Source organism: Streptomyces alkaliterrae, from assembly GCF_007097205.2.
GTDB lineage: Bacteria > Actinomycetota > Actinomycetes > Streptomycetales > Streptomycetaceae > Streptomyces > Streptomyces alkaliterrae.
Genome location: NZ_VJYK02000006.1, coordinates 1 through 46103 on the forward strand (window position 1 = coordinate 1; position 46103 = coordinate 46103).

The following is a 46103-nucleotide window of genomic DNA, read 5'->3' on the forward strand; positions in this document are numbered from 1 at the left end:
CTCCCGCCCCACGCGCCGCCGAGGAGAACCCCGTGGACGAAGTCCTGCGCGACATTCGCGGTCGTGAGGCGTTCCAGCAACCCCACTGGCCCGACCGGGAGGAGGCCGAGCGGGTGGGCGACGTGCTCGCGGCCGGGCCCGGCCTCGTACGCGCCGAGGACATCCGCGTGTTGCGGGCGGCGCTCGCACGCGTGGTGGCCGGTGAGGCGGTGGTCATCCAGGCCGGTGACTGCGCCGAGGACCCGGCCGAGCGGACCCGGACCGACGTCTCCCGCAAGGTCGCCCTTCTGGACGTGCTCGCCGGCACTCTCCGGATGAACGCCCACAAGCCCGTCATCCGCGCCGGCCGCATCGGGGGCCAGTTCGCCAAGCCGCGTTCGGCCGGGACGGAACTGGTGGGCGGGGTCCAACTCCCCGTCTTCCGCGGGCACATGGTCAACCGCCCCGAGCCGGACCCGGAGGCCAGGCGCCTGGACCCGCGACGCATGCTCGGCTGCGCCGAAGCGGCGAAGGACGTCCTGGGCCACCTCGGCTGGCAGTCCGGTTCCGCACCGCGCGACCCTCTCGGGCCCCCGGTGTGGACCAGCCACGAAGCGCTGCTCCTCGACTACGAGCTGCCGATGCTCCGCAGAGACGAACAGGGCAGGCTGTATCTCGGTTCCACGCACTGGCCCTGGATCGGGGAGCGGACCCGGCAGGTGGACGGCGCGCACGTGACGCTGCTGGCCCGCGTGAGCAACCCGGTGGCCTGCAAGGTGGGCCCGACCATGGAACCGGACGAGTTGCTGGCCCTGTGCGAGCGCCTGGACGCGGCTCGCGAACCCGGCAGGCTCAGCCTGATCGCCCGTATGGGGGCCGACCTGGTCGCGGAACGGCTCCCCGGCCTGGTCGAGGCCGTCCGCGGCGCCGGCCACCCGGTCCTCTGGCTGACGGATCCCATGCACGGCAACACCGTCAGGGCACCCGACGGCAACAAGACCCGGCGGGTGCGGGACGTCGAGCGGGAGGTGCGGCTCTTCCAGGAGGCGGTCGCCGCCGCCGGCGGCGTGTGCGGCGGTCTGCACCTGGAAACCACGCCCGACCACGTCACCGAGTGCGTCGGGGACGACGCCGCACTCGACCACGTCGGCGACAAGTACCTGACGTTCTGCGACCCCCGGCTCAATCCCGACCAAGCCGTCTCCGTGGTCTCCAACTGGAACACCTGACGCAGGCACAGAAAGGCTGAGCATGGCCGGACTTCCCCCCATCGCGCCGTACGTGTTGCCGACGGCGGACGACCTGCCCGCCAACACCGCCCGGTGGGCGCCCGACCCCGACCGCGCCGTGCTCCTCGTCCACGATATGCAGCGGTACTTCCTGGCTCCCTTCCCGGACGGCATGCGCGACACCCTGGTGAGCAACGCCGCTGAGCTGCGCGACCGGTGCGCGGCGCTCGGCGTCCCGGTGGCCTACACCGCTCAGCCCGGAAGCATGACCGAACAGGAACGCGGCCTCCTCGCCGACTTCTGGGGCCCGGGCATGCGACGGGACGCGAGCGACCGGGCGGTCGTGGAGGCCTTGGCCCCCCGCGACGACGACTGGCACCTGACCAAGTGGCGGTACAGCGCGTTCCACAACTCCCCGCTCCTGGAACGGATGCGCGCGGCCGGCCGCGACCAGCTGATCGTCTGCGGGGTGTACGCCCATGTGGGCGTCCTGATGACGGCGGTCGAGGCCTTCACCCACGACATCCAGCCGTTCCTCGCCGCCGACGCCGTCGCCGACTTCGACGAGCGGTACCACCGGCTGGCCCTGGAGTACGCCGCCGCACGCTGCGCGATGGTGACCTCGGCCAAGGAGGTCTTCGCATGAGCGCCACTACCGGCGACCTCCTCGACGCCGTACTGTCCGGCCGCCAGGGGGCTTTCGGCCTGCTGTACCGGCCGGAGGCGGCCGGCCCCGGCATGCTCGACGTCCTCGTCGGTGATCTCGGGACGCCCGCGACACTCGCCGACATACCGCTGCCCGACGTGGCGGACAACGGCGGCGCGCGACACGAGGTGCTTGCCCTCATCCCGTTCCGGCAGATTTCCGAGCGCGGCTTCGCGGCCCCCGACGACGGAACGCCACTCGTCGCGCTGACCGTGACCGACCAGGAGCGCATCCCGCTGGAGGACGCTCTCCGGCGCATCCCGAACGTGCCCACGCGGCTGACCGGCGAGTGTTTCGACCTCGACGACGAGCAGTACGGAGAGCGGGTCCGCAGCGTAGTCGACGAGGTGATCGGTACGGGCGAGGGCGCGAACTTCGTGCTCAGGCGGTCCTTCACCGCCACCATCGAGGACTACGGACCGCACAGCGCTCTGGCGTTCTTCTCCCGGCTCCTGCGGCGGGAGGCGGGGGCCTACTGGACGTTCTTGATCCACACGGGGGAGCGCACGCTTGTCGGGGCCTCGCCCGAGCGGCACGTCAGTCTCGACGGCGGCACCGCCGTGATGAACCCGATCAGCGGCACCTACCGCTACCCGGCCGCGGGCCCGACCCTGGACGGCGTCATGCGGTTCCTCGGTGACGGCAAGGAGGTCGACGAGCTCTACATGGTCGTCGACGAGGAACTGAAGATGATGGCCCGGATCTGCGAGGGCGGCGGCCGGGTCAAGGGCCCGTACCTCAAGGAGATGGCCCGCGTCGCCCACACCGAGTACCTGATCGAGGGGCGCACCGGGCACGACGTCCGCGACGTACTGCGCGAGACCATGTTCGCCCCCACGGTGACCGGCTCGCCGTTGGAGAGCGCCTGCCGGGTCATCGACAGGTTCGAGCCGAAGGGGCGCGGCTACTACAGCGGTGTCGCCGCACTCATCGGGCGTGACCGGCACGGTGACCGCACCCTGGACTCCGCGATCCTCATCCGGACAGCGGACATCAACGCGGTGGGCCGGGTGGAGATCGGTGTCGGGGCCACGCTCGTACGCCACTCCGATCCCGCCCAGGAGGCCGCCGAGACCCGGGCCAAGGCGGCCGGACTGGTGTCGGCACTGGAGTCCGGCGGCGTCGGGGGTTTCGCGAGCCATCCGGAGGTGCGGTCCGCCCTGGCGCGGCGCAACGACCCCATCGCGGACTTCTGGCTGCGCGGCACCGACGACCGGCTCGACCCGCACCCCTCGCTCGCCGGTCGCCGGGTGCTGGTGGTCGACGCCGAGGACACCTTCACCGCCATGATCGCCGGCCAACTGCGTTCCATGGGCCTTGAGGTGGCCGTGCGCCGCTTCGACGAGCAGTACGTCGTCGCGGACACCGACCTCGTCGTCATGGGCCCCGGGCCCGGCGATCCAGCCGACACCGGCCACCCGAGGATCGGCCGGATGCACGCGGCGGTACGCGAACTGCTCGAAGAGCGCCGGCCCTTCCTCGCGGTCTGCCTGAGCCATCAGGTGCTCAGCCTGGCCCTGGGCTTCGAGCTGTCCCGGCTGTCCGTCCCGAACCAGGGACTCCAACGGGAGATCGACTTCTTCGGCTCCCGCGAACGCGTCGGGTTCTACAACACGTTCGCCGCCCACAGCGCGGACGACAAACGGGAGGCCGACGGGGTCGGGGTGGTCGAGGTGAGCCGCGACCCCGTCTCCGGAGAGGTCCACGGGCTGCGCGGACCGCACTTCATGAGCATGCAGTTCCACGCGGAGTCGGTGCTCACCCGGGAAGGACCGCGCATTCTGGCCGGCGCCCTGCGTGCCGTGTCCGACCTGTGACGAGAGAGGAGCAAGAGATTCCGATGCACTCCTACGTGGTGGTCGACGCGTTCGCCACCGAACCGCTCAAGGGCAACCCGGTCGCCGTGTACTTCGACGCGGACGACCTGACCACCCGGCAGATGCAGGCCATCGCAAGGGAGATGAACCTGTCCGAGACCACCTTCGTGCTCACGGCCCGCCACGGCGGCGACGCGCACGTGCGGGTCTTCACTCCGGTCAACGAGCTGCCGTTCGCGGGGCACCCGATGCTGGGCACCGCCATAGCGATCGGTCAGCGCCGCTCCCTGGACCAGCTCAAACTGGAGACGGCCATGGGAGTCATCCCCTTCGAGCTGGACCGGACGGAGGGTGTGGTCACCGCGGCCTGGATGCAGCAGCCCGTCCCCTCCTGGGAGCCCTTCGACCGGCGGGACGAACTCCTGGCCGCACTGGGAGTGACGGACACCGCCTTGCCGGTGGACATCTACCGCAACGGGCCGCGCCACGTCCTCGTCGCACTCCGCGGCGTCGACGAACTGTCCGCGCTCACTCCCGACCACCGCGCCCTGTCCGCGTTCGAGGACATGGCGGCCAACTGCTTCGCGGGGAGCGGCACCACCTGGCGCAGCCGGATGTTCTCGCCCGCGTACGGCGTCGTCGAGGACGCGGCCACCGGCTCCGCCGCCGGACCGATCGCGATCCACCTGGCCAGGTACGGGCAGGTCGACTACGGGCGGCGCATCGTCATCACGCAGGGCGTCGAGATGGGCCGACCATCCCCCATGCACGCGCTCGCCGAGGGCACCGGGGAACAGGTCACCCGTGTCGAGGTGGGCGGCGACGGTGTCATCGCGCTCGAAGGGACGCTGCGGCTGTGACCGGTCGCCACCCCGCAGCCCCCCGTCCACGCAGCCATCCGCCCCCGCAGCGACGAACAGAGCCCGCGCACCGGAGTGAGGAAGTAGAACGTGAGCAGCAGCAGGTCGGAGAGCATGACCGCGACCGTCGAGGTCCCCTTCCCCGAGTTCACCGATCCACCGGCCGGCCCGCTCGAGCTGCTGCGCGAGTGGCTTGACGACGCGGCGTGCCACGCGGTCCGCGAGCCCCGCGCGCTGGCCCTCGCCACCGCCGACGCCCGGGGCCGCTCCTCCAGCCGCGTTGTCGTGGTCAGCCGGCTGACCGGTGCCGGGCTGGTGTTCCTCACCCACGTGGGCAGCCGGAAGGGGCGCGACCTGGCGGTCAACCCGTGGGCATCGGGCGTGCTGTACTGGCGGGAGACCGCACAACAGGTCTGTGTGGCCGGCCCGGTCCACCGACTGACCGCCGCGGAGACCGAGGAGTTGTGGCGGGCCCGCCCGGTCTTCACCCACGCCATGACAACGGCCTCCCGGCAGAGCGAGCCGCTGGGCGGCGTCGCCGAGGTGGAGGCGCTGCGCCGCCGCGCCGGTGAACTCGCCCTCGGCGGGCGGCCCCTTCCCTGCCCCGAGACCTTCGCCGCTTACGAACTCCGCTTCGACAGCGTCGAGTTCTGGGCCAACGGCACCGATCGGCTGCACGAGCGGCTGCGCTACGAGCGGGACGGCGAACGTTGGCGCGTCGAACGGCTCCAACCCTGAGAAACACGGCCACCCCTGAGCCGTCGGTCCTCTCGAACCCTCCGAAGCGGAACGCGAGAACACCCATGAACGCAGACAGCACCCTCCTGCACTCCGGCTTCCGGGCCTCGGTCCGGCGGTTCCCGGACAACGCCGCGCTGTCCCTGAACGGCGGGACCTGGAGCTACCGGGAGCTGGACGGGCTCGCCCGGCTCTGGGCGTCGGCGCTCACGACCCTGGAGAAGCGGCCCCGGCGGGTCGGCGTGCTCGGCCACCGCAGCCTGGTCACCTACGCGGGATTCCTGGCGGCGCTGTACGCCGGGGCGACCGTCGTGCCGCTCAACAAGAAGTATCCGGCGCACCGCAACCGCGAGATCCTGGAACGCGCCGAGGTGGACGTCGTCCTGGCGGACCCGGGCGCACAGTCCCAACTGCCCGCTCTCCTCGACGGCATGGCGGACGCCCCCGGCGTCCTGCTGCCGGAGAGCGACCAGGCGCCCGCCCCGCTCGCCGACCGGGCGCGGACGCTGACCCGTGCGGATCTCGACACCTGCCAGCCGCTGGCCGAGCCGGTCGCCGCCGACGGCGCCGACACCGCCTACCTGCTGTTCACCTCCGGGTCCACCGGCCGGCCGAAGGGTGTGCCCGTCACCCACGCCAACGCGGCCGCGTTCCTGGCCGTCAACGCCGACCGGTACGACTTCACCGCGGACGACCGCTTCACCAACACCTTCGACCACACCTTCGACCTGTCGGTCTTCGACCTGTTCATGGCCTGGGGCAGCGGCGCCCGCCTGGTCCCGATGGACACCTCCGACCTGCTGCGGCCGCTGGAGTTCGTACGGGAGCACCACATCACCGTGTGGTTCTCCGTGCCGTCCGTGGCGATGTTCCAGGACCGGCGCGGAGCACTGGAACCCGGCAGTCTGCTGTCACTGCGCTGGAGCCTCTTCTGCGGCGAGGCGCTGCCCGTGTCCACCGCGCGGGCCTGGCAGGCGGCGGCACCGGGCTCCCGGCTGGAAAACCTGTACGGGCCGACGGAGGCTACGGTCGCCTGCCTGGTGCACCGGTGGGACGACGCGACGTCCCCGGATCTCGCGCTCAACGGAATCGTGCCGATCGGCTCGCCCTACCCGGGCATGGCGGCCGCGGTCCTGGCCGAGGACGGCAGCCCGGTGCCCGACGGGGAGAGCGGCGAACTCTGCCTCTCCGGCGCCCAGGTGTTCGAGGGCTACCTCAACGCGCCGGAGCTGACCCGGGCCGCCTTCCACACCACAGTGTCGCCGGACGGCGAGGTGAGCCGCTGGTACCGCACGGGAGACCTGGCACGACGCACCCCGCGGGGCGAGTACCGCTTTGTCGGCCGCCTCGACACCCAGGTCAAGATCCTCGGCCACCGGGTCGAGACGGGCGAGGTCGAGGCCCATCTCCTCCGGAGGGAGGGCGTCGCGCAGGCCGTCGTCGTCGCGGTACCCGGGGAGGACGACACGACGGTCCTCGCCGCGGTGCTCGCCGGTGACGACCTCGACGTGGAGGAGACGGACGAGAGGCTGCGGGAGACCCTGCCGCCCTACATGATTCCCCTCACCTACCACGTCGTGGACGCCTTCCCGCTCAATTCCAACGGCAAGGTGGACCGTCGGGTGCTGCGCGAGCAGGTCGTCTCGGGGCTGCTCGAACCGATCCTGCTGTGAACGAGGACGGCCACGGTCAGCACGGACGGAAAGGGACACCCCCCATGCACCCCATGGACCCCATGGACACTGCCGCTGCGGCCGCGCTGCGCGAGCGGGTACGCGGCGACGTGCTGCTCCCGGGCGACGAGGGCTTCGCCGCCGGATGCGCGGGCTTCCAGACCGCCTACCGGCACCGGCCCGGGGTACTGGTCCGGCCGACCGGAGCCGACGACGTGGCGGCGGCCGTGGCGCACGCGGCCGCGCACGATCTGCCGGTGGCGGTCCAGGCGACCGGCCACGGCCTCGCCGCCGCCACCGACGGAGGCATGCTCATCACTACCGCCTCGCTGTCGGAGGTGGCGGTCGACCCCGCGACCCGGACCGCCCGGATCGGCGCCGGCGTCCGCTTCGCCGAACTCGTCGACGCCGCCGCCCGCTACGGCCTGGCCCCGCTCAACGGCTCCTCGCCGAGCGTCGGGGTCGTCGGCTACGTCCTCGGCGGTGGCCTGGGCCTGCTGGCGAGGGAGTTCGGCTACGCGGCCGACCGGGTCGTCTCCGTCGACCTCGTCGGCGCCGACGGCCGGTTGCGCACGGTCACTGCCGACAACGACCCGGAACTCTTCTGGGCACTGCGCGGCGCGGGCGCCAACTTCGGCGTGGTCACCGGCATGGAGATCGGCCTGGTGCCCGTCACCCGACTGTACGGCGGTGAACTCGTCTTCGACCTGGCCCGGACACCAGGCCTGCTCTCCGCGTACCTCCGCTGGACCAGGACGCTTCCCGACACCCTCACCTCCTCGGTCTCGCTGCTCGACTACCCCGACCTGCCGGTTTTCCCCGCCGAGCTGCGAGGACGGCACGCCGCACATGTCCGCGTCGCGTACAGCGGCGACTGCCGCGCGGGCGAGGAACTGGTCGCTCCGCTGCGCGCCCTCGGCCCCCGGTTGTCCGACACCGTCGCGGAGATGCCGTACACGGAGTGCGGCGCGATCTACAACGACCCTCCCGTGCCGCACGCATACCAGGGCGACAACGTCCTGGTGAGCGACCTCGACCCGCGGCAGGCCGATCAGGTTGCCGAACTGGCCGGGCCGGCCGCGAGCGTGCCCTGTGTGCTCGACGTCCGCCACCTGGGCGGGGCGCTCGCCCGGCCGCCCGCGGTGCCGAACGCCGTCGGCCACCGCTCGGCCCGCTACCTCGTGCGCGTCCTGATGCCGCTGATGGGAGCGACACCCGACCGGATACTCCCGACCCGGGACAAGGTGCTCGGCGTGTTCGCCGCGGACACCGTCACGGGCCGCTTCCAGAGCCTGGTGTACGGCGGCCTGGCCGACGGCGCCCCCGCGAGGCCGGCCGAGGACTTCTGGGAGCCTGCCGACCACCGACGGCTGACTGTGCTGAAGGCCGCCCTCGATCCGGCGAACATGTTCCGCTTCAACCGCAACATCACTCCCGGCGGTTGACCGGGCGCCGGGTCGGGCCCGGCGCGGCCGGGCTGCCCTCCGCCGCTCCGAAGTCCGCGAGGAACGGCAGAGCCATGCCCGGCCCGACGGCCGCCTCCACGTCGAACCACGCGCGGAAATCCACCGGATGGCCGATCGCTCCCGCCGGACTCCGCGGGAGTACCGCGCTTCTTGCCGCCTCCTCGGACTCCCATACAAGAACCGCTCCCCACCGCCCGGAGGACGGGTCCGAGATCCACACCTTGAGCAACAGCCCGGGTATGTCCCTCCAGTACTTCTCCTCGTCCCGGACGAAATCCCGGAGCGTATCCGGGCTCTCCTCCGAATCTGTGAGATCCCACCACGCCACCATCGCCTTCACCGGATTCTCCCCTCCACCTCGCGTTCGCCCCGCGGCCTGGCCGCTGCTCAGGGCCACGGGACATCCCCACCCTCTCACCGAGCGCCACCGGACGATTGAGTAGCCACTACTCAGGAACCCTCGCCGGCCCGGTGATCGGATGAGGATCACCACGACGTGTTGAGGTCATCTGGAGGACGAGTGAGGCCCACCGACCTGTCGATTCTGGACCTGCCGCATCACGCGGACCCGGACCCCGACGAACTCGTCCGGGCGGCGATGGAGTGGCATTTCCATCCGGAGACCGGCTCTCCCTTCTGGCTGGAGCGGGCCAGGAGCCTCGACTTCGATCCGCGTGCCGACATCGCGGGCCACGCCGATCTGCGGCTCTTCCCCAACGTCGCCAACGAACTGCGGGACGTGCCGGTCGCCGACCTCGTGCCGCGCGGCTACGGCGAACGCCCGGACGTCGTCGGCGTCTTCGAGAGCGGCGGCACCACGGGCGCCCCCAAGCGCGTGGTCTGCCCGGCGGACTGGCTGGAGAAGCTGGTCGGTTGGAGCAACGCCAACCTGGACGTCCACGGCTTCCCACGAGGTGTGGACTGGCTGGGCATCACCCCCTCCGGCCCGCACGTCGTCGGGGAGATCTTCCGCCGCTCGGCCCGCACCCACGGCCGCTACGGCTTCCAGGTCGACCTCGACCCGCGCTGGGTGAAGCGGCTGGTCGCCGAGGGGAAGGGCGGGCAGGCGGACGCCTACGCGGAGCACGTCGTCGACCAGGCCGCGCACATCCTGCGGACCCAGGACATCGGCGTGCTGACGGTCACCCCGCCCCTGCTGGAGCGGATCGCCCAGCGCGAGGAACTCGTCGAACTCGTCAACAAGAAGGTGCGGGCCATCCGCTGGGGCGGCACCCAGATGGATCCGGACACCGCGGCCCTCTACCGCACCGAGATCTTCCCGTCCGCCGTCCTCTACGGCCACTACGGCAGCACGATGATCCTCGGCATCGCCGGCCAGCGGCACGGCGGACCGCCGGGTGAGCCATGCGTGTTCGACACCTTCTCCCCGTACATCACCTTCCAGGTCGTGGACCCCGCCACCGGCGAGGCGGTCCCGTACGGCGAACGCGGCCAGGTCGTGATGCACCACGTCAGCAGGGCCCTGCTGCTCCCCAACAACCTGGAGCGCGACACCGCGACCCGGGTGCCCGCGCCGGAAGGCCGCATCGGCGACTCCGCCGCGGACATCGCACCGGTCGCACGCTTCGACGACGAGGACGTCATCGAGGGGGTCTACTGATGGCAAGCCCGCAGCAGGAGAACCAGCCGCAGACCGGGCCGTCGATGCTCGACGCGCTGGGACCCGGCGGCCCCTACCGCACCCGGACCCGCCAGCAGGTCGCGGACGTGACCGGGGCGGTGGTGGCCGAGCTGAGCCTGGCGCCGGCGCTGTTCGTCAACCGCACGATGAAGGCCCTGCGGGCGGCGGCGCCGCTGCCCGCGGCCGACCGCGCGAGCGCCCTCGCCCGTGCCGCCGAACTGTTCCGCACCGCCACGCTCGGCGGCCTGACGCCAGGTGAGTACGAGGCCTCCGTCAGCCGCGTGTCGGGCCTGCCGATCAGCGACGTACGGGTGGCCACTCAGACCTGCGCCGAGCGGGTCTCGCACTCCTACCGCAGCGTCCAGCTCGCACGCCCCGCCGGCGCCGTCGCCGACTGGCGCGACCCGCTGGTCCGCTCGAGCCAGGCCGTCTGGACGCGCCGGGGCGACGTCCTGGCCGTTCACGTGCCCGGCAACCACCCGGGCACCCACGGGTTCTGGCCGGAGGCGCTCGCACTCGGCTACCGCGTCGCCGTACGCCCGTCCGCCCGGGAACCGTTCACGGCGCACCGGCTGGTCCTCGCGCTGCGCGAGGCCGGATTCGGCGACGACCAGGTCGTGTTGCTGCCCTGCGGTCACCAGGCCGCCGATGCCCTCGTGCGCGGCGCCGACCTGGCCTACGGCGGAGACGAGATCATCCGCCAGTACGCGGACGACCCCGGGGTGCTCTCCCTCCAGCCTGGCCGCTCCAAGATCCTGCTCACCGCCGACACCGAGTGGCGGGACCACCTCGACATGATCGTCGACTCGGTGCTCCGGCACGCCGGCAGCGGCTGCGTCAACGCCACCGCCGTGCTCGTCGAGGGCGATGCGGCTCCGTTGGCCGGTGCCGTCGCCGAACGCCTCGCCGTGCTGCCCAGCCTGCCGCCGCACGACGAGAAGGCCCGGCTGCCCGTCCAGAGCGTCAAGTCCGCGCGGGCGATGGAGAGGTTCGTGCTCGACCGCGCCGCCGGAACCCGCGCCTGGCTCGGCGGCACCGGCTTCGTCGACGAACTCGGTGACGGCAGCGCCGTCCTGCGCCCGGTCGTCCACCAGGCCGATTCCGCCCAGGCACCCCAACTCGGCACGGAGGTCCCCTTCCCGTGCGTGTGGGTCGCGCCGTGGAGCCGGGAGGACGGCTGCGCGGCGTTGCGCGACACCCTCGTGCTCACGGTCGTCACCGAGGACCATGCCCTGGTCCAGGAGTTGATCGACGAACCCACCATCAGCAACGTCCACGTGGGCAGCCACGCGACGCACTGGCACCGGCCCGGACTGCCGCACGACGGGTATCTCGGCGAGTTCCTGATGCGGAGCAAGACCGTCGCGCACGTCTGAAGCGAACCGTTGAAGCGGACCAGTGAAGCGGACCGGTGAAACGGGCCGGCGCTCACCATAACCGCGTCTTCTGCCCGCGTCGGCAGTATTTATTGGACTAATCCGGATGGTCGGCCGATGATCGCATGAGTCGCCGAACAGGCGAGTCAATGGGAGGAGTGGCATGAATCCCGCGCCCCGTCAGAGGCCACCGGAGAGCGAAATCACACGTGTCGTAGCCGAGATATGGTGCGAGGTTCTGGGCGTCTCCGAAGTCGCGGTGGACGACAACTTCTTCGATCTCGGCGGGCATTCCGTTCTGCTCCAGATGGTTCAGGACCGGCTGGCCCGGCGAACGGGGAAGAGCGTCGAACTCATCGATCTTTTCAATCATCCGACGGTCCGTTCTCTCGCGCGCCACCTCGACGGCGAGGAGGGCAACGCGCCCGGAGGTGCGCGAAACCGTTCCGCGGGTCGGGTGAACCGCCTCGGGAACCGCAGGGCCCGTCTCGGCGCGAACGAACCTCGACCCCGGGGGACTCAGCCGTGAACAACGCGGAGCCCGAGGCCGACACCGGGGAATTCATCGCCGTCATCGGAATGGCCGGGCGTTTTCCGGGAGCCGCGGACATCGACGATTTCTGGGCCAATCTGGCTGCGGGCACGGACTCGATCACCCGTGAGGCGCCCAGAGTGATTCCGGGTGGCGCGGCCGACGGCGGCGACCTGACCTACGTGCCCTCGCGCGGGCGCCTGGAGGACGCCGAGTGGTTCGACGCCGCCTACTTCGGCTACTCCGCGAGGGAGGCGATGCTGATCGACCCGCAGCACCGGGTCTTCCTGGAGTGCGCGGTCGCCGCTCTGGAGGATGCGGGCCAGGACCCCGACCGGTTCCCCGGCGCCGTCGGCGTCTACGGCGGATCGACCGAGACGTCCTACGCGCGGGCGCTGTTCGCGCGGCGCGAGCGGCTCGCGGGCGTCACCGAGGACGACATCCTCCTCGGCACCGCGCCCGACTTCCTGGTGGCCCGCACGGCCGAGCGGCTGGGTCTGCGCGGCCCCGCCGTGGCCGTGCAGTCCGCCTGCGCCACCGCCCTGGTGGCCGTCCACACGGCGGGTCGCGCCCTCGTCGCCGGCGACTGCGACATGGCCCTCGCCGGTGGTGTCGCCGTCCACGTCCCGCCGAAGAAGATCACCTGGAACGGCCCTGACGGAACCCTGGCACCCGACGGCGTCTGCCGGGCGTTCGACGCCAGGGGCGAGGGCACGGTCGCAGGGAACGGCGTCGGAGTCGTCGTCCTCAGGCGGCTGTCGGACGCGCTCGCCGACGGCGACCACATCCGCGCGGTGATCCGCGGCTCCGCCGTCACCAACGACGGCTCGGCCAGGGTCGGCTTCACCGCGCCCAGCGTGGCGGGCCAGGCGGCGGCCGTCCGCGAAGCCCAGCTCGCCGCGGACACCGACGCCCGCACCATCAGCTACGTGGAGGCCCACGGCACCGCGACTCCGCTGGGCGACCCGATCGAGGTCGCGGCGCTCACCCAGGCGTTCCGCGCCGACACCGACGAGCGGGACTTCTGCCTCCTGGGCTCGGTGAAGACCAACATCGGCCACACGGACGCGGCCGCCGGCGCGGCCGGTCTCATCAAGACGGTCCTGGCGCTGGGCCACCGCAAGATCCCGCCGAGCCTCCACCACACCGAGCCGAACCCCCGGATCGACTTCGCCACGAGCCCGTTCAGCGTCGTGACGGAACTGCGGGACTGGGTCCCCGCGGGCGCCACCCGGCGGGCCGGCGTGAGTTCGTTCGCCGTCGGCGGTGTCAACGCCCATCTGGTCCTCGAAGAGGCCCCGGAGCGGCCGTCGCGGGAGTCCGAGCGCCGCGCCCACCTCCTGGTGCACTCCGGGCACACCGAGCAGGCGCGTGACGCCCGGCTCGACCGGTTCGCGTCCTGGCTGTCCGGCGGCGACGGCGGGCCGGAGGAGCCGCCGTCGTACGCCGACATAGCCTGGACCCTGCAGACCGGACGCCGCGAGCACCGCCACCGCGCGTTCACCGTCGCGGTTGCCGGCGACGCAGCCCCACACGACCCCGTTCTCTCCACCGAACCCCCGCGCGAGCGGCCCGTCGTCTTCCTCTTCCCCGGCCGGATCGGTCCGGCCGAGGCCTGGCGGCTGCATGTCACGGAACCCGCCTTCCGGGAGGCGTTCGACACCGTCCTCGACCTGGTCGGCGCCGGACTCGCCCGATCCGTGCGGGAGCTGGCACGCGGGCTGGCCAGGCCCGGCGACCCGGTGGTGCGGGACACCTACGTCCTCGCGTTCGAGTACGCCCTGGCGGAGCTGTGGCAGCGGTGGGGGATACGTCCCGCGACCGCGTTCGGCAGCGGCGTCGGCGGCCTCACCGCGGCGGTTGTCACCGGGTCCCTTCCACTCGCCGGTGCGCTGCGGCAGATCGCCGAATCCGGCACCCGCGCCGACCCGGCGGCCGCGCTGGACGCGCTGCCCGACGACCCCGAGCGCGTCATGCTCGAGGTCGGCGCCGGTGCCGCCCTGACCACCGAGGCCGCCCGCCGGTCGGCGAACGCCTCCCGGCGCCTCCTGGTCGCCTCGCTGCCCGACGTCGACGACGGCGCCGACGCCCTCGCCGTCCTCTACCGCGCGCTCGGCCGGCTGTGGCTCTCCGGCGCCGCGGTCGACTGGGCGGGCGTGCACGACGGCGAACGCCGCCGCAGGACGCCGCTGCCCACCTATCCGTTCGAGCGTCTGCCCTACCTGGTGCGGCACCCCGCCGACGACGCGTGGACACACGGCGGTGCCCCGGAAATCCGCACCGGGGACGGGAAGTTCCCCGCGGCGGACGACAGGCCGGGCACCGGGGAAGCCGTCGGCTCCGCCCCCGCCGTCGCGGCGGGCGACAAGAGCGGATCGCACGCTCCCGACCGTCCGGCCGACGACACCCCGCTCGGCCTGGTGCTGCACCTCTTCGGCGAGGCCCTCGGGCTGAGCGACGTCGAACCCGACGAGAGCTTCTTCGAACTCGGCGGCGACTCCCTCGTCGGAGTCAAGGTGCTCGCCAGGATCCGCGAGGTCTACCGGGTCGACATCAAGATGCGCTCGCTGTTCGCGGCGGCCACCGCCACCGACCTGGCGGAACTGATCGAGCAGCAGCTCGGCGGCCGGGACGGGAGCACGAAGGAGGAAGCCGGATGACCGGCGACAGCACCACCCGCACCGGTTCGGCGGCCGTTCTCCGGTCCCGCTGGCTCTCCAGCCGCAGACCCAGGACGGACACCACGCTCGACCTGTACTGCTTCGCCCACGCGGGCGGCTCGCCGGGCGAGTTCCTGCGCTGGTCGGCGGAGCTGCCCGGGATCCGGCTGTGGGCGGTCAGACTGCCCGGCCGCGCCCCGCGACAGGAGGAGCCGCCCTACACGCGGATGACCGACCTGGTCACCGACCTCGTCGAACAGGTCGACTTCGGCTCCCGGGAGTTCGCGTTCTTCGGCCACAGCCTGGGCGCCCTGATCGCATTCGAGACGACCCGGGCCCTTCGCCGGGCCGGCCTGCGCCAGCCACGCCGGCTGTTCCTGTCCTCCATGAGGCCACCGCCCGTCACCACCAGCCGCGGCACCCGACTGCTCTCGGACGAGGAGCTGTTGACCGAGCTGGAACGACGCTGGGGAGCGCTGCCGCAGGCCGTACACGAGGAGCCGGAGCTGAGAACGCTGGCGCTGAACCAGCTGCGCGCCGACGCGGCACTCGCCGAGAGCCACGAGTACCTGCCGGAGGAGCCGCTGGACGTCCCCCTCACCGCGTTCGCCGGTGATCAGGAGGACCCGGGTCAGCTCGGTTGGCACGTCCACACCCGGGCCGCCTTCGACAGCCACGTCCTGCGCGGCGGCCACTTCTACTTCCGCGACCCCGAGCAGCAGCACGCCCTGCTGGAACTCGTCCGCGGCGCACTCGACACGGAGAGCTAGGACCACGTATGCGTTACACGACCTTCGGCCGTACCAGCGGCCTGCGCGTCTCCGAGTACGCGCTGGGAACCGCCAACTTCGGCACCCTGTGGGGCGGAGGTGCCAGCCGCGAGGAGGCCCGCAAGATCTTCGACCGCTTCGCCGAGGCGGGCGGCACCTTCGTCGACACGGCCGACAACTACCAGATCGGCGAGTCGGAGAAGCTGCTCGGCGAGTTCCTGCTCACCGACCGGGACCACTTCGTGGTCGCCACGAAGTTCACGCTGGGAGCCGGGCGCGCCCGCGTGTCCGAGACCGGCAACAGCCGCAAGAACATCCGCCGGTCGGTCGAGGCCAGCCTCAAGCGCCTCGGTACCGACCACATCGACCTGTACTGGGCTCACCTGCCCGATTCGGTCACCCCCGTGGAGGAGATCCTCTCCGCGCTGGACGACCTCATCCACGCCGGCAAGATCCTCCACGCGGGGCTGTCCAACTTCCCCGCCTGGCGGGTGTCCCGGGCGGCCACCATCGCCGAACTGCGCGGACTGACCCGCCTGGCCGGCGTCCAGTTCGAGTACAGCCTCGCCGAGCGGGGCGCCGACCGCGAACTGCTGCCGATGGCCGAGGCCCTGGGCCTGGGCACCGCCCTGTGGTCACCGCTCGGTGGCGGGCTGCTCACCGGCAAGTACCGGCAGAGCCCCGACGGCAGGCTCAGCGACTGGGAGGGCCAGGCCATCCGGGTCGAGGATTCCGAGCAGCGCACCAGCACCGTCGACACGCTGCTGGCCGTGGCCGAGGAGTGCGATGCCTCCGCCGCCCAGGTCGCCGTCGCCTGGCTGCGGGAGCGTGCCGCCCGTACGGCCACCACGATGGTGCCCGTCATCGGGCCGCGCACGGTCGACCAGCTGGAGCAGTACCTCGGGGCACTTCAACTCGAACTGGACGACGCCCAGTTCGACCGGCTGGAGGCCGTCAGCGCGCTCCGGCCGGGACAGCCGTACGAGCTGATCTCCGGACACCGTGACGCCGCGCTGGGCGGCGAGAGCGCCCGCTTCCTCAGCCACCCCGTACCCGTGGCCTGACGGCACCGGGCCGAGCCGAGGACATGACATGGAACAGGAAGGGAGGCCCGGCGGCATGACCGAGGTCGAACCGGCCGGAGCGGACGCCCACATCGCCGTCGTCGGAGTCGCGGCGCGCTTCGGGCCGGACGCGGCCCCCGGCTCGCTCCGGGAGTGGCCGCCCGTCCCCGGCTCTCAGCCGGGGGAGGCGGCGGCCGACCCGCACGCCTTCGACCACGGGTTCTTCTCAGTCTCGCCGCGCGAGGCCGTCGTCCTCGACCCGCAGCAGCGCGTCCTGCTCGAGTGCGCCCACCACGCGCTGGAGGACGCCGCCCACGACCCGACCCGCGGGGACGCCGTCGTGGGGGTCTACGCGGGCGGCGCCACCACCGCGCACGCCGCCCGGCTGCGCGCCCGCCCCGACCTGCTGCCGCACGTCGACGACCGGCAGATCCGAGCCGCCACCGGCGCCGACTTCCTCGCCTCGCGCATCGCCTACAAGCTGGGGCTGACGGGACCCGCCGTCTCCGTCCAGGCCGCGTCGGCGACGGCGCTGGTGACCGTGCACACCGCTGTGCAGGCTCTGCTCGGCGGCGAGTGCGACGTCGCCCTCGCCGCCTCGGCGACGGTCGGCACGGCCGAAGGGACGCGGGACGGCTTCGGCTGTGCCGTTCTTGTGCTCAGGCGGCTCCCCGACGCGTGGGAGAACGGCGACCGTATCCACGCCGTCGTGTGCGGTACGGCCGTGGGCAGGGGAGGGGGCGGCGAGTCCGCGGAGGCGGGCCGTGCCCGGATCACCGCTGACGCGCTGTCGGTGAGCGGCGTCGCCGCGGACACCGTCGAAGCCGTGCACGCCCCGCCGGGAGTCGGCGTCACCGACACGGCGCCCGCGGCGGCCACCCTCGTCCAGGCCGTACTGGCCGGGTCGGGAGCCCCTCTCCGCACGGCGGTGACCGCCTCCGGCGTCTTCGGCACGCACGCCTGCGTAGTCCTCGCGGGGCCGCCCGCGCCGCCCGCGCCGCCCGTGCCGACCGCTCCGGCCGGGACGAGCGCGGCGGATCCGCGGGGCTGGCAGCTCCTGCCGTTCTCCGCCAAGTCACCCGCCGCACTGGCCGAGACGGCCGCCCGCCTCGGCGACCACCTCCGCTTCACCGAGGGCGCGGCCGCGCTCCGGGACGTGGCCTGGACCCTGCAGAGCGGCCGAACTCCCTTCCCGCACCGTGGATTTGTCGTCGCTCGGGGCTCCGGGGAGGCGGCGTCCGCGCTCGCCGGGATCGGAGCAGACCCGCAGAAGGAGAAGGCCCGCCACGCCACCGGCGAGGCGCCGCCCGTCGTCTTCACCTTCCCCGGCCACGGGGGCCAGCACCTCGGCATGGGACGCGCGCTCTACCGCTCGGACCCGCGGTTCAGGCAGGACGTCGACAACTGCGCCGCGCGCGTGCGGACGGAGACGGGCGTCGACCTGCTGGCCGTTCTGAACCCCGAGGGGGAGGAGGCCGAGGAGGCGGCACGACGGGAGCTCGAGGACCCGACCGTCACCCAACTCGCCGTGTTCGTCCTCGAACACACGCTGGCCCAGGCCCTCATCCGACGGGGCGTACGTCCCTCGGCGGTCGTCGGTCACAGCCTCGGCGGCTACGCCGCCGCCTGCGTCGCCGGCGTGTTCTCCCTCCCGGACGCCGTCAGGATGGTCGTCACCCGCGTCCGGCTGCTGCGGAGCCTGGCCCCGGGGGCGATGGCGGCCGTGCGGATGACCGAGGCCGAACTGCTGCCGCTGCTCCCCGAGGGCGTGGGCATCGCGGCCTTCAGCGGCCCCGACCAGGTGACCGTCTCGGGGCCGCGCGAGGCCGTCACCCGCTTTGTCGAGGAGTACGCGGCCAAGGGCCTGGAGGTGCGTCTCCTGCACATCCCCGGCGCCGGCCACTCCTCGTTGGTCGACCCGGTGCTCGACGAGTACGCCGAGTTCCTGGGCGGGATCACGTTCCACCCGCCCGCGATTCCCGTCGTCTCGGACACCACGGGCACCTGGGCCGAGCCCGAGGAGATCACCAGCCCGGCCTACTGGTGCCGGCACATGCGCCAGGCCGTGCGCTACCACGACGTACTGGACACGCTCAACTCGGTGGAGGGCGCCGCACTGGTCGAGGTCGGCCCCGGCACCACACTCACCGCGCTGGCCCGTCGCCACCGGGAGCTGCGCCGCGACCACCTGATCCTGCACAGCCTGCCGCATCCCAAGGACGAGACGCCCGATCCGCAGGTCCTGCTGTCGACGATCGGCGCGCTGTGGGCCGCGGGGACGGACGTGCGCTGGCCCGCGCTGCACACCGTGGAGAAGAGCCTTTACGAACTGGGCGAGATGCCGCCTCTCGGATCCGTCCCGCCGCAGATGTACGCGTCCCTCATCCGGCAGGACCGCTTCGGCGAGCCGGAGAAGGCGTTCGCCACCGAGGTGGTGGACACACCCAGCCCCGGCCGCGGCCAGGTGCTCGTCTGGGTGATGGCCGCGGGCATCAACTACAACAACGTGTGGGCGGGGCTCGGCCGCCCCATCGACGTCATCGCCGCCCGCCGGAAGCAGGGGGAGCCGGAGGACTTCCACATCGGTGGTTCCGAAGGCGCGGGCGTCGTGTTCGCCGTGGGCGAGGGTGTGAGCGGCGTCGCCGTCGGTGACCACGTCATGCTCTCGGGCGCCCAGTGGGACGAGACCGCCCCCGACATCCGCCTCGGCGGCGACCCGACGCTCTCACCCACCATGCGGGCGTGGGGGTACGAGTCGAACTACGGCTCGTTCGCCCAGTTCGCACTGGTCCGGGACTACCAGTGCCACCCCAAGCCGAAGAACCTCACCTGGGAGGCCGCGGCCGCCTTCATCCTGACCGGCGGCACCGCCTACCGGCAGCTGTTCGGCTGGGCTCCCAACACGGTCCAGCCCGGTGACCCGGTACTGATCTGGGGCGGTGCCGGAGGTCTCGGCTCGATGGGCATCCAACTGGCCCGCAACGCGGGCGGACTACCGGTAGCGGTGGTCTCCAGCGAAGAGCGCGCGGAGTACTGCCGGCGCCTGGGCGCGGTCGGCACCGTCAACCGCCGCGAGTTCGACCACTGGGGCCGGATGCCCGACCTCGAGGACGCGGCCGCGTTCGGCGCCTGGATGTCCAGGGTGCGGCTCTTCGGCCGTGCCTTCTGGGAGGCCCTGGGCGAGCGGAGGGCACCGAAGGTGGTCCTCGAACACAGCGGTCAGGACACCATTCCGACCTCCATGTACCTGTGTGACAACGGCGGCATGGTCACCATCTGCGGCGGCACCTCCGGCTACGCCGCCGACGTCGACCTGCGGTTCCTGTGGATGCGGCAGAAGCGGCTGCAGGGATCCCACGGCTTCAACCAGGCCCAGTGCCGCGCCGTGATCCACCTCGTCGCCTCCGGGCAGGTCGACCCCTGCCTCTCCCGGGTCTTCGGCTTCGAGGAGATCGGCGAGGCGCACCAGGTGATGCACGAGAACCGGCAGCCGCCCGGCAACATGGCGGCGCTTGTCAACGCGCCCCGGCCCGGGCTCACCACGCTCGCCTGAGCGGCACTCCGCCACGCACCCGCTGCCCCGACGAACGGACGGCCATGAGTAGTGATCACCCCAGGCTCGGACGCGAGCCGCTGCCCCTGCCCGCCATCCTGGCCCGACATGCGGAACAGACCCCGGACGCCGTCGCCTACGTCCATCTCCGTGACGGCGAGGAGATCGGCGAACAGGCCACCTACGCCGAGCTGTCCGCCGACGTCCGCACCCGCGCCGCCGCCCTCGCCGGGCTCGCCGCCGGCCGGCGCAGCGCGGTGCTGGTGTACCCCAACGGCCTGGAGTTCATCCGGGCCTGGCTGGCCTGCACCGCGACCGGGATCAAGGGAGCGCCCCTCCAGGTGCCGAGCCGCCGGCAGGCCGTGCGGCGGCTGCGGACCGTCGCCGACGACGCGCGCACCACACTGGTGCTCACCACCCGCGAGGTACGCGACCGGGTACTCGACGACTTCGCCGGGCTGCCGGAGCTGGACGGGCTGGAGTTCGTCGCGACCGACGGACTCCGGCCCCCGGCCGCCGGGACCGCGTCGCCCGAGCCGGCCCTGTCCGACGTCGCCCTGCTCCAGTACACCTCGGGCTCGACCGGTGATCCCAAGGGCGTCATGGTCACACACGCCAACTTCTGGGCGAACGCGTCGGAGATGGACGAGCTGTGGCCGTTCGCCGAGGACGGGTCCGTTGTCTCCTGGCTGCCGTTCTTCCACGACATGGGGCTGCTGCTGGGGGTGGTGCTCCCGCTGTGGGCCGGCCGGCCGGCGTACCTCATGGGCCCCGAGGCCTTCGTCCGCCGTCCGGCCCGCTGGCTGGAGGCCCTGTCCCGCTTCGGCGGCACCCACGCCGCGGCCCCGAACTTCGCGTACGACCTGTGCGTCCGGGCGGACGGTCCGCGTGGTCCGCTCGACCTGTCGCGCTGGCGGGTGGCCATCAACGGGGCGGAGCCGGTGCGAGCGCACACGGTCGCGGAGTTCACCGGCAAGTTCGCGCCGCACGGCTTCGACCCCAAGGCGATGTGCCCGGGGTACGGACTCGCCGAGTACACCCTGAAGATCAGCGGCAGCCCCTCGGACGTCGAACCCGGGCCCCTTGTCGTGGACGCGCACGCGCTCGGCTCCGGCAGGGTCGTGCGGGTCACCGACGACGCCGACGGAGCCCCCGGCACGGCCACCGTCATGAGCTGCGGCCACACGGTCGCCGACGCCCGCGTGCGCGTCGTGGACCCCCGCACGCTCAGGGCCGTCGGGGACGACGAGGTCGGCGAGATCTGGGCGTCCGGCCCCTGCGTGGCCGCCGGCTACCTCGGACGTGAGGAGGAGAGCGAGCGGACCTTCCGCGCGCGCATCGTCGACGAGGAGGACGAGGGACCGTTCCTGCGCACCGGGGACATGGGCTTCGTGCGGGGCGGCGAGGTGTTCGTCACCGGACGTCTCAAGGACCTGATCATCGTCAAGGGGCGCAACCACTACCCCCAGGACCTGGAGCACACGGTCGAGAACAGCCACCCCCTGCTCCGCCCCGCCTCCTCCGCGGCCTTCGCCGTGGACGACGGCGAGCGGGAGGCCGTTGTCGTGGTGGTCGAGGGGGACCGGCGGATTCTCACCTACGCCAGTGCGGACGAGGTGACCGCGGCGGTACGCGGGGCGCTGCTCGAACACCACCGGATCGAGGTGGCCGACGTCGTGCTGATCCGCCGGGGAACGCTGCCGAAGACCACAAGCGGCAAGGTCCGCCGCCGGTCCTGCGCCCAGCGGTACGCGAGCGGGGACCTCGCCCGACTCGGTGAGCCGCGCCCGGCCGCCGGGAGCTTTGCGGCGACCTGACGCCGACCACACGCGGAGTTGACACAACTGCCGTTTACCTGGACCGAATTGACGCGCTCGGCGGCGGGCCGGGAGATCTTCGCCGGTACGATGAAACGCATGGAGCTGCGCCAGTTGGAGTACTTCGTGGCGGTGGTCGAGGAGGCCAGCTTTACCAAGGCGGCCGCGCGGGTGTTCGTGACCCAGCCGTGTGTGAGCGCGCAGGTCAGACGGCTCGAACGCGAACTGGGCCAGGACCTTCTCGACCGCGGCGGCCGGTCGGTGCGGACGACCGAGGCGGGAGCGGCGGCACTGCCCCACGCCCGCGCGGTACTGGCCGCGATCGACGGACTTCGCGGAGCCGTGGAGGACCTGTCCGGCCTGGTGCGCGGACAGGTGGTCCTCGGCTCGGTGCCGTCCTCGCCCTCCCTGCGGCTTCCCGACCTCATCGCGGAGTTCAGCGAGAAGTACCCGGCGGTGGAGATCTCCCTCGTCGAGGGCACGACGGACAGGCTGGTCGAGTCCGTGCGCTCCGGCCGCGTCGACGTCGCGATCATCGGGATCTCCGCCGAACCGCCGGCCGGCCTCGACACCGCGGTGATCGCCGACGAGCCGCTGATCGGCGCCGTCGGCCACGACCACCCGCTGGCCCCCAGCGCCGCGATCGCCGTCGAGGAGATCGAGGGCCACGCGCTGATCTGCCTGCCCGAGGGCAGCGGACTGCGCGCGGCGGCCGACGCCGCGTGGGCGGCCGCCGGGGTCAAGCCGCGGGTCGCCTTCGAGGCCGGCGACCCCCGCGTGCTGGCGCAGCTCGCCGCCCGCGGTCTCGGCGTGGCCATCCTGCCCGAGCGGTTCGTGCTGTCCCGGCCGGAGGAACTGCACCCCGTGGAGATACACAGCCCGCATCTGCGTGCCGGTCTCGCGCTCGCACGCCGGTCCGGCGGCCGCATCAGTCCGGCGGCCGACGTGCTGCTGGCGCACGCCCGCAACATGCTCGGCTGAGCGGTCCGCAGCCACCGGCAGCAAGCCCCCCGTCCCCTTCCGTCGGAAGCGCCGCGTTGAACGTCGTCGACCTCGCCCGCCTCCAGTTCGCCGTGACCGCCACGCTGCACTTCCTGTTCGTGGCGCTCACCCTCGGACTGGTCACCGTCGTCGCGTTCCTGCAGACCAGGGCGCTGCGGACGAAGGACCCGGAGCGGCGCTCCCTGCGCATGCGGCAGGTCCGCTTCTGGGGCGGCCTCTACGTCGTCAACTACGCGCTCGGCATCATCAGCGGCCTCGCGCAGGAGTTCCAGTTCGGACTCAACTGGTCCGGCCTCTCCCACGTCCTCGGCAACGTCGTCGGCGCCCCGCTCGCCATCGAGACGATGGTCGCGTTCTTCCTGGAGGCGACCTTCCTCGGGCTGTGGGCGTTCGGCTTCGGGCGGGTACCTCCCCGCGCCCACCTGGCCCTGATCTGGGGCGTCGCCTTCACCGCGTACGCCTCCACCTTCTGGATCATGGTCGTGAACGGCTTCATGCAGCGACCGGTCGGCTACGAGATGCGCGACGGCACGGCGCACGTCACCGACTGGGGTGCCGTTGTCACCAACGGGGCCACCTGGTACGCGATCGTCCACATCGCCGGCGCCGTGACCCTTCTCGCCGGATTGTTCATGACCGCCGTCAGCGCCTACCACCTGCGACGCGACCGGGACATCGGCTTCTTCCGCCCCACGCTGGTGCAGGGCTCGCTGCTCGCGGGAGCGGGCGCACTCGTCACCACCGCGGCCGGAGTGGTCCACCTGGTCGCACTCGACGACTACCAACCGGAGAAGTACGCCGTGGTGATGGGCGCCACCGGCGCGGAACTCGACCGGGCGCGGGACGCCGCGGCGGCCGCCTACGGCACGGGTGACTGGCTGCCGCCGGTGTGGGTCGGCGTCGCCTCCCTGCTGATGCTGCTCATCGGCCTCCTGCTGGTCGTTCTGGTCTGGGTCCCCGCCACCGCCGTGCGAGGCGCGCCGCCGGGCGCGTCCCTCGCCCGGCGGCGCTTCAGGCTGAGGCTGCCGGCGGTACTGCTGCCCCTGGGCTTCGTCGCGATGATCTGCGGCTGGCTCAGTCGCGAGGTCGGCCGCCAACCGTGGATGGTCACCGGCGAACTGACCGTCCGGGAGGCGATCGGTGACGTCTCCGTCGGGGGAATGCTCGCCTCGTTCCTCGCCTTCACCTTCGTACTCGGCACGCTCGCCGTCATCGACTGGGTGCTGATCTGCCACTACGCGCGGCGCGGACCGGACGCCGGACTGCTCGGCGACGAGGACCTGTTCCCCGCCGGGCCCGTACGCGCGCTCGACTGACGGGATATCTGCGGTGGACGTCTTCTGGTACGCCCTCGTCGGCCTGCTCCTCGCCGGCTACCTGGCCCTGGAGAGCATCGACTTCGGGGTGGGGATGCTGCTTCCGCTCGCCCCCTCGGAGGCCGGCCGTGCGCGGGTACGCCGCACCATCGTGCCGCTGTTCCTCGCGAACGAGGTGTGGCTGGTGGCCTTCGTCGGGCTGCTGTTCGGCGCGCTGCCGCTGCTGGAGGGGAAGTTGCTGTACGCCCTGCGGCTGCCGCTGCTGGCCCTGCTGACCGCCTGGTTCCTGCGCGACGCCGCCCTGTGGTTCCGCGGCGCGCATCCGGGAGCCGCCTGGCGGCGGACGTGGGACGTCGTACTTCCCGTCAGCAGCCTGGTGCTCGCCGCCGGCTGGGGCGCCGTACTGGCCGCCCTGGTACGGGGGTTGTCCACCAACGGCGGCGGACACGCCGTGCTCACCGCCACCGACCTGCTGCACCCCTTCGCGCTGCTGGGCGGGTGCGTGACCGTGGCGGGCAGCCTTCGCCAAGGGGCGCTCTTCACCGGCCGCGCCGTCCCGGGGGACAGCGTGCACGCCGTGCGGCTCGGAAGGGTCCGCCGGGCCGCCACGCCAGCCCTGCTCGTGCTGCTGCTGCTCACCGCGGTCGTCGGCGCGCTCACCACCGGCGCGCCACCGGCCGTGGCCGGTGTCGGCGCACTCGCCGCCGTCTGCGTCCTCGCCTCGGAGGCGTCGCTGAGGAGCGGCCGCACGTTCTCGGCGCTGCTGTTCGGGGCCGTGCCGTTCCTCACCGCGCCCCTGGCGGTGGGTGCCGCGCACGGCACCACCGTGCTGGCCACCCGTTCGGGAGCGGGCGAACTCGACCTCCCCGAAGCGATCGCCGACGCCGCCTCACTCCAACTGCTGGCGGTGACCGTACTCCCCGTGTTCCTGGTGGTGATTCCCGCACAGGTGTGGATCTGGCGCGTCTTCGCTCCCACCGACCGCGCATAAGGAATCGTTCTGCCGCGATAAACAGGGCTTCTTGGCCGGCCGGACACCCCTTCGGTACTCTGGAAGTCATGGCCAACCGGGGACAACTGCATCCAGAATCCGAGATCCGCGCGGCGATCGCGGCCGAACGCCGGGAAATCGCCGCCGTACTGGATGAACTGCCGGGCCGCGCATGGGACGAACCGTCGCTGTGTACGGGCTGGCGCGTTCGTGAGGTCGCCGCCCACATGTCCCTGGGGTTCCGCTACTCCTTTCCCAAGCTGGCCGGGGAACTCGTCAAAGCCCGCGGCAGCCTCGACCGCATGACCGACCGGTGCGCCCGCAGGGACGCGGCGGAGTTCTCCACCACCCAACTGGCCGGTTTCCTCAGGGACAACGCGCACCACCCCTGGAAGCCGCCCGTGGGCGGCATCGTCGCGGCACTCGGCCACGACGTCGTACACGGCCTCGACATCACGGTTCCCCTCGACGTCGACCGGAGGATCCCCCGGGATCGGCTGCGCATGCTGCTCTCCGCCGTCGACCCCAAGTCCGTCAGGTTCTTCGGCGCCCGACTCGACGGCGTCGAACTGCGGGCGACCGACCTCGACTGGACGTTCGGCGCCGGAGCGCCACTCAGCGGCAGCGCGCAGGACCTGCTCCTCGTCACCTACGGCCGGAAACTTCCCTCCGGCCGCCTCGACGGGCCTGACGCGGGCCGTTTCACCCTCCCGAAGGCGAACTGAATTCCCCTCCTTCTCTTTCTTGACATTGCCTGACGGCGATTTGAACGGCCTTCCCTTGACGTCAATTCCGGCGGCGAACAAGCTGATCGCGGAATCGCTTTTCCGGTGTCGGTGACGCCGGAACGCCTCGACTGTCGGCAGGAGAAGGAGGATCGCCCATGACCGCGTCCCAGGAGAGTCACACGGGACCCAGGGCGCCGCACACCTCAACGGCCCGCCGGTGAGCGCGCGGACGGTCCTGGTGCTCGGGGCCACCGGTTTTGTGGGGCGGCACGTGTGTGCGGCCTTCACCGCCGCCGGACACCGTGTCGTCGCGGTCGCCCGAACCGCGGTGGACGGGCTGGCCGCCGCCCGGTTCACACCGCTGGACCTCGCGCGAACCCCCGCCGAGGACGTCGCCCGGCTGCTGGAGGAGGAGCGGATCGATGTGGTGGTCAACTGCATCGGCAGCATCTGGGGCGCACCACCCGAGAAGATGGTCGAGCGCTGCACCGCGCCGACACTGCGGCTGCTCGAAGCCCTGGCGGTGACGTCCCGGCGCCCCCGGCTCGTCCAACTCGGCTCCGTCCTGGAGCAGGGCTCGCCCCCGGCCACCGCCTACGGGCAGGCCAAGCTGGCCGCCACCGAGGCCGTGCTGCGGGCCGACGCCCGCGGCGAGGTCGACGCCCTCGTCCTGCGGGTCGCCAACGCGGCCGGCCCCGGCACCCCCGAGATCAGTCTGCTGGGGCAGGTCGCCGCCCGGCTGAAGGAGGCGGCAGGTCGAGGTGAGAGCGCGCTTGTCGAACTGACGGCGCTGCGTGCCCATCGTGACTACGTCGACGTACGGGACGTCGCCGACGCCGTCCTGGCCGCCGCCGGGTCCACGGCCACCGGAGAGGTCGTCGGCATCGGACGCGGCGAGGCCGTTCCCGTGCGTTCGCTGGTCGACGACCTCATCAGGATCAGCGGGGTGCCCGCCCGGATCGTCGAGAGGGAGGCCGGGCCCGCGCGGCCCAGGACCGACGACTGGATCCAGGTGGACGTCACACCGGCGCGGCGGGTCCTGGGCTGGCGCCCGCGCCGCTCCCTGGAGGACGCGCTCCGGTCCTTCTGGGCCGACAGCGGCGGCGCGGCCGCCGTCGGCCACCGGGTCGGCGGGGCCCAGCGGTGACCCGCGCCTGGCGCCCGTCAAGTCTCCGTCCGCGGGCCGGTAGGGGCCCGCGCACCTTCCACGAAGGGTTCACCACGCGATGAGAGTTCTGTTTCTCGGTGCCGGAAGCGCGGCCACCATCTACGGCCTGACCCCGCTGGCGACCGCCGCCCGCAACGCCGGCCACCAGGTCATGATGGCGGCCCCGCGCAACGTCCTGCCGGACATCGCGGCCCTGGGCCTGACACCGTTCTCCGTCACCTCGACTCCGATCCCGCACTTCAGGACAAGGGACCGGGCCGGAAACCCGGTGACCGTGCCCGACAACGCCGTGGAGGGCCGGCTCTTCACCGGCGGATGGTTCGGCCGGCTGGCCGCGGCCAGTCTGGAACCGCTGCTGGAACTGGCCGAGGACTGGCGCCCGGACCTCGTCGTCGGTGGCACGTTGACCTACGCGGCGCCCCTGCTCGCGCACCGGCTCCAGGTGCCGTACGTGCGACACGCCTGGGACATCAAGGACTTCGACGGCATCGACCCGGGAGCGGACCGGGAGCTGCGGCCGGAACTCGACGCGCTCGGCCTCGACCGGCTGCCCGACCCGGACCTGTTCGTCGACGTCAGTCCGCCGAGCCTGCGCCCCGCCGGCGCGCCGCCCGCCCAACTGATGCGCTGGACGCCGGTGAACCAGCAGCGTGAGGTCGAGCCGTGGATGTACACCCGCGGTGAGCGGCGCCGGGTCGTCGTGACGGGCGGCAGCCGCGGTCTCAACTTCGACTTCGTCAAGGCCATGGTGGAGAAGGTCTCCGCCCTCGGCGTGGAGGTCGTGGTGGCGGCGCCGGAGGAACTCGCCGCGAAGCTGCGCGACCAGTTGGACGGCGTCCGCGCCGGATGGATACCGCTGGACGTCGTGGCACCCACCAGCGATCTCATCGTCCATCACGCGGGAGGCGTCACCAGCCTCACCGCACTGCACTTCGGCGTCCCGCAACTCGCCGTCATGGAGTCGCAGGACAGCGCCTCGCACGGTGCCGCTCTCGACCGCGTCGCCGACCTGGGCGCGGGACGCACCCTCTATCCCGCCGAGTTCACCGCGGAGCGCGTCGGGGCCGCCTGCCGCGACCTGCTGGAGAACCCGTCCTACGTGCGGCAGGCGCGCGCGCTCTCCGAGGAGATGGCCGCGCTCCCCTCGCCGTCCGAGGTGGTCGGCGCCCTGGAACGGCTCGTCGCGTGAGTCCGGCGCACCGCAGGACCGACAGAGCGACCAGTCGAAACGACAGCAGAAGGGAACCTCACATGAGTCGCAGCAAGCGCACCGCCGGCGTGGCCCTCGCGGCCGGTGTCCTCGCGGCCTCGATGCTCTCCGCGTGGCCCGCCGCCGCCGCACCGGCCACCCACTCCTCACCGGTCGGCTGCTGGAAGGCGCAGGCCATCGAGGGCGACAGGCCGCCCGCGGACGTGGAGATCAGGTTCAACGCGGACCGGACGCTGAAGCTGACGGGCCCGCGCGACGAGGACGGCGCCCCGTACTTCGAGGGCACCGGCGACTGGGCGCCCCGGGCCGGCGGCGCCTTCCGCTTCACCGTGCGCCACCCGCTTCCGTTCGGGACTCCCGCGGAGGCGCGCTCCTCCCTCGAAGGCGCTCTCTCCTCCCACCGCGCCTTCTCCGCCAGTGGGTTGACCCACTACCACTACGACGACGGCCGGGTGGAGGGGCCCAGCGGCATCAGGATGACCGGGACACGCGTCTCCTGCGGCTGACCGCACGGAGCGCACGCGACCGCCGGGGGCGGGGGCAGCCGAGGCCCCCGCCCCCGGCGTCGGCCACCCCACCCCGGAGGCGTCAGAACTGCCTTGACTTCAAGACGACTTGAAGTGTGAGCCTGAGTGTCGGTCGGCGGTCCGCGCCGGCCCGTGAGGACGCACTCCAGGAGGAGACCCCGATGAGCACACCGCTCAGCCCCCTGCCCGTCATCGGCCGGGACGACTGCGGCATCGCCGTACTGGGCCGCTGGGTGACCGCCGGCCCCGACGACCAGCGCTCGGTGGCCGACGCCTGCCTCGCCGCGTGGGCCGAGGTGCCCTGGCCGGAGGGCCTTCTTGCCGTCAACTGCTTTGTCAGCACCAATGGTGACACGGTCCTCACCTACGAACAGTGGTCGGGTGAAGCGGAGTTGCGTGCGTTCGACGGCGCCGGCGACACCGCGGGGCGCGAGGCGGTCGACCGGCGGATCGCCGCGGCCGCCGACGCCGAACGCTTCGAACCCTTCGTGTGCGCGCTGCACCGCAGCAGCGTGATGGACTCGCGCAGCGTGCCGACGTGCGTCGTGATCACCACGTTCCTCTTCGACGAGGCGGAGACGGCGCGCGCCTGGTCGGACGCGATCTGCCATGCCGACGCGGCCCAGCCCGAGCCCACCCCCGGCGGCATCTCCCGCCACTTCCTGCTCAGCTCCGACGGCACAGAGGTGCTCAACTACTCGGAGTGGCTGGACGAGGAGTCCCACCGCGGGTTCCTGGAGAACCCGGTGCAGACCCCCGAGTGGCGGAAGGTCGAGTCCTTCACCGGCCTGACCCACGGGCCCGGCCGGCGCTGCCTCCCCTACGGGGGCCTCACCGCGCCGCTCGCCCGGTGAACCGCACACCGCCACGACGATGGGATCTCGCGTGACCACAGCTGCTCCTCCCAAGGCCGGGAGGCGGGAGTGGATCGGACTGGCCGTCCTCGCCCTGCCCACCCTGCTCCTGTCCATGGACCTGAGCGTCCTGTACCTCGCGGTTCCGCAACTGAGCGCGGACCTGCGGCCGAGCAGCGCCCAACTGCTCTGGATCATGGACATCTACGGATTCCTGATGGCCGGTTTCCTGGTCATGATGGGAACCCTCGGCGACCGCATCGGCCGCCGTCGGCTGCTGCTGATCGGTGCCGCCGCCTTCGGCGCCGCCTCGGCGCTCGCGGCCTTCTCGACCAGCGCCGAGATGCTGATCGCCACCCGCGCCCTGCTCGGCATCGCCGGCGCCACGCTCGCGCCCAGCACCCTGGCGCTGCTCCGCACCATGTTCCACGACCCCAAGCAGCGCACCGCCGCCATCGGTGTGTGGACCGTGTGCTTCTCGGCGGGAAGCGTGTTGGGCCCGCTGGCCGGCGGTGCTCTCCTCGCGTACTTCTGGTGGGGATCGGTCTTCCTGATCGGCATTCCGGTCATGCTGCTCCTGCTGGTGGCCGGACCGGTCCTGCTGCCGGAGCACCGGAACACCTCGGCGGGCCGGGTCGACCTCCTGAGCGCCGCCATGTCCGTGGTGGCCGTCCTCGGTGTCATCTACGGCATGAAGGACGTCGCCGCACACGGGCTCGGCCCGACCGGTGTCCTCGCCGTCGTCGGAGGGCTCGCGGTGGGGGCCCTGTTCGTCTACCGGCAGAAGCGGCTGGCCGATCCGCTGCTCGACCTCGGCCTGTTCTCCACCCCGCGCTTCGGTCCGGCGCTCGGGATCATGGGACTCGCCGTCCTGGTGATGTCCGGCACCCTCTTCTTCGTCGCCCAGTACCTCCAGCTCGTGCGCGGCCTGACGCCGCTGCGAGCCGGGCTGTGGATGATGCCGATGGCCTTGGGCGTGGTGGTCGGTGCCGCGGTGACGGCACAGGTCATCCGCAAGGTCCGTCAGCCGGTTGTCATGGGAGCCGGCCTGCTCGTCTCCTGCGGTGCCTTCTTCCTCCTCTCCCGAATGGAGACCGACTCCCCGATCGTGCTGTTCGTCGCCGGGGTCTTCTGCATGTCCTTCGGTGTCGCCCCGGTGATGATCCTCGGTCTGGAACTGGCCGTCGGGTCGGCCCCGCCGGAGCGTGCGGGCGCGGCGTCGAGTGTCGCCGAGACGGTTCAGGAGTTCGCCCTGGGCCTCGGGGTCGCCGCGATCGGCAGTATCGGGACCGCGGTATACCGAAGCGAGGTGGAAGGCGCGCTCCCGCCGGGAGTGCCCGCGGACGCCGCCCGCGACGCCCAGGACACACTCGGCGGCGCGGTGAACGCCGCGGAGGAGCTGTCCGGTGGGGCGGGGGAGGCGCTGCTCGAGGTGACGCGGGCAGCGTTCACCCAGGGACTGCAGACCGCCGCCACCATCTGCGCCGTCCTGGTGGCCGTCGGCGCCCTGGTCACGCTGACCGTCCTACGGGGCATCGGCGGGCCGCGACCGGCGGCGACGGAGAAGACGCCCGAGGAGCCGGACCGACCGGCGGAGTCCGGGCCGGAGGAACCCACCCCCGTCCACGCCGGCCGGGAGGACGGCTACCCGGCGGAACGCCGCGAGTGACACGAGGCCGCCGCGGCGGCGCGGGACCGTGACCGTCGAGGCGGTCGCTCGGCCGGTGTCCGGCCGAGCGACCGCCTCCCGGCGTGCGGGGCGTCGCGCCTCGGGGGCGGTCGGCGGCTGAGGGGGCTGACGGTGCTGACGGTGCTGAGGGGGCGTCACCCTCCGGTGAGCCGGGTGGGTCCCTTGCCCACGTGCCGGTGGATGTCCCCCGGGTTGACCAGCGCGCAACGTCCCAGGGACAGACAGCCGCAGCCGATGCAGGAGGTCAGGTCGTCCCGCAGCTCCTCCATCTGCTTGATACGGGTGTTGAGGTCCTGCCGCCACAGCTCGGACACCCGCGCCCAGTCCTCGGGCGTGGGCGTCCGCTCGTCGGGCAGCAGCTTCAGGGCGGCACGGATGTCCTCGAGTGCGATGCCCACCCGCTGCGACGCCCGGACGAACGCGACCCGCCGCAGCATGTCCCGGCTGTAGCGACGCTGGTTCCCCGAAGTGCGGCGGCTGGAGATCAGCTGCTGCTCCTCGTAGAAGCGCAATGCGGACGTAGTCACTCCGCTTCGTTCGGCGAGTTCACCGACGGTCAGTTCGCTTGCCTTGCGTGGTAAGAGCGTCATACCGACAACCTAGACGTTCACCATGGCGGCCCCGCGTCCGGTGGTCTTCTCCACGGCGGACCGGCCGGTCGAACGGGTGTTTTTGCGACCTTTGCGGGCGGTCGTCTTCACCACATCGCCCTAAGCGGAATCCGACCTTTACTCAACCTCTCTTCGTATCCGCTTTGCATGCCTCGTACCGGGTCGTTTGAGGTTTGACGAGTGCGCGCGGGGGCTTGTAGGTTCGTAATGAGGCTGGACTACAGCCGAGCTGACGAGCTAGGGGGAAAAATGAACCGGACTTCCAGCTGTGTCTTAGAGCCCCGTATAACCGCTTCCCGTAACCCGGGGGGACGCCCGGTGGAACCGGCGGGGGCGGTGCGCCCCTCGCTCGGTGGGCCCGGCGGGTCGGGCTGGCGGGTCCTGGTCGTCGAGAGTGACGTCGACGACGCCGAGCCGCTCGTCAGCGGGCTGCGCCGGCACGGCCACGAGGTCGAGACGATCACCAGCGGGCGCGCGGCCCTCGAGGCGTACGAGGACGCCGACCTCGTCCTGTTGGATCTCGAACTGCCCGACCTGGACGGCCTCGAGGTCTGCCGGGCCATCCGCACGGCCTGCGACGTCCCCATCATCGCGGTCACCGCTCGGGGTACCGAACTCGACCGGGTGCTGGGCCTGCAGGCCGGGGCCGACGACTACCTGACCAAGCCCTACGGCTTCCGGGAGCTGATGGCCCGGGTCGAGGCGGTCATGCGTCGGGCGCGTCCGCAGGCGTCGCCGCCCAGCGTCATCAACCACGGGCCCCTGCTCATCGACACCGCCTCGCGTGAGGTGACCCTGGAGGGGCGGCGGATACCGATGACCCGCAAGGAGTTCGACCTGCTGTGCCTCCTCGCGGCCAATCCCGACACCGTCATCCCCCGCAAGCGGCTGATGCAGCAGATCTGGGGAGACTCCTGGTCCCGTAGAACCGTCGACACGCATGTCAGCACCCTGCGCAACAAGCTCGGTGCGAGCAGCTGGGTCATCACCGTTCGAGGTGTCGGCTTCCGTCTCGGCCACGGATAATTTACCCGTTCTTCAACAAGTGGAAAAGGCGCACGCCGGGCTGCGGTGGCAAACCGCAGCCCGGTGACGGCTTCCCGACGCGGCCTTGTGAATTCGAGAATGACTCGAAACACCGTTCCGTGGATCGACATTCCCGAAGTGTTTGTCAGGTGCCTGGCAAACTTCCGAAACCGGAACGTGCTCCGGGGAAACGGGCTGGTTGCCTGTCGCCACTCGGCGGCGAATTCCTCCTCGGCCGTGCGCCAGGCGTCGGCCGTGCGACAGAGCGGAGTGCCCGGCCTGCCGCGCCAGGCGCCAGGCCGGGTCACGGGGCACTCAGGCGGCGCGGCGGGCGATCACGAACCGGGGGTGGCCCTCGCGGTCCGTGTGGCTGGTGACCGCCTCGAAACCGGCCGCGCGCACGATCTCGATCACCGCGTCGGCCAGGGCGTCGTAGTGCTCGATGGCCAGCACGCCGCCTCCCGTGAGGAGTCGGGCCGCGGTGGCGGCCACCGACCGCACCGCGTCCAGCCCGTCCCAGCCGGAGCGGATGGCGCCGGCGGGCTGGTGCGTCGCCAACTCCGGGATCAGGTGGACGTGGTCGGGAACGTTCGGCGGAGCCGCGGTGACCAGATCGACCGTGCCGTCGAGGCCGGACAGCAGATCCGGGGCGGCGATGTCGCCCCGGACGAAGTCGAGCTCCGCTTCGACGCGGTCCTTCAGGCCCTCGGCGTTGCGCTTGGCCCAGTCGAGCGCCGTGGCGCAGACGTCCACTCCGGTGACCACCGCCGCCGGGCGCAGCGCGCCGACGGCCAGCGCGACCGCTCCGGAACCGGTGTAGAGGTCGACGACCCGCGGGTGGTCGGAGCCGCAGCGGGCAAGCGCCTCGGTGACCATGGCCTCGGTCCGGGTGTGCGGGACGCGTACACCGGCGCCGACCGCCAGCTCCAGATCGAACAGCCGGGCTCGACCGGTCAGGTACTCCAGCGGCTCGCGTCCGGCGCGGCGACCCACCAGCATCCAGAAGCCCTGCGCGTCCTCGGCGCTCATCGGAGCGTCGAGGTCCGGGTCCTCCCCGGGCAGTACGTGGGCGGCCAGCGTCAGCGCGTCGGCGCGCGGCGTCGTCACCCGTGTCGCTGTGAGGAGTTCGGCCGCGCGGCGCACGTGGTCGCCGACCGAGTCGGCCGCCGGCGGGCCTGGCTTGCCGAACCTGGCCCGGCAGTTGTCGTAGTACGTCTTCAGCCACAGGGCGATCTGAGGCTCCATCCGGGCAGCCGCGAGCAGGTCGGGCTGCGGGGTGAAGTCCGGGTCGAGCTCCTCGGCCCACTGCGCGTAGATGGGCTTGAGGCCCACGTCGAAGAACTCCTGCCAGCCGGTCGGCACGTTCCAGTGCTGCTCGTAGCCGGTGGCCAGGGTGTGCTCGACGGTGGTGTCGAGAACGGCCTCCCGCGACATGCCGCCCAGGGGCGCCCGCTCCGGGGCGAACGGCTCGAGGTCCAGCTCCGGCTCGCCGCCGAGCATCCGCGCCGCGAACTCCTTGGCGAGCAGGGGCGAGAGGAAGAGCCCGTCGCGGTAGGTGCCGGTCATCATCCAGAGCCCCCTGAGCGGGGTCTCGCCGAGCAGCGGGAAGCCGTCGAGGGAGATGGGCCGGTTGCCCACGTTGATGCCGCTGACCGCGCTGCTCCACAGGTTGCGCCGGGTCTGCCGGTGGGCGCATTCGAGCAGGAACAGCAGATCGCCCATCACCGGGTCGGCCATCGGCTGCGGAGTGATGATGTTGGTCGCGCCGACGTACACACGGCCCGCGCCTCGCGGCACGATGTGCAGGCCGCACGCGAAGGCCCGGTTCGGTGTCCGGATCACCGACTCGGGCTGCGTCCCGTCCTGGGTGGTGACCACGGCGGAGACGCCGTAGCCGGCCACCAGCCGGGGGATGCAGTCGCCGAGCCCAGGCACCGAGTCGACCAGGGTCTGGGTGCCCACGCCGCCCGCGAGCAGGACCTGTCCGGAGGTCAGGGACGTGCCGTCCTCGAGTACGACGCCGCGGGACTGGCCGTCGTCGCCCAGCACGGAGGCGGCGTGGCCGTCGATCAGGGTGACGCCGAGGTCCCGTGCCGTCTGCTCCAGCCTGAGCAGCAGCCTGCCGGAGTCCACGGCGTGCTCCCCGGGGATGTGCAGCGCCTGGAGGGGGCGGCTGTTGGGATCGGGGTCGAGCCAGCCGACGTCCGACGGGTCGACCGTCTCGTACGGCTCGTCGTGCTTCTCAAGCGTCGCTCGGATCGCGTGGAAGTTGTCGGTGTCGATGCCCGCGGTACCGACGCTGTTGAGGAGGACCGTCGTGCCGTTCGCGGTGAGGATGTCACGTCCGTCCGACAGCCCGCCCGAGATGCTCTCCAGCCATTCGGGCCACAGGTCCTTGGCCCGGAGGTCGAGAGCGAACTTGGTCTGCCCGTAGGTGTTCTCCACCAGGGTGGTGGTCACCTCGCCGAAGCAGCCGAGCATCGCGCCGGCCGCCGTCGAGGCCGCGTACGGGCGGTGTCGGGGGCCGACCAGCGCCACCGAGGCGCCGCGGCGGGCGAGCTCGACGGCGGCCGAGGAGCCGAGCGCGCCGTTGCCCACGACGATGACGTCGTACCCGGTCGGCCTGCCGTGTTCCGAGACATGTGTCACAGGGAGAACTCCTAGAGTGGGTAAAGCCGTTGCCGAAGGCGCGGTGGCCGACATCGTGGGCATGAGAATTCCCGTTCGTCCAATAGGTTTGCCGACTGGCGGTCAGAAGGAATCCTTATGCGGGCGTCCCGGAGAGAGGGGCCAACCGGTGTGCAGCGGGTGCCACTCGGCGAGTTGGCAATCCCGTGGAGTGTTTCCGACGTTCTCCTGAAGTTTCTCGGAGAGCCGCGCACAGTACCTGTCGAACCCTGACCTCCGCCTGGCCGGAAGGCACTTGAAGAGCGGCTGGGAGTAGACGAGGCTCTTGGGGAACGGTCCAGCTGATTGCGGGATTCCCTTTCCCGTGCTTCCCCGGAGCCTCCGTCATTCGACAGGCGACGTCATTCATCCGGGCACCGCGCGCGGCATCACCGAGAAAACCTGTTGTGGAGGAGAGACGCATGCACAGCACTTTGATCGTGGCTCGGATGGACCCCGACGCGAGCGTCGACGTGGCGAAACTCTTCGCGGAGTTCGACGCCGGCGACATGCCGCATCGCATGGGTACTCGGCGACGCCAACTGTTCTCGTACCGGGGCCTCTACTTCCACCTTCAGGACTTCGACTCGGACAACGGCGGCGAACTCATCGAGGAGGCGAAGTCCGACCCGCGGTTCGTCCGGATAAGCGACGACCTCAAGCCGTTCATCCAGGCGTACGACCCGGCGACCTGGCGCTCGCCCGCGGACGCCATGGCGAACCGCTTCTACCACTGGGAGTCGGCGTGACCGAGCGACGGGTTGTCATCACGGGCATGGAGGTCCTGGCACCCGGCGGAGTCGGCACCGAGAGCTTCTGGAACCTCCTGAGCGAGGGGCGGACCGCGACGCGCGGCATCACCTTCTTCGACCCCTCGCCGTTCCGCTCCCGGGTGGCCGCGGAGATCGACTTCGTCCCCGAGAAGCACGGGCTGAGCCCGCAGGAGGTCCGGCGCATGGACCGCGCCGCCCAGTTCGCGGTGGTCGCGGCGCGCGGCGCGGTCGCCGACAGCGGCATCGAACTCGAGGGGTACGACCCGTACCGGGTGGGTGTCACCGTCGGCAGCGCCGTCGGCGCCACGATGGGTCTCGACGAGGAATACCGGGTGGTCAGCGACGGCGGCCGGCTGGACCTCGTGGACCACAGGTACGCCGTCCCGCACCTCTACAACTACCTCGTCCCCAGCTCCTTCGCCGTCGAGGTGGCCTGGGCGGTCGGCGCGCAGGGGCCGAGCACGGTGGTGTCCACGGGCTGCACCTCGGGGATCGACTCGGTCGGCCACGCGGTGGAGCTGATCCGGGAGGGCTCCGCCGACGTGATGGTCGCGGGCTCCTCGGACGCCCCCATCTCGCCGATCACCATGGCCTGCTTCGACGCGATCAAGGCGACCACGCCGCGGCACGACGAACCGGACCGCGCCTCCCGCCCGTTCGACGGCACGCGCAACGGCTTCGTCCTGGGCGAGGGTGCGGCGGTCTTCGTCCTGGAGGAGTTGGACGCCGCCCGCCGGAGAGGGGCGCACATCTACGCGGAGGTCGCCGGGTACGCCACGCGCAGCAACGCGTACCACATGACCGGGCTGCGACCGGACGGCGTGGAGATGGCCGAGGCCATCCGGGTCGCGCTGGACGAGGCGCGGATGGACCCCGAGGAGATCGACTACATCAACGCCCACGGCTCGGGCACCAAGCAGAACGACCGGCACGAGACAGCCGCCTTCAAACGGAGCCTGGGCCGGCACGCCTACCGGACCCCGGTCAGCTCGATCAAGTCGATGGTGGGGCACTCGCTGGGCGCCATCGGCTCCATCGAGATCGCGGCCTCGGCGCTCGCCATGGAACACAACGTGGTCCCGCCCACCGCGAACCTGCGGACGCCCGACCCCGAATGCGACCTCGACTACGTCCCGTTGACGGCCCGCGACCAGCTCACCGACGCGGTGCTCTCGGTCGGCAGCGGCTTCGGCGGCTTCCAGAGCGCCATGGTGCTCGCCCGACCCGAGAGGAGTGCGGCATGAGTACGAGGGTGGTGGTGACCGGCCTCGGCGTGGTGTCCCCCAACGGGTTGGGCACCGAGGACTTCTGGGCGGCGACCAGGAGCGGGAAGAGCGGCATCGGCCGCATCACCCGGTTCGACCCGTCCCGCTATCCGGCGCGGCTCGCCGGCGAGATCCCCGGCTTCGTCGCCGAGGAGCATCTGCCCAACCGCCTGCTGCCGCAGACCGACCGGATGACGCGGCTCGCGCTGGTGGCGACCGACTGGGCGCTCGCCGACGCGGGCATGGTGCCCGAGGACCTGCCCGCTTTCGACATGGGCGTGGTGACGGCCAGCCATTCCGGCGGTTTCGAGTTCGGCCAGAACGAGCTGCGGAAGCTGTGGAGCCTGGGCAGCCGGCATGTCAGCGCGTACCAGTCGTTCGCCTGGTTCTACGCCGTCAACAGCGGCCAGATCTCCATCCGCAACGGGATGAAGGGGCCCAGCGGCGTTGTCGTCAGCGACCAGGCCGGTGGACTGGACGCGGTGGCGCAGGCCAGGCGGCAGATCCGCAGGGGAACGGCGCTGATCGTGTCCGGGGCGGTGGACGCCTCCATCTGCCCGTGGGGCTGGGTGGCCCAGCTCGCGGGGGATCGGCTGAGCACCAGCGAGGAACCCACCCGGGCCTACCTGCCCTTCGACGGCGAAGCGCGCGGCCACGTGCCCGGTGAGGGCGGGGCGATCCTCATCCTCGAGTCCGAGGAGGCGGCCCGGGTGCGCGGCGCGAGGATCCACGGCGAGATAGCCGGCTACGGAGCGACCATCGACCCGCCGCCGGGCAGCGGTGGCGAGGCCGGACTGCGCAGAGCGCTGGAGACAGCCCTGGCCGACGCCGGGGTGCGGCCCGAGGAGGTCGACGTGGTGTTCGCGGACGCCGCCGCGATCCCCGAACTGGACCGCACGGAGGCCGACGCCCTCAACACCGTCTTCGGCCGGGGCGCCGTCCCGGTCACCGCGCCGAAGACCATGACCGGGCGCCTCTACTCGGGGGCCGCGCCGCTGGACCTCGCCGCTGCCTTCCTCGCCATGGCGGACGGCCTCATCCCGCCCACGGTCAACACCGAACCGCTGCCCGAGTACGGCCTCGATCTCGTCGGCCCCCAGCCGCGACCCGCCGAAGTGCGTACGGCGGTGGTACTCGCCCGGGGCCAGGGCGGCTTCAACTCCGCGGTGGTCGTGCGCGCCCCGCGCTAGGACCTGCCCGGCGGACACATCGAATACGAAGGGATCAACTTCACATGAGCACCAAGGAATTCACCCTCGACGATCTCAAGCGGATCCTGCGCGACAGCGCCGGCGCCGACGAGGCGGTCGACCTCGACGGCGACATCCTCGACGCCGGGTTCGAGGAGCTCGGCTACGAGTCGCTCGCCCTCCTGGAGACGGGCGGGCGCATCGAGCGGGAGTTCGACATCACCCTCGACGACGACGTGCTGGTCAGCGCCCCCACCCCGCGCACGCTGATCGCGGCCGTCAACAACCTGCTCGGTACGGACGTCGCCGTCTGACGCGCCACCCCCGTGACCCCCGGGCGCGTCGCCGCGCTCGGCGGGTCGACACGCCCCACACGTGAGGAGAAGAAGGACCATGACAGAGCAGAACAAGCGCGTCGCCCTTGTGACCGGAGCCACCAGCGGAATCGGCCTGGCCGTCGCCCGGCTCCTCGCGGAACAGGGCCACCGGGTCTTCATCGGCGCCCGCACCGCCGAGAACGTGGCGACCACGGTCAAGCAGCTCGCCGCCGCGGGCCTGGAGGTCGACGGCGCGGCGGTGGACGTCCGGTCCGCCGAGCAGATCAGGGACTTCGTCCAGGCGGCGGTCGACCGCTTCGGGACCATCGACGTCCTCGTCAACAACGCCGGTCGCAGCGGTGGCGGCGTCACCGCCGACCTCGCCGACGAGCTGTGGGACGACGTCGTCGACACCAACCTGAACAGTGTCTTCCGGATGACCCGCGAGGTGCTGAACACCGGTGGCATGCGGAGCAAGGACCGCGGCCGGGTCATCAACATCGCCTCCACCGCGGGCAAGCAGGGCGTGGTGCTCGGCGCCCCCTACTCCGCGTCCAAGCACGGCGTCGTCGGCTTCACCAAGGCCCTCGGCAACGAGCTCGCCCCGACCGGGATCACCGTCAACGCGGTGTGCCCCGGCTACGTCGAGACGCCGATGGCCGAGCGGGTCCGGCAGGGCTACGCGGCGGCCTACGACACCACCGAGGACGCGGTCCTCGCGAAGTTCCAGGCGAAGATCCCGCTCGGCCGCTACTCCACGCCCGAGGAGGTCGCCGGCCTGGTCGGCTACCTGGCGTCCGACACCGCCGCGTCCATCACCTCGCAGGCGCTGAACGTCTGCGGCGGCCTCGGCAACTTCTGACCCACCCGACGTCGACCGAACACCGGAGCAAGTGACATGACTACCCGCCAGGTCGAGCACGAGATCACCGTCGAGGCCCCGGCCGCCGCCGTCTACCGGCTGATCGCCGAGGTGGAGAACTGGCCGCGGATCTTCCCGCCCACCATCTACGTCGACCACCTGGAGAGGGGCGACAGGCAGGAGCGGATACGGATCTGGGCCACCGCCAACGGCGAGGCGAAGAACTGGATCTCCCGCCGCACGCTGGACCCGGAGAACCTGCGGATCACTTTCCGCCAGGAGGTCTCCACACCGCCGGTCGCCGCGATGGGCGGCGCCTGGATCGTCGAGCCGCTGTCCGGGAGCACGTCCCGGCTCAGGCTGCTGCACGACTACCGGGCGATCGACGACGATCCCGCCGGACTGAAGTGGATCGACGAGGCCGTGGACCGCAACTCGCGCTCCGAACTGGCCGCGCTGAAGACGAACGTCGAGTTCGCCGTGGCCTCGGAGGAGATCACCTTCTCCTTCGAGGACTCGGTGCGGATCGACGGCTCCGTGAAGGACGCCTACGACTTCGTCAACGAGGCCGGGCTGTGGGCGGAGCGGCTGCCGCACGTGGCCTCCGTCCGCTTCGGCGAGGACACCGACGGCCTGCAGTCCCTGGAGATGGACACCCGCGCCAAGGACGGGTCCACCCACACCACCAAGTCCTACCGGGTGACCTTCCCGCACCACAGGATCGCCTACAAGCAGGTCACCCTGCCCGCGCTGATGACCCTGCACACCGGCTACTGGACGTTCGTCGAGGACGGCACCGGCGTGACCGCCTCCTCGCAGCACACCGTCGTCCTCAACACGGCCAACATCACGAAGATCCTCGGCGCGGACGCCACGGTCGAGGACGCCCGCTCCTACGTGCGGAACGCGCTCAGCACGAACAGCCGTGCCACCCTCGGCCACGCCAAGGACTTCGCCGAGAGCAGGCGTTGACCGTGCCCACTCCCGTGCTGGAGACCGAGGTCCTGATCGTCGGAGCGGGCCCCGTCGGACTGATGCTCGCCGGTGAACTGCGCCTCGGCGGCGCCGAGACGGTCGTCCTGGAACGCCTTGCCGCACCGACCACCGAGTCCAGGGCCTCGACGCTGCACGCCCGCACCATGGAACTGCTGGACAGCCGCGGACTGCTGGACGCTCTGGGCACCCCGCCCGACGAGCCCCGGGGGCACTTCGGCGGGGTGCCGCTCGACCTGCGGCTGCCCAGCCCCTGGCCCGGCCAGTGGAAGGTGCCGCAGACCCGCACGGAGGCACTGCTGCGGGACTGGGCGCTCGGGCTCGGCGCGGATCTGCGGCGCGGCCACGAGCTGCGGGCGGCGCGCTTCGCCGACGACCACGTCGAGGCGGTGGCGGCCGGGCCCGGGGGCCGGTCGCTGCGGGTACGGGCACGCTTCGCCGTGGGCTGCGACGGGGAGCACAGCACCCTGCGCCGACTCGTGGGAGCCCCGTTCCCCGGACGCGAGGCGAGCCGGGAACTGCTCCGTGCGGACGTCGCGGGGATCGACGTACCGAACCGACGCTTCCAGCGGCTGGACCGGGGCCTGGCCATCGCGGCGCGCCGCGCCGACGGGATCACCCGGATCATGGTGCACGAGTTCCAGGCCGGCGCCCGGCGCCGCACCGCGGAACCGGAGTTCGCCGAACTCGCGGAAGTCTGGAAGCGGGTCACCGGAGAGACCGTCGACCACGGCACCCCGGTGTGGGTGAACTCGTTCGGCGACGCCAACCGGCAGCTCGCGAACTACCGCCACGGCCGGGTGCTGTTCGCCGGCGACGCCGCCCACCAGCAGATGCCCATCGGCGGCCAGGCACTGAACCTCGGACTGCAGGACGCCGTCAACCTCGGCTGGAAGCTCGCCACCGAGGTCAGCGGACGGGCCTCCGCGGGGCTCCTGGACACCTACCACGCCGAGCGGCACCCGGTCGGCCGGCGGGTGCTCGCCGACATCAGAGCCCAGGCGCACCTGCTGCTCGGCGGACCCGAGGTCGAGCCGTTGCGCACACTGCTGGCCGAGCTCATCGACGAGCGGCCCGAGGCCCGTGCGCACCTGGCCGGCATGATCTCGGGCCTCGACATCCGCTACGGCGCCGACACGGCTCCCGGTGACCCGCTCCTCGGCGCCCGGCTGCCGTACACCGAACTCCAGGGCGTGCACGGCGGAATGAACACACGCGACCTGCTGCGGACCTCCGGCCGCGGCCTGCTGCTCGACCTCGCCGGCGACGCGGCCCTGCGCACCGCGGTGCGGCCGTGGGCCGACCGCGTGGTCACCGTGACCGCTCGGCCGGCCCCCGACGGGCCGCTCGGAGCGGCCCGCGCCGTCCTGGTACGGCCGGACGGACACATCGCGTGGACCGGCGCGACCGGTGGGCCGGAAAACGCGCTGGGCGACTGGTTCGGAAAACCCGAACCCGCGCGCGTCGGCCGCTCTGACAAGAATTGACATCGCTCTGACCTGACGGCCCTTGAATCCGTCAAGTAGGCCGAGAAAGCTGGTCATTGGTCTTCTCGACCACGACCCAGCAGATAATGCCTGGAGGCAGGGACCGTGAAAGGGATCATTCTGGCCGGTGGCCACGGAACAAGGCTGCAGCCGATCACTCTGGGAATGTCCAAGCAGCTGCTCCCGGTATACGACAAGCCAATGATCTACTACCCGCTCTCGGTGCTGATGCTCGCGGGCGTGACCGATATCCAGATCATCTCCTCCCCGCGCGATCTGGAGGGTTTCCGGCGGCTGCTGGGAGACGGTTCGGATTACGGGCTGCGGCTGACCTATGCGGAACAGGAAGAACCGCGCGGGCTCGCCGACGCCTTTCTCATCGGGGCCGACCACATCGGTGACGACCCGGTGGCGCTGGTACTCGGTGACAACATCTTCCACGGCCCCGGATTCAGCGCCCTGCTCCAGGAAGCCGTGACGGACGTCGACGGCTGCGTGCTGTTCGGCTACCCGGTGCGCGATCCCGAACGGTACGGAGTCGGCGAACTGGACGACGAGGGCAGGCTGGTCTCCCTGGAGGAGAAGCCGGCCCGACCCAGGTCGAACCTCGCCATCACCGGGCTCTACTTCTACGACAACGACGTGGTCGACATCGCGAAGAACCTGCGTCCCTCACCGCGCGGCGAACTCGAGATCACCGACGTGAACCGGATCTACCTGGAGCGCGGCAAGGCGGAACTCGTGTCCCTGGGAAGGGGCTTCGCCTGGCTCGACACCGGAACGCACGACGCGCTGACCGAGGCGGGCCAGTACGTGCAGATCCTGGAACACCGGCAGGGCGTCCGCATCGCCTGCATCGAGGAGATCGCCTGGCGTATGGGATTCATCGACCGCGAGGCCTGCCACCGGCTCGGGAAGCGGCTCGCGAACTCCTCGTACGGCCGATACGTCATGGAGATCGCCGCGACCGGCTGACCGGCCCGTCGCTCGTCCAGTTCGGAGCGTGTCATGAGAATCCTGGTGACCGGCGGCGCCGGCTTCATCGGCTCGCACTACGTGCGAGCACTGCTGGAGGGGCGGTACGAGTCGACGCGGAACGTCGACGTCACCGTCCTGGACAAACTCACCTACGCGGGCAACCGCGCCAACCTGCCCGCCGCGCACCCGCGCATGACCTTCGTCCACGGCGACATCTGCGACCGGGCGCTGCTGCACGAACTCCTGCCGGGACACGACGCCGTGGTGCACTTCGCCGCGGAGTCCCACGTCGACCGGTCGGTCGCGGGAGCCGCGGAGTTCGTCCGGACCAACACCCTCGGCACCCAGGCCGTGCTCGACGCCGCCCTGGCCGCGGGCGTGGCGCGCGTCGTGCACGTGTCCACGGACGAGGTGTACGGCTCGATCGAGGACGGCTCCTGGACCGAGGACTGGCCGCTGCTGCCCAACTCGCCGTACGCCGCGTCCAAGGCCGGGTCCGACCTCGTCGCCCGCTCCTACTGGCGCACCCACGGCCTCGACGTCTCCGTCACACGCTGCTCGAACAACTACGGCCCCTACCAGCATCCCGAGAAGCTCATCCCGCTGTTCGTCACCAACCTGCTGCGCGGCGTCCCGGTACCCGTCTACGGCGACGGGCTGAACCGGCGCGAGTGGGTGCACGTCGACGACCACTGCCGAGCCGTCCACCTGGTGCTGCTGCGCGGCGGACCCGGCGAGATCTACAACGTGGGCGGCGGCAGCGAGCTGACCAACCTGGAGGTGACCGAGCGGATCCTCGAACTCTGCGGCGCCGACCGCTCGATGGTCAGGCACGTCACCGACCGCAAGGGGCACGACCTGCGCTACTCCCTCGACGACGCCAAGATCCGCGAAACGCTCGGCTGGGCGCCGCGGACGGGCTTCGAGGACGGACTCGCGGCGACGGTCGCCTGGTACCGGGACAACCCGAGCTGGTGGCGGCCCGTCCGGGACGCCGCACCGGCCGCCGTCACCGCGTGAGGACCACGGACGGGCGCGGCCACGCACGGCGAACCGCGCCGGACCACCAACACAGACAGGAGGGGACGTTCGTGGACACGGACGTGATAGTCGTCGGGGCCGGGCCCACCGGACTGATGCTCGCCGGTGAGCTGCGCCTGGGCGGGGCGCGGGTGATCGTGACCGAACTGCTCGAAGCGCCCACCGGGCAGTCACGGGGACTGGGATTCACCGCCCGCGCCATGGAGACCTTCGACCAACGCGGCCTGCTGCCCCGGTTCGGCGACCTGGAGACCAGCCCGCTCGGCCACTTCGGCGGCGTCCAGTTCGACTACACCGCGCTCGAGGACGCCCACTTCGGAGCCCGGGGGATACCCCAGTCGCAGACCGAGGCCGTCCTCGAACAGTGGGCCACCGAACTGGGCGCCGACATACGCCGCGGCTGGGAACTGCGCGACCTGACCGACCACGGCGACGGCGTCCGGGTCACCCTCGCCACCCCCGAAGGCGAGAAGCACCTCACCGCCGCCTACCTCGTCGGCTGCGACGGCGGCCACAGCGCCGTCCGCAGGGCCGCCGGCTTCGACTTCCCGGGCACCCCCGCCACCCGGGGCATGTACCTCGCCGACGTCGTCGGCTGCGGCCTCAAGCCCCGCTTCCTCGGCGAGAAGCTGCCCAACGGCATGGTGATGGCGGCCCCGCTCGGCGAGGGCGTGGACCGGATCATCGTCTGCCCGCACGGCACCCCGGCCCGCGACCGCGACCAGGCCGTCACCTTCGAGGAGGTCGCCGAGGCCTGGCGGCACATCACGGGAGAGGACATCTCGCACGGCCGCGCCGAGTGGGTCAGCTCCTTCACCGACGCCACCCGCCATGTCACCGAGTACCGGAGGGGCCGGGTGCTGCTCGCCGGCGACGCCGCCCACATCCACCTCCCGGCCGGCGGCCAGGGGCTGAGCACCGGCGTACAGGACGCGGCCAACCTCGGGTGGAAGCTGGCCGCCGAGGTGACCGGCCGGGCGCCGGAGGGCCTGCTCGACACCTACCACGCCGAGCGGCACCCGGTCGGCGCGCGGCTGCTGAGCAACACCCGCGCCCAGGGCCTGGTGTTCCTCGGCGGGGAGGAAGCCGACCCGCTCCGGGAGCTGTTCACCGAACTCCTCACCCATGACGGAGTCCGGCGGCACCTCGCGGGCTCGGTGAGCCACCTCGACATCCACTACCCCCTCCCCGGCGGCGACCACCCCCTGCTCGGCCGCCGCCTGCCGCCCCGCGCCCTGCGCACCGCGGAAGGAGCCACCACCACGACCGCGCTGCTGCGCCACGGACACGGCGTACTGCTCGACCTCGCCGACGACGCCGACCTCCGCCGGACCGCCGAGCGGTGGAAGGACCGGGTGGTCGCGGTGACGGCGTCCGCGGACCCCGCCGACACCCGCACCGACCCGTTCACCGGCACGGCCGCCGTCCTCGTGCGGCCCGACGGCTACGTCGCCTGGACCTCGACCGACGACCAGCCCGTCACGGACGCACTCGAGCGCTGGTTCGGGCCGGCCGCGCAGAGCCC

Annotated in this window: 39 protein-coding genes and 1 pseudogene; 36 read left to right on the forward strand and 4 right to left on the reverse strand. The window is 71.8% G+C overall.

The genetic code is table 11. The features are described from left to right. The first annotated feature begins 32 nt into the window (after positions 1 to 32). The 7 genes from FNX44_RS01250 to FNX44_RS01280 all read left to right on the forward strand — a co-directional run bounded on the left by FNX44_RS01250 (position 33) and on the right by FNX44_RS01280 (position 8447). Positions 33 to 1208, forward strand: coding sequence for a 3-deoxy-7-phosphoheptulonate synthase (locus FNX44_RS01250; protein ID WP_143646015.1), 1176 nt, complete (start codon positions 33 to 35; stop codon positions 1206 to 1208). A gap of 22 nt (positions 1209 to 1230) precedes the next feature. Then, positions 1231 to 1854 carry an isochorismatase family protein gene (locus FNX44_RS01255; RefSeq protein WP_143646016.1) on the forward strand — a complete coding sequence of 208 codons (624 nt, stop codon included), beginning with the start codon at positions 1231 to 1233 and terminating at the stop codon, positions 1852 to 1854. Continuing rightward, positions 1851 to 3731, forward strand: coding sequence for an anthranilate synthase family protein (locus FNX44_RS01260; protein ID WP_143646017.1), 1881 nt, complete (start codon positions 1851 to 1853; stop codon positions 3729 to 3731). Before FNX44_RS01255 ends, FNX44_RS01260 begins: the two co-directional genes overlap by 4 nt. Before the next feature lie 23 nt (positions 3732 to 3754). Continuing rightward, on the forward strand, positions 3755 to 4591 hold the full coding sequence (locus FNX44_RS01265; RefSeq protein WP_143646018.1) for a PhzF family phenazine biosynthesis protein: 837 nt from the start codon (positions 3755 to 3757) through the stop codon (positions 4589 to 4591). A 90-nt stretch (positions 4592 to 4681) separates the two neighbouring features. Next, a complete protein-coding gene (gene phzG / locus FNX44_RS01270) occupies positions 4682 to 5329 on the forward strand; it encodes a phenazine biosynthesis FMN-dependent oxidase PhzG (RefSeq protein WP_323369003.1) in 648 nt (215 codons plus the stop codon). Positions 5330 to 5394: 65 nt separating this feature from the next. After that, positions 5395 to 7002 carry an amino acid adenylation domain-containing protein gene (locus FNX44_RS01275; RefSeq protein ID WP_143646019.1) on the forward strand — a complete coding sequence of 536 codons (1608 nt, stop codon included), beginning with the start codon at positions 5395 to 5397 and terminating at the stop codon, positions 7000 to 7002. Between the two features lie 62 nt (positions 7003 to 7064). Next, positions 7065 to 8447, forward strand: coding sequence for an FAD-binding oxidoreductase (locus FNX44_RS01280; RefSeq protein WP_228449511.1), 1383 nt, complete (start codon positions 7065 to 7067; stop codon positions 8445 to 8447). Here FNX44_RS01280 and FNX44_RS01285 read toward each other — a convergent pair. After that, positions 8431 to 8799, reverse strand: a complete 369-nt coding sequence (locus tag FNX44_RS01285; RefSeq protein WP_407699125.1) for a hypothetical protein — start codon at positions 8797 to 8799, stop codon at positions 8431 to 8433. The two genes, FNX44_RS01280 and FNX44_RS01285, sit on opposite strands and share 17 nt — an antisense overlap. A 189-nt stretch (positions 8800 to 8988) precedes the next feature. Between FNX44_RS01285 and FNX44_RS01290 the strand changes: the two genes are divergently transcribed. Both FNX44_RS01290 and FNX44_RS01295 read left to right on the forward strand, forming a co-directional pair. Further along, entirely contained in the window at positions 8989 to 10089 is a 1101-nt protein-coding gene (locus FNX44_RS01290) for a phenylacetate--CoA ligase family protein (RefSeq protein ID WP_181353371.1), read from the forward strand. Next, entirely contained in the window at positions 10089 to 11486 is a 1398-nt protein-coding gene (locus tag FNX44_RS01295) for an aldehyde dehydrogenase family protein (protein ID WP_173019090.1), read from the forward strand. The genes FNX44_RS01290 and FNX44_RS01295 overlap by 1 nt, the downstream gene beginning before the upstream one ends. Positions 11487 to 11583: 97 nt before the next feature. On the opposite strand, the gene FNX44_RS28695 is transcribed toward FNX44_RS01295, so the two are convergent. Next, on the reverse strand, positions 11584 to 11859 hold the full coding sequence (locus tag FNX44_RS28695) for a hypothetical protein (RefSeq protein ID WP_228449512.1): 276 nt from the start codon (positions 11857 to 11859) through the stop codon (positions 11584 to 11586). On the opposite strand from FNX44_RS28695, the gene FNX44_RS29820 reads away from it, so the two are divergent. The 16 genes and pseudogenes from FNX44_RS29820 (at position 11746) to FNX44_RS01370 (ending at position 31347) form a co-directional block, all read left to right on the forward strand. Beyond that, positions 11746 to 12015, forward strand: a complete 270-nt coding sequence (locus FNX44_RS29820; protein WP_369123531.1) for an acyl carrier protein — start codon at positions 11746 to 11748, stop codon at positions 12013 to 12015. The two genes, FNX44_RS28695 and FNX44_RS29820, sit on opposite strands and share 114 nt — an antisense overlap. Continuing rightward, on the forward strand, positions 12012 to 14678 hold the full coding sequence (locus FNX44_RS29600) for a type I polyketide synthase (protein ID WP_143646023.1): 2667 nt from the start codon (positions 12012 to 12014) through the stop codon (positions 14676 to 14678). The genes FNX44_RS29820 and FNX44_RS29600 overlap by 4 nt, the downstream gene beginning before the upstream one ends. Continuing rightward, positions 14675 to 15448, forward strand: a complete 774-nt coding sequence (locus tag FNX44_RS01310; protein ID WP_143646024.1) for a thioesterase II family protein — start codon at positions 14675 to 14677, stop codon at positions 15446 to 15448. The genes FNX44_RS29600 and FNX44_RS01310 overlap by 4 nt, the downstream gene beginning before the upstream one ends. A gap of 8 nt (positions 15449 to 15456) precedes the next feature. Then, positions 15457 to 16512 carry an aldo/keto reductase gene (locus FNX44_RS01315; RefSeq protein ID WP_143646025.1) on the forward strand — a complete coding sequence of 352 codons (1056 nt, stop codon included), beginning with the start codon at positions 15457 to 15459 and terminating at the stop codon, positions 16510 to 16512. Between the two features lie 55 nt (positions 16513 to 16567). Then, positions 16568 to 18667, forward strand: a pseudogene (locus tag FNX44_RS28700) (acyltransferase domain-containing protein); the annotation flags it as partial. A 183-nt stretch (positions 18668 to 18850) separates the two neighbouring features. Beyond that, positions 18851 to 20065, forward strand: a complete 1215-nt coding sequence (gene ccrA / locus FNX44_RS28705; protein ID WP_185202715.1) for a crotonyl-CoA carboxylase/reductase — start codon at positions 18851 to 18853, stop codon at positions 20063 to 20065. Between the two features lie 44 nt (positions 20066 to 20109). Next, on the forward strand, positions 20110 to 21882 hold the full coding sequence (locus FNX44_RS01325) for a fatty acyl-AMP ligase (protein WP_143646027.1): 1773 nt from the start codon (positions 20110 to 20112) through the stop codon (positions 21880 to 21882). A 99-nt stretch (positions 21883 to 21981) separates the two neighbouring features. Next, on the forward strand, positions 21982 to 22863 hold the full coding sequence (locus tag FNX44_RS01330; RefSeq protein WP_143646028.1) for a LysR family transcriptional regulator: 882 nt from the start codon (positions 21982 to 21984) through the stop codon (positions 22861 to 22863). 56 nt (positions 22864 to 22919) lie between these two features. Next, positions 22920 to 24200 carry a cytochrome ubiquinol oxidase subunit I gene (locus FNX44_RS01335; RefSeq protein ID WP_143646029.1) on the forward strand — a complete coding sequence of 427 codons (1281 nt, stop codon included), beginning with the start codon at positions 22920 to 22922 and terminating at the stop codon, positions 24198 to 24200. A gap of 13 nt (positions 24201 to 24213) precedes the next feature. Then, positions 24214 to 25191: a cytochrome d ubiquinol oxidase subunit II gene (locus FNX44_RS01340; protein ID WP_153506699.1), complete on the forward strand. Its 978-nt coding sequence runs from the start codon at positions 24214 to 24216 to the stop codon at positions 25189 to 25191. Positions 25192 to 25259: 68 nt separating this feature from the next. Further along, the gene (locus FNX44_RS01345; RefSeq protein WP_143646031.1) at positions 25260 to 25916 is read left to right on the forward strand and encodes a maleylpyruvate isomerase family mycothiol-dependent enzyme; all 657 of its coding nucleotides are present in this window, start codon (positions 25260 to 25262) and stop codon (positions 25914 to 25916) included. 220 nt (positions 25917 to 26136) lie between these two features. Then, positions 26137 to 27066, forward strand: a complete 930-nt coding sequence (locus FNX44_RS01350) for an NAD-dependent epimerase/dehydratase family protein (RefSeq protein WP_143646032.1) — start codon at positions 26137 to 26139, stop codon at positions 27064 to 27066. Between the two features lie 79 nt (positions 27067 to 27145). Continuing rightward, positions 27146 to 28276: a nucleotide disphospho-sugar-binding domain-containing protein gene (locus FNX44_RS01355; RefSeq protein WP_143646033.1), complete on the forward strand. Its 1131-nt coding sequence runs from the start codon at positions 27146 to 27148 to the stop codon at positions 28274 to 28276. Positions 28277 to 28338: 62 nt separating this feature from the next. Next, complete coding sequence (locus FNX44_RS01360) at positions 28339 to 28803, forward strand: hypothetical protein (RefSeq protein WP_143646034.1); 465 nt, start codon at positions 28339 to 28341, stop codon at positions 28801 to 28803. A gap of 182 nt (positions 28804 to 28985) precedes the next feature. Beyond that, entirely contained in the window at positions 28986 to 29678 is a 693-nt protein-coding gene (locus FNX44_RS01365) for an antibiotic biosynthesis monooxygenase (RefSeq protein WP_143646035.1), read from the forward strand. 19 nt (positions 29679 to 29697) lie between these two features. Continuing rightward, entirely contained in the window at positions 29698 to 31347 is a 1650-nt protein-coding gene (locus FNX44_RS01370) for an MFS transporter (RefSeq protein WP_143646036.1), read from the forward strand. A 155-nt stretch (positions 31348 to 31502) separates the two neighbouring features. Here the strand turns inward: FNX44_RS01370 and soxR are convergent, their stop codons facing one another. Then, entirely contained in the window at positions 31503 to 31958 is a 456-nt protein-coding gene (soxR, locus tag FNX44_RS01375; RefSeq protein WP_143646037.1) for a redox-sensitive transcriptional activator SoxR, read from the reverse strand. 270 nt (positions 31959 to 32228) lie between these two features. Between soxR and FNX44_RS01380 the strand changes: the two genes are divergently transcribed. Next, complete coding sequence (locus FNX44_RS01380) at positions 32229 to 33005, forward strand: response regulator transcription factor (protein ID WP_143646038.1); 777 nt, start codon at positions 32229 to 32231, stop codon at positions 33003 to 33005. 315 nt (positions 33006 to 33320) lie between these two features. On the opposite strand, the gene FNX44_RS01385 is transcribed toward FNX44_RS01380, so the two are convergent. Next, complete coding sequence (locus FNX44_RS01385) at positions 33321 to 35654, reverse strand: FAD-dependent oxidoreductase (protein WP_181354601.1); 2334 nt, start codon at positions 35652 to 35654, stop codon at positions 33321 to 33323. 440 nt (positions 35655 to 36094) lie between these two features. Here FNX44_RS01385 and FNX44_RS01390 point away from each other — a divergent pair, with 440 nt between their 5' ends. The 10 genes from FNX44_RS01390 to FNX44_RS01435 form a co-directional block, all read left to right on the forward strand. Then, complete coding sequence (locus tag FNX44_RS01390) at positions 36095 to 36421, forward strand: TcmI family type II polyketide cyclase (protein WP_143646039.1); 327 nt, start codon at positions 36095 to 36097, stop codon at positions 36419 to 36421. Then, positions 36418 to 37689: a beta-ketoacyl-[acyl-carrier-protein] synthase family protein gene (locus FNX44_RS01395; protein ID WP_143646040.1), complete on the forward strand. Its 1272-nt coding sequence runs from the start codon at positions 36418 to 36420 to the stop codon at positions 37687 to 37689. Before FNX44_RS01390 ends, FNX44_RS01395 begins: the two co-directional genes overlap by 4 nt. After that, positions 37686 to 38900 (forward strand): ketosynthase chain-length factor, encoded by a 1215-nt coding sequence (locus tag FNX44_RS01400; protein WP_143646041.1) that lies wholly within the window; start codon positions 37686 to 37688, stop codon positions 38898 to 38900. Before FNX44_RS01395 ends, FNX44_RS01400 begins: the two co-directional genes overlap by 4 nt. Before the next feature lie 44 nt (positions 38901 to 38944). Beyond that, positions 38945 to 39214, forward strand: a complete 270-nt coding sequence (locus FNX44_RS01405; protein ID WP_143646042.1) for an acyl carrier protein — start codon at positions 38945 to 38947, stop codon at positions 39212 to 39214. 79 nt (positions 39215 to 39293) lie between these two features. After that, entirely contained in the window at positions 39294 to 40079 is a 786-nt protein-coding gene (fabG, locus tag FNX44_RS01410; RefSeq protein WP_143646043.1) for a 3-oxoacyl-ACP reductase FabG, read from the forward strand. 36 nt (positions 40080 to 40115) lie between these two features. Continuing rightward, the gene (locus tag FNX44_RS01415; RefSeq protein ID WP_143646044.1) at positions 40116 to 41051 is read left to right on the forward strand and encodes an aromatase/cyclase; all 936 of its coding nucleotides are present in this window, start codon (positions 40116 to 40118) and stop codon (positions 41049 to 41051) included. 2 nt (positions 41052 to 41053) lie between these two features. Then, the gene (locus tag FNX44_RS01420; protein WP_323369008.1) at positions 41054 to 42559 is read left to right on the forward strand and encodes an FAD-dependent monooxygenase; all 1506 of its coding nucleotides are present in this window, start codon (positions 41054 to 41056) and stop codon (positions 42557 to 42559) included. Between the two features lie 105 nt (positions 42560 to 42664). Next, positions 42665 to 43534 carry a glucose-1-phosphate thymidylyltransferase RfbA gene (gene rfbA, locus FNX44_RS01425; protein ID WP_143646045.1) on the forward strand — a complete coding sequence of 290 codons (870 nt, stop codon included), beginning with the start codon at positions 42665 to 42667 and terminating at the stop codon, positions 43532 to 43534. A gap of 33 nt (positions 43535 to 43567) precedes the next feature. Further along, the gene (gene rfbB / locus FNX44_RS01430; protein ID WP_143646046.1) at positions 43568 to 44557 is read left to right on the forward strand and encodes a dTDP-glucose 4,6-dehydratase; all 990 of its coding nucleotides are present in this window, start codon (positions 43568 to 43570) and stop codon (positions 44555 to 44557) included. A 71-nt stretch (positions 44558 to 44628) separates the two neighbouring features. Next, positions 44629 to 46103: FAD-dependent monooxygenase (locus FNX44_RS01435; RefSeq protein ID WP_143646047.1), on the forward strand; the 1475-nt coding region annotated here is incomplete at its 3' end.

Coding starts and splice junctions, on each gene's coding strand:
- FNX44_RS01280 (WP_228449511.1), top strand. CDS start 7,065: ATGGACACTGCCGCTGCGGCCGCGCTGCGCGAGCGGGTACGCGGCGAC.
- FNX44_RS01390 (WP_143646039.1), top strand. CDS start 36,095: ATGCACAGCACTTTGATCGTGGCTCGGATGGACCCCGACGCGAGCGTC.
- FNX44_RS01355 (WP_143646033.1), top strand. CDS start 27,146: ATGAGAGTTCTGTTTCTCGGTGCCGGAAGCGCGGCCACCATCTACGGC.
- FNX44_RS01370 (WP_143646036.1), top strand. CDS start 29,698: ATGGGATCTCGCGTGACCACAGCTGCTCCTCCCAAGGCCGGGAGGCGG.
- FNX44_RS01415 (WP_143646044.1), top strand. CDS start 40,116: ATGACTACCCGCCAGGTCGAGCACGAGATCACCGTCGAGGCCCCGGCC.
- FNX44_RS01310 (WP_143646024.1), top strand. CDS start 14,675: ATGACCGGCGACAGCACCACCCGCACCGGTTCGGCGGCCGTTCTCCGG.
- FNX44_RS01380 (WP_143646038.1), top strand. CDS start 32,229: ATGAACCGGACTTCCAGCTGTGTCTTAGAGCCCCGTATAACCGCTTCC.
- FNX44_RS01400 (WP_143646041.1), top strand. CDS start 37,686: ATGAGTACGAGGGTGGTGGTGACCGGCCTCGGCGTGGTGTCCCCCAAC.
- soxR (WP_143646037.1), bottom strand. CDS start 31,958: ATGACGCTCTTACCACGCAAGGCAAGCGAACTGACCGTCGGTGAACTC.
- FNX44_RS01255 (WP_143646016.1), top strand. CDS start 1,231: ATGGCCGGACTTCCCCCCATCGCGCCGTACGTGTTGCCGACGGCGGAC.
- FNX44_RS01325 (WP_143646027.1), top strand. CDS start 20,110: ATGAGTAGTGATCACCCCAGGCTCGGACGCGAGCCGCTGCCCCTGCCC.
- FNX44_RS01365 (WP_143646035.1), top strand. CDS start 28,986: ATGAGCACACCGCTCAGCCCCCTGCCCGTCATCGGCCGGGACGACTGC.
- FNX44_RS01260 (WP_143646017.1), top strand. CDS start 1,851: ATGAGCGCCACTACCGGCGACCTCCTCGACGCCGTACTGTCCGGCCGC.
- fabG (WP_143646043.1), top strand. CDS start 39,294: ATGACAGAGCAGAACAAGCGCGTCGCCCTTGTGACCGGAGCCACCAGC.
- FNX44_RS01285 (WP_407699125.1), bottom strand. CDS start 8,799: ATGGTGGCGTGGTGGGATCTCACAGATTCGGAGGAGAGCCCGGATACG.
- ccrA (WP_185202715.1), top strand. CDS start 18,851: ATGCCGCCTCTCGGATCCGTCCCGCCGCAGATGTACGCGTCCCTCATC.
- FNX44_RS01345 (WP_143646031.1), top strand. CDS start 25,260: ATGGCCAACCGGGGACAACTGCATCCAGAATCCGAGATCCGCGCGGCG.
- FNX44_RS28695 (WP_228449512.1), bottom strand. CDS start 11,859: ATGATTGAAAAGATCGATGAGTTCGACGCTCTTCCCCGTTCGCCGGGC.
- FNX44_RS01295 (WP_173019090.1), top strand. CDS start 10,089: ATGGCAAGCCCGCAGCAGGAGAACCAGCCGCAGACCGGGCCGTCGATG.
- rfbB (WP_143646046.1), top strand. CDS start 43,568: ATGAGAATCCTGGTGACCGGCGGCGCCGGCTTCATCGGCTCGCACTAC.
- FNX44_RS01275 (WP_143646019.1), top strand. CDS start 5,395: ATGAACGCAGACAGCACCCTCCTGCACTCCGGCTTCCGGGCCTCGGTC.
- FNX44_RS01315 (WP_143646025.1), top strand. CDS start 15,457: ATGCGTTACACGACCTTCGGCCGTACCAGCGGCCTGCGCGTCTCCGAG.
- FNX44_RS01360 (WP_143646034.1), top strand. CDS start 28,339: ATGAGTCGCAGCAAGCGCACCGCCGGCGTGGCCCTCGCGGCCGGTGTC.
- FNX44_RS01265 (WP_143646018.1), top strand. CDS start 3,755: ATGCACTCCTACGTGGTGGTCGACGCGTTCGCCACCGAACCGCTCAAG.
- FNX44_RS01405 (WP_143646042.1), top strand. CDS start 38,945: ATGAGCACCAAGGAATTCACCCTCGACGATCTCAAGCGGATCCTGCGC.
- FNX44_RS01330 (WP_143646028.1), top strand. CDS start 21,982: ATGGAGCTGCGCCAGTTGGAGTACTTCGTGGCGGTGGTCGAGGAGGCC.